This window comes from Streptomyces fungicidicus (genome assembly GCF_003665435.1).
Lineage (GTDB): Bacteria > Actinomycetota > Actinomycetes > Streptomycetales > Streptomycetaceae > Streptomyces > Streptomyces fungicidicus.
Map to the genome: position 1 here is coordinate 5122035 of NZ_CP023407.1, position 57325 is coordinate 5179359.

Below are 57325 nucleotides of genomic sequence, written 5' to 3' on the forward strand. Positions count from 1 at the left end.
ATCAAGCTGCTCGCCGGCATCGGCGAGCCCCTCGTCGGCCGTCTGATGATCTACGACGCCCTGGAGATGCAGTACCGCCAGGTCAAGGTCCGCAAGGACCCCGACTGCGCGATCTGCGGCGAGAACCCGACCGTCACCGAGCTCATCGACTACGAGGCCTTCTGCGGCGTCGTCTCCGAGGAGGCCCAGGCGGCGGCCGCCGACTCCACGATCACTCCCAAGCAGCTCAAGGAGTGGATCGACGACGGCGAGAGCATCGAGCTCATCGACGTCCGTGAGCCGAACGAGTTCGAGATCGTCTCCATCCCGGGCGCCCGGCTGATCCCCAAGAACGAGTTCCTGATGGGCAACGCCCTGGAGAGCCTGCCGCAGGACAAGAAGATCGTCCTGAACTGCAAGACGGGCGTCCGCAGTGCGGAAGTCCTCGCCGTCCTGAAGTCCGCGGGCTTCGCCGACGCCGTCCACGTGGGCGGCGGCGTGATCGGCTGGGTCAACCAGATCGAGCCCGAGAAGCCGGTCTACTGACAGACACCGGACCCTGACGAGGTCGGGGCGGGGGCTCCGCGCACGACGAGTGCGCGGAGCCCCCGTCGTCATGAGCAGACCTTGCCGTCCTCGGGCACCGTGCCGTCCAGCAGGTAGGCGTTCACCGTGGAGTCGACGCAGTCGCTCCCGCTGCCGTACGCGCCATGGCCCTCGCCCTTCCAGGTGAGCACCACGCCGACGCCCTCGCCCAGCTCGTCGGCCATCCTCCGTGCACCCTCGTACGGCGTGGCCGGGTCGCCGGTGTTGCCCACGACGAGGACCGGCTTCGCGCCCGGCGCGCTCACCTCCGGGGTGTCGTACTGGCCGGGGACCGGCCAGTCGTGGCACCAGCCGGCCGTGTCCCAGCCGAGGAAGGACCCGAACACGGGGGAGATCTCCTCGAACTCGGGCAGCAGCCGCTTCGTCTCCTCGAGGGTGGGCCGCTGCTTGTCGTCCAGGCACGATATGACCCGCTGGGAGTGGGTCGTCGTGCCGTAGCCTCCCGAGTCGTCGCGCTCGTTGTAGCCGTCGGCGAGCGCCAGCAGCTCCGAGCCGTCCCCCTCCTCCGCGGCCTCGAGCGCGCTGGTCAGCACCGGCCAGCTGCTCTTGCTGTACAGCGGCAGGACGATGCCGGTCAGCGCCAGCGTCTGTGTCAGCTCCCGCCCGGGCGAGGACGTCGGCAGCGGTTCGGAGTCGATCCGGTCCAGCAGCCCGGCGATCTCCCGCGACCCCTGTTCGGGGTCCCGCCCGGTGGACTTCAGGTAGTTGTCGAGCGCCGTCTGGAAGCCCCGGGTCTGGTTCTTGGCGTGGCCGAACGTGTCGGCGCTCGGGTCGACCACCGCGTCGAGCGTCATCCGCCCCACCTTCTTCGGGAACAGGTGGGCGTAGACACCGCCGAGTTCGGTGCCGTAGGAGATGCCGAAGTAGTTCAGCCGGTCGTCGCCGAGGACCTGGCGGATGCGGTCCATGTCGCGAGCGGTGTCGGTGGTCGAGACGTGCGCCATCAGCTTCCCGGCGGCCTTCTGGCAGCCCTTGCCGAAGCCGGCGGCGTCCTCGAGGAACGTCCGCTCCTCGGCCGGGGTGTCCGGGGTGCCGTCCACGGACGACTCGGCGGCCTGGATGTCCTTGTCGTCGCGGCAGCGGACGCCCTCGCTGGCGGCGACCCCGCGCGGATCCCAGCTCACCAGGTCGTAGCGCTCGCGCAGTTCGGAGACCGAGGCGGCGTAGGACGGCATCATGGACACGCCCGAGCCGCCGGGCCCGCCGAAGTTGAAGAGCAGCGAGCCGAGGCGGTCGTCTCCGGTGGCCTTGGCCCGGATGAGGGCCAGCCCGATCGTGGAGCCGTCCGGTTTCGACCAGTCCAGCGGCACCCGGAGGGTGGCGCACTGCCAGTCGCCCCCCGGCGCGGGGGTGTCACCGGAGGCCTTGCAGCGCCCCCAGTCCAGGGCCGTGCCACCGCTCCTTCCGTCGTCGCCGGACGAGCCGCCGCCGGTACAGCCGGCCGTCAGCAGCGCGGCGGCGGCCGTGAGGGCCGCCCACCGTGTGAAACGGGTCATGTGCCACATCCCCCCTCTCTGGCCGTCCGCACCGTGCCGCGGATGGCGGTCAGGCCATGGTAGGCAGATCCGCCGTCCGCCGCCGCGACCTGTGGATAACGCTCTGACCTGCGGTTTTAAAGTGAGCGTGACGGTGAACGCGGCAGCGGGCGTGACGTCCGCTCACGAACAGACGGTCCCGGCTTCCGGCACTTTCCCGTCCAGGAGATAACCGTCCACCGCTGCCCGCACGCACCTGTTCCTGCTGTCGTACGCTCCGTGCCCCTGCCCCTTGTACGTCAGTTCCACACCGACGCCCCGCCCGAGAGCCTGCGCCATCCTGCGCGCCCCCTCGTACGGGGTGGCCGGATCGCCCGTGTTGCCGATGACCAGGATCGGGGCCGCGCCGGGGGCGTGGACGTCCGGATGGTCGGCGGCTCCCGCCACCGCCCAGTCGGTGCAGCCGACCAGACCCCACGCCAGGTACTCACCGAACAGCGCGGAGGCGGCCCGGAACTCCGGGAGCGCGCGCTCCACGTCCCCGGCGGTGTAACGGGGTTTGTCGTCGGCGCAGTTGATGGCCACGTTGGCCGGGACGAGGTTGCTGTACCCGCCGTTCTCGCTGCGGCCGTTCATCGAGTCGGACAGCACCATCAGAATCGTTCCGTCGCCGTCGTACGCCTGGTCGAGGCCGTCGGTGAGGTAGGGCCAGAAGTCCTTCGAGTACAGGGCCTGGGCGATCCCGCTGGTCGCCGCGGTCTGGGTCAGCTCGCGCGGGAAGATGCCGGGCAGGGGTTCGCCGTCAAGGTCCTTCAGCAGCTTGGCGATACGGTTCTTCACGTCCTGCGCGCTGTCGCCGACCGGGCACTCCTCGGTCCCCGAGACGCAGTCCTCGGCGTAGTTGTCGAGTGCGAGCTGGAACCCGCGGGCCTGTCCGAGCGAGCCCTGTTCCGCGTTCTCCGTGGGGTCGACGACCGCGTCGAACACGGCCCGGCCCACCTTCTTCGGGAACAGGTGGGCGTAGACACCGCCGAGTTCCGTGCCGTAGGAGACGCCGAAGTAGTGCAGCGCGTCGTCGCCGAGGACCTGGCGCATCAGGTCCAGGTCGCGGGCCGCGTCCGTGGTGCGCACATGGGGCAGGACCCGCTCGGAGTTGTTCTCGCAGGCCGCGTTGAACTTCTTGGTGCTGTCCAGCAGCTCCGTGCGTTCGGCGTTGTCGTCGGGGGTGGCGTCCTGCTGGAAGTACGCGTCGAGCTGCCGGTCGTTCTCACAGATCACGGGGTCGCTGCGGCCGACCCCGCGGGGGTCGAAGCTCACCAGGTCGTAGCGGGTGCGCAGGGTCGCGTAGTCCTCGCCGAACGCGGGCAGCGCGGTGACGCCGGAGCCGCCAGGTCCGCCGAAGTTGAAGATCAGGGAGCCGATGCGCTCGCTCGCCGCGCCGCTCGACCTGGCCCGGATCAGGGCGAGACCGATGGTGTCGCCCCCGGGTTCGCTCCAGTCCAGCGGCGCCTTCAGCGTGGCGCAGCTCCAGGTGCCCCGCGGGCCCGGCAGCGGGGAGGGGGCGGTGCCGCCGCCCTGCGCCTCGTCCGGAGCCGGGCAGTCCTTCCAGTCGAGCTGCTGCTCCGTCAGGTCCGCGTCCTTGTCGTCGCTCCCGCCGCAGCCCGCCAGCGGCGCGGACAGCAGGAGGGCGGAGAGGGTCAGGACGGCGGCACGCGGGCGGAAGGGGCGGAGCATGCTCCCATCTTGCGGTCGCCCCGTACGGCACGCGCGGGGCACGGGCCGTACGAGGGAGAACCTCCCGGCACAGAGCCGCCGGCCTACAGCGCCGCCTTGCGCGTGAGGTGGTTGAAGGCCAGCCAGCCCGGCAGCACCGGCAGCCACAGTGTCAGCAGCCGGAAGAGCAGCACCGCCGGCGCGGCGACCTCCTTGGGGAGCCCGACCGCGATCAGACCGACCGTCAGGGTCGCCTCCACCGCGCCCACACCGCCCGGTGTCGGGGCCGCCGACCCCAGGGCGTTGCCGGCGAGGAACACGACGGCGACGCTGGCGATGCTGACCGAGGTCGTGTCGTCGCCGAACGCCCGGATCGAGGCGTCCAGGCACATCACGAAGCAGGCGGTCAGCAGCAGCATGCCGCCGATCCCGGTGACCAGCTTCTGCGGCCGCTGCAGCACGTCCAGCATGCGCGGCACGACCCCGGCGAAGAGCGACCGCACGCGGGTGACGACGAACTTGCGCAGGAACGGCACCGAGGTCACCACGAGCACCAGCACCGCCACCGTCAGCAGGCCCCCGATGACCGTGCGGGAGGGGGTGAGGGAGGGCGTCTTCTCGGTGCCGGTGAGATAGCCGAAGGAGAGCAGCATCAGGATGTGGCAGCCGAGCCCGAAGAGCTGCGACGCGCCCACGCTCGCCACCGCGAGCCCCGGCCGCACCCCCGCGCGCTGCAGGAACCGCGTGTTCAGGGCGACCCCGCCCACGGCCGCGGGGGCGACGATCTTCACGAACGACCCGGCGACCTGAGCCGCCACGGTCCGCGGGAACGGCACCCGCTCCGGGACGAACCCCAGCAGGGCCATGGCGGCCGCGACGTAACTGGCGGCGGAGAACAGTACCGCCGCGGCCACCCAGCCCCACTCGGCGTTGGCGATGAGCGGGCCGAACTCGATGTGGGTGAGCTGCGTCAGCAGGAAGTACGCGCCGATCGCACCGGCGATGAAACTGATCAGGGTCCGCGGCCGCACCCGCTCCAGGCGGGCAGGTTCCACCGGGGCCTGCGGCCTGATCCGCAGCACCTCGTGCCGGATCTGGGAGAGCAGGTCCTCCTCGCGCGCCTCGTCCATGGCTTCGTCGAGGGCCCGTTTCTCGGCCCGCTGCTCCGCGCGGACGGCCTTCTTGTCGGGCTTGTCTGTCTTGTCGGGCCCGGCTTCGCCGGCGTCCTGCTCCGCGCGGCCCGCCTTCGACTGCCGGGAGGCCTCCAGGACCGCCTCACGTTCGCGCTCCGCCCTTTCGCGGGCCAGCCTGCGCAGCGTCCCGCGCGTGGAACGGCTCAGCGCGATGGGCTGGAGCATCGGCAGACAGTCCGCCACGGTGTCGGGGCCGAGGACGCTCAGCGCCGAGGCCACCGCGCGTTCGGCGCCCACCCTGAGGCCCAGCGTCACCAGCAGCTGGGAGGTGTCCATGCGGAGCAGCAGATCGCCGGCCGCGATCTCGCCGACGCGCAGATCGGTGAGGATCACGGTGCCGGAACGGTCCACCAGGATGGCGTCGCCCACCAGCCTGCGGTGCGCGATACGGCGGGACTGCAGGGCCTGTACCTGGCGCCAGGTGTCCCGCAGAAGGTCGTCGGTGATCTCCTCGTCCGGCAGCGAGTCCAGGGTGCGCCCGCCGCTGTGCTCGTAGACGAGCATGACCGCGTCGGGGCCGAGCTCGGAGGTCGCGATCAGCTTGGGCGCGTTGGCGCCCGCCGCGATGGCCGCGTAGGCCAGCAGCGCCTCCTGCTCCAGCGCCTGGCGCAGCGACTGCAGGCTGCTGCGGGTGGCGAAGCCGCGCAGGGCCAGGTTGCGCCACGCGCGGTAGAAGAAGCCCTGCGCCTGCTGTTCCCGGTCGACGACGGTGACGTCGAGCGGCGGGCCGTCCTCCAGGGTGACGAAGTACCGGCGTCCCCGGTCCCCGGTCTCGGAGGCGTCGCCGGACTCCACGCGCGAGGCGGTCACGGGGTGGAAGCCGACGGTCTGCAGGCCGGCCATCAGGGTGCGGCCGGTGGGGCGCACGTTGGGCGAACCCACCGCGTAGAGGGTGCCGTAGGCGACGGTCCAGCCGATCAGGACGGTCAGGATGATCGAGAACGGTGTCGTGTAGCCGGTGACGAGCATGGAGAAGGCGTCGAGGAGCAGCACCACCCACAGCACCGCGCGCCACCGGGGTCTGCGGGACATGCCCACGGCCGTCATGTACGCGATCACCGGGGCCAGATATCCGTGCACCGGGTCGGTGAGGGCGTGGATGTCGCCGGGGGAGGGCTGGGTGAGCGCCTCCTGGATGGAGTCCGGGGCGGCGCGCGCGACCCACAGGTCGGTGGCGAGTGTCACACCGTGGGCGAGGACGGCGGCGAGCACGCCGTCGGCGATCCGCAGGCCGTCCCGTTTGATCAGCCGTTCGATGGCGAAGGCCACCGGCACCAGGAGGATCGCGATGCTGGAAGCCAGTCCCGCGATCTTGATCAGCAGGTCGGGGGCCTGACCGGTGCCCTTGTTGATGTCCTGTTCCAGCCCCGACGTGGTGCCGTGGGCGAACGCGGCGATCGCCAGCAGCAGCACCACGGCGAGCACGCCGGCCAGGAGCCGCATGAGGTCGGAGGGGCGGTGCACCCGCGCGGGAAGCAGCGGTTCGTCGCCCTCCACCTCGTCGATGTGCGCCGTCTCGGGCTCGGCGGTGTCCGGGCGCGACGAGGCGTCAGGGGTGCCCTCTGTGTCCTCGGGGTGCGCACCCTGCTGCTTCATCGTCTCTTCTCGATCTTGTATCACCAGTCACCGCCCGCACGATGGTGGCATGCCGTACCGGTACAAGGGGGCATCAGGGTCCGAAAGCGGGGCGGCACAGTCTGCCCGACGCGCCGCCCGGGAGCGAGCCCCGCGGACGTGCGCGAGCGCGTCGCGTTGTCGGTGGGGTGGGGCAGGATGGACCGGATGAGCCAGGAGAGCCTTGCGTCCGACGGCGGTCCGGAGCACCCGGACGCCCTGCCCGAGTACGCCGAGCGCGTCCTCGAGGTGGCCGAGCTGATTCCGCCGGGGCGCGTCATGACGTACGGGGACGTGGCCGAGTGGCTGGGGGAGGGCGGTCCCCGGCAGGTGGGGCGCGTGATGGCCCTCTACGGGGGAGCCGTCCCGTGGTGGCGCGTCGTCCGCGCGGACGGCGTGCTGCTGCCGGGGCACGAGCCGAGGGCCCTCGGCCACTACCGCGCCGAGGGCACGCCGCTGAAGGAGGCGAGCCGGGCCGCCGAGGGCCATGTGCCACGCCTCGACATGAGGCGCGCGCGATGGGACGGCGGCGGGCACACCGAGGGTCACACCTGACAGCTTCCGCCATCGCGCGGGCCGCCGTGTGACCTGTGATCCCTCAGGGGAGGCCGGGGCGCATGCGCGGCATGACGTACGTTCGTGAGGCAAGGGGCAGGTGCGGCGGGAGTGGCCGGAGGGAAGAAGCGGAAGGTCTGCTTCCGTACTTTTCACCGGCGTAGCGTCGGCTGCGCGTTCCCCCTTCACCCCGCGACCACCACCCCGTACGCACGGCGAACGGACCCACAGCACACCCACCAGGACCGGCGAACCACGTGAGCACCTCTTCCTTCACCAGCGGCCTGTCGCACCCCCAGGTGCGGCGGGGGAACCGTGGCGCTTATCGACTGGTGCGTACCCCACCCGCTCGCGGGAATCCCCCCCGTCTGGACGCCGCGCAGCGCTCCGTGGTTGAGCACACGACCGGCCCCCTGCTCGTTCTCGCAGGTCCGGGCACCGGAAAGACCACCACGCTCGTCGAGTCCGTGGCCGCGCGGATCGCCCGTGGCGGGGACCCGGAACGGATCCTGGTGCTGACGTTCAGCCGCAGGGCGGCCGTCGAACTGCGCGACCGCATGGCCCTGCGCATCGGGGCGGCGCACGCCCCGCAGGCGACCACCTTCCACTCGTTCTGCTACGCCCTGATCCGCGCCCACCAGGACAGCGACCTCTTCGTGGAACCGCTGCGGCTGCTGTCCGGCCCCGAGCAGGACGTCACCGTCCGCGAGCTGCTCGCCGGCCAGGTGGACCTGGAACGGCTCGGACTCGCCCATGTGCGCTGGCCGGACGAACTGCGCGCCTGCCTCACCACCCGCGGCTTCGCCGACGAGGTCCGCGCGGTGCTCGCCCGCAGCCGCGAACTCGGCCTCGGCCCCGGCGCCCTGGACGCCTTCGCCCGCCGCATCGGACGCCCCGACTGGCGCGCCGCCTCCGCCTTCCTCGCCGAATACCTCGACGTCCTCGACCTGCAGGGCGTCCTCGACTACGCCGAACTGGTCCACCGCGCGGTGCTCCTCGCCCGCCGCCCGGAGATCGCCGGACAGCTCGCCGCGCGCTACGACGCCGTCTACGTCGACGAGTACCAGGACACCGACCCCGCCCAGGTACGGCTGCTGCACGCCCTGGCCGGCGGACGCACCCTCGTCGCCTTCGGCGACCCCGACCAGTCGATCTACGCCTTCCGGGGCGCCGACGTGGGCGGCATCCTGGAGTTCCCCCACGCATTCCCCCGCGCGGACGGCCGCCCCGCCCCGGTCGAGGTGCTGCGCACCTCCCGCCGCTCCGGAGCCGCCCTGCTGGACGCCACCCGGCGGGTGACCCGGCGCATGCCGCTGCCCCGCCTGCCCGCCGAGAAGGTCCGCGCGCACCGGGAGCTGACCCCGCACCGCGACGGCGGCCGGGCCGAGGTGTACACCTACCCGACGTCCGGCACCGAACTGGACAACATCGCCGACATCCTGCGCCGGGCGCACCTGGAGGACGGCGTCCCCTGGAACGAGATGGCCGTCCTGGTGCGGGCCGGCGCCCGCACCCTGCCCACGGTGCGCCGCGCGCTCACCTCGGCGGGCGTCCCCGTGGACGTCGACGGCGACGACCTGCCGCTGCGCCACGAACCCGCGGTCGCCCCGCTGCTGACGGCCCTGCGCGCGGTGGCGGCGGCGGAGGCGGACGGCCCCGCGGACACCGGGGCCGACGCCGCGGCCGCGCCGTGCTGGCTCGCCACCGAGACCGCCCTCACCCTGCTCACCTCCCCCCTCGCCGGCATGGACGCCGCCGATCTGCGCCGCCTCGGACGGGCCCTGCGCGAGGAGGAGCGGGCCGCGGGCAACCCGCTGCCGCCGCCCTCGGACGAACTGCTCGCGCGTGCGCTGGCCGAACCGGAGCGGCTCGCCGTGCACGACCCCGCGTACGCGCGGGGCGCCCAGCGCCTCGGCGCCCTGCTGAGCCGGGCCCGCGAACGCCTCGCGGGCGGCGGCACGGCCGAGGAGACCCTGTGGGACCTCTGGGACGGCACGCCGTGGCCGCAGCGCCTGGAGCGCTCCGCCCGGCGCGGCGGCGCGGCCGGCCGCAACGCCGACCGGGACCTCGACGCGGTGTGCGCGCTGTTCGCGACCGCCGCCCGCGCCGAGGAACGCACCGGCGGCCGGGGCGCCCTGAACTTCCTGGAGGAGATCGAGGCCGAGGACATCGCCGCCGACACCCTCACGCGGCGCGCCGCCCGCCACGACGCCGTGCGCCTGATGACCGCGCACCGCTCCAAGGGCCTGGAGTGGCGCCTGGTCGTCGTGGCCGGCGTCCAGGAGGGACTCTGGCCGGACCTGCGCCGCCGCGGCTCCCTGCTGGAGGCCGACCGCATCGGCCGCGACGGACTCGCCGAACCCCTCACCCCCGGCGCGCTGCTCGCCGAGGAGCGCCGTCTCTTCTACGTCGCCGCCACCCGCGCGCGCGAGCGTCTCGTCGTGACGGCCGTGCAGGCGCCCGCCGACGACGGTGACCAGCCCTCCCGCTTCCTCACCGAACTCGGCGTCGAACCCAAGGACGTCACGGGACGACCGCGCCGCCCCCTGTCCGTCGCCGCGCTCGTCGCCGAACTGCGCGCCACGACGGTCGACCCACGGGTCTCCGACACCCTCAGGGAGGCCGCCGCCCAGCGGCTGGCCCGGCTCGCGGCGCTCGCCGACGAGGACGGCCGCCCGCTGGTCCCGTCCGCGCACCCCTACCGCTGGTGGGGCATGTTCGAACCAACCCGCAGCAGGGTGCCCCTGCGCGACCGCGACCAGCCCGTCGTGCTCTCCGGCAGCGCCCTCGACCAGCTCGCCAACACTTGCGCCCTGCAGTGGTTCCTGGGCCGCGAGGTGAAGGCCGACGCGCCCGCCACCGCCGCCCAGGGCTTCGGCAACGTGGTGCACGTCCTCGCCGACGAGGTGGCCTCCGGGCACACCCCGGCCGATCTCGACGTCCTCATGGAGCGCCTCGACTCCGTGTGGAACGCGCTCGCCTTCGACGCGCCGTGGAAGTCGGCGCAGGAGAGGGAGAACGCGCGCGTGGCGCTCGAACGCTTCCTGAAGTGGCACGTCATGGACCGCACCGGACGCACCCCGGTGGCCAGCGAGCACGACTTCGACGTCACCCTCGGGGCGGGCGACTACGAGGTCCGCATCCGCGGCCAGATGGACCGGGTCGAGACCGACGGCGACGGCCGCGCGTACGTCGTCGACTTCAAGACCGGCAAACAGGCGCCGAGCTCCACGGAGGTGGAGCACCACCCGCAGCTCGCCGTCTACCAGCTCGCCGTCCGCGAGGGCGCCGTTGACGAGGCCTTTGGCGGAACCCGCCCCGAACCGGGCGGCGCCGAGCTCGTCCAGCTGCGTCAGGGGGCCGCCAAGCGGGACGGCGGCGAGACCCTGCCCAAGGTGCAGGCCCAGAAGCCGCCCGAGGGGGAGTGGGTCGGCGATCTGCTGGCCACGGCCGCCGGCAAGGTCCTCGACGAACGGTTCACCCCGACCACAGGCCAGCACTGCGCTCACTGCGCCTTCCGCGCCTCGTGCAGCGCCCGGCCCGAGGGCCGGCACGTCGTCGAGTGACCGGCGTGACGTATCGCACCACCCGCCCCGACCTGCGGTTCTCCGCTCCGGGAGGGCTCTGACGGCCTCCGCTGTCAGTGCCCGCCGCTAGATTCTGCGTGTGCCCGCTCGTATCACCGATCCCGATCAGCTCAAGGAGCTCCTCGGCATCCCCTTCACCCCGGAGCAGACGGCCTGCATCACCGCGCCGCCCGCCCCGCAGGTGATCGTGGCCGGAGCCGGATCGGGCAAGACGACGGTGATGGCGGCGCGCGTGGTGTGGCTGGTGGGCACCGGCCAGGTCGCCCCCGAACAGGTGCTCGGCCTCACCTTCACCAACAAGGCCGCGGGCGAGCTCGCCGAACGCGTCCGCAAGGCACTGGTCAGGGCCGGCGTCACCGACCCGGACGCCATCGACCCGGACAACCCCCCGGGCGAGCCGGTGATCTCGACCTACCACGCCTTCGCGGGCCGCCTGCTGACCGACCACGGACTGCGCGTCGGCCTCGAACCGACCTCCCGGCTGCTCGCCGACGCCACCCGCTACCAGCTCGCCGCGCGCGTGCTGCGCGAGGCCCCCGGCCTCTACCCGGCGCTCACCCGCTCCTTCCCCGACCTGGTCGGCGACCTCCTCACCCTCGACGCCGAGCTCGCCGAACACCTGGTACGCCCCGAGGACCTGCGCGACCACGACGCCGAGCTGCTGCGCACCCTGGAGAACACCAGGCTCACCAACGCCGACCTGCGCAAGGTCCCCGAGGCGGCCGCGGCCCGCCGCGAACTGGCCGACCTGGTGCTGCGCTACCGGGCCGCCAAACGCGAACGGGACCTGCTCGACTTCGGCGACCAGATCGCCCTGTCCGCCCGGCTCGCCGCCCTCCCCGAGGTCGGCCGAGTGCTGCGCGACGAGTTCCGCGTGGTCCTCCTCGACGAGTACCAGGACACCTCGGTCGCCCAGCGCGTCCTGCTCGCCGGACTCTTCGGCGGCGGCACCGGCCACCCGGTGACCGCGGTCGGCGACCCCTGCCAGGCGATCTACGGCTGGCGCGGCGCCTCCGTCGCCAACCTCGACGACTTCCCCGAGCACTTCGCCCACGCCGACGGCCGCACCGCCACCCGCCAGTCGCTCAGCGAGAACCGCCGCAGCGGCGGCCGCCTGCTGGACCTCGCCAACGGGCTCGCCGAGCCACTGCGCGCCATGCACGCGGGCGTGGAGGCGCTCCGCCCGGCCCCGGGCGCCGAACGCGACGGCACCGTGCGCTGCGCCCTGCTGGCCACCCACGCCGAGGAGATCGACTGGATCGCCGACTCCATCGCCCACCTCGTGAACACCGGCAAGGCACCCGGCGAGATCGCCGTGCTGTGCCGCACGGCCGGCGACTTCGCCGAGATCCAGGGCGCCCTGGTCGCCAGGGACGTCCCCGTCGAGGTGGTCGGCCTGTCCGGGCTGCTGCACCTGCCCGAGATCGCCGATCTCGTCGCCGTCTGCGAGGTCCTCCAGGACCCCGGGGCCAACGCCTCCCTGGTACGGCTGCTGACCGGCCCGCGCTGGCGCATCGGCCCCCGCGACCTCGCCCTGCTGGGCCGGCGGGCCCGGCGGCTCGTCACCCACGCGCGCGTGGACGGCGACGACGACCCCGACCGGCGGCTCGCCGAAGCCGTCGAGGGAGTCGACCCGGCCGAGGTGATCTCGCTCGCCGACGCCCTCGACACCTTCCTCGAGACCCCGATGGACGGCCGCCGGGACGACGACGGGCTGCCCTTCTCACCGGACGCGCGCGTGCGCTTCGCCCGCCTGGCCACCGAACTGCGCGACCTGCGCCGCTCCCTCGCCGACCCCCTCATGGACGTGCTGCACCGCGTCCTGGCCGTCACCGGCCTGGAGGTCGAGCTGTCCGCCTCGCCGCACGCCCTGGCCGCCCGCCGGCGCGAGACCCTGTCCAACTTCCTCGACGTCGCCGCCTCCTTCGCCGCCGGCGACGGCGAGGCCACCCTGCTCGCCTTCCTCGGCTTCCTGCGCACCGCCGCCCAGTACGAGAAGGGCCTCGACAACGCCCTGCCCGGCGGCGAGAACACCGTCAAGGTGCTCACCGCCCACAAGTCCAAGGGCCTCGAATGGGACGTCGTCGCCGTCCCCGGACTGGTCACCGGCACCTTCCCCAGCGGCCAGGGCCGCGAGAAGTGGACCGCGCAGGGCAAGGTGCTGCCGCACGCGCTGCGCGGCGACGCCGACACCCTGCCCGACGTCGACTCCTGGGACTCCCGGGGCCTGAAGGCCTTCCACGAGGCCATGAAGGAGCACCAGCACACCGAGGAACTCCGCCTCGGCTACGTCACCTTCACCCGCCCCCGCTCCCTGCTGCTCGGCTCCGGCCACTGGTGGGGACCCAGCCAGAAGAAGCCGCGCGGACCCTCCGCGTTCCTCCACGCCCTGTACCGGCACTGCGCCGCCGGGTACGGCGAGATCGAGGCATGGGCGGACGAGCCCGCCGAGGACGAGGAGAACCCGGCCCTTCACCGGGCCACCGACGACCAGGTGTGGCCCCTGGCCCTGGACGACGCCGCCCTTGCCCGCCGCCGCGCGGCCGCCGACACGGTCCTCGCCCACCTCGACCGCCTCGCCACCCGCTCCGACGGCCCCGCCGCGGCCGTGCACGACCCCGACGCCCAGGACCATCCGGACTGGCCGCCACCGCCCGATGACGAGGACCTCCCCGAGGAGGACCCCTTCGCGGACGCCGATCCGGGCGACTGGGACTCCTGGGTCACCGACCGTCCCGCCGTCCCGCACCAGGCGTCGGCCCCGGAAGCCGCCCCGCGCCCCCGCACGCCGGAGCGGGAGCCGGTGCCCCCGCCGCGCCCCCGGCTCACCCCCGAAGAGGCCCGCGCCGTCGCCTCCTGGGACCGCGACCTCGACGCCCTCGCCGGAGAGCTGCTGCGCACCCGCGAGAGCGTCACCGAGGTCCTGCTGCCCGCCTCGCTGACCGCCTCCCAGCTGCTGCGCCTGGCCGCCGACCCGGACGGCTTCGCCCAGGAGCTGGCCCGCCCCATGCCCCGCCCGCCGCAGCCCGCCGCACGCCGCGGCACCCGTTTCCACGCCTGGGTCGAGGCACGCTTCGAGGAACTGACCCTGCCCATGCTCGACCCGGACGAGCTGCCCGGCAGCGACGCCGAGATCGAAGACGAACGCGACCTGGAGGCCCTCAAGGAGGCCTTCGAACGCACCGAGTACGCCCACCGCACCCCGCACCGCGTGGAGACGCCCTTCCAGCTGTCGATCGCCGACCGCGTTGTCCGCGGCCGCATCGACGCCGTCTACACCAAGCAGGACGGTGACGGGACGACGTACGAGATCGTCGACTGGAAGACCAGCCGGGGCCGCACCGCCGACCCGCTCCAGCTCGCCGTCTACCGGCTCGCCTGGGCCGAACAGCAGGGGATCCCCCTGGAGAGCGTCACGGCCGCGTTCCTGTACGTGCGCACCGGCGAGGTGGTCCGCCCCGGCGCACTGCCCGGCCGTCCCGAACTGGAACGGCTGCTGCTCGGAGAGCCGCCCGGCGGGACGCCCGGTGAGATACCGCACTCCGAGGACACCGGCGCGGGCCGATAGGCTCGAGGACATGAGCCAGCCCGTTGACAGTGCCGTCAGCGCCGTCCGTACGTACATCGAGCAGCACCGTGCCGCCTTCCTCGACGACCTCGCCGAGTGGCTGCGCATCCCGTCGGTCTCGGCCCAGCCCGACCACGCGCCCGACGTGCGCGGCAGCGCCGAGTGGCTCGCCGCCGCACTCGAGGAGACGGGCTTCCCCACGGTTGAGGTCTGGCACACCCCCGGCGCCCCGGCCGTCTACGCCGAGTGGCCCTCCGACGACCCCGGGGCGCCCACCGTGCTGGTCTACGGCCACCACGACGTGCAGCCCGCGGCACGCGAGGACGGCTGGGACAGCGACCCCTTCGAACCCGTCGTCCGGGACGGCCGTCTCTACGCGCGCGGCGCGGCCGACGACAAGGGGCAGGTGTTCTTCCACACACTCGGCGTCCGGGCCCACCTCGCGACCACCGGCCGCACCGCCCCCGCCGTGCACCTGAAGCTGCTGATCGAGGGCGAGGAGGAATCCGGCTCCCCGCACTTCCGGGAGCTCGTCGAACAGCGCGCGGAGCGGCTCGGCGCCGACGCCGTGATCGTCTCCGACACCGGCATGTGGTCCGAGGACACCCCCACCGTGTGCACCGGCATGCGCGGCCTCGCCGAGTGCGAGATCCGGCTGTACGGCCCCGACCAGGACGTCCACTCCGGTTCCTTCGGCGGCGCCGTCCCCAACCCGGCCACCGCCGCCGCCCGCCTGGTGGCCGCCCTGCACGACGACCGGGCGCGCGTGGCGATCCCCGGCTTCTACGACGGAGTCGTCGAACTCACCGACCGCGAACGCGAACTCTTCGCCGAGCTGCCCTTCGACGAGGGACAGTGGCTGCGCGCCGCGAAGTCCCACGGCACCCGGGGTGAAGCCGGCTACTCCACCCTGGAGCGCGTCTGGGCCCGCCCCACCGCCGAGGTCAACGGCATCGGCGGCGGCTACCAGGGACCCGGCAGCAAGACGATCATCCCGTCATCCGCCATGGTGAAGCTCTCCTTCCGGCTCGTCGCCGGCCAGGACCCCGAGCAGGTGCGGAAGGCCGTCCTCGCCTGGGCGCCCGGACAGGTGCCCGAGGGCATCCGCTGCGAGATCTCCTTCAGCCCCGCCACCCGCCCGTGCCTGACCCCCCTGGACCACCCGGCCCTGCGGTCCGTGGTCCGCGCGATGGGCCGCGCCTTCGACAAACCCGTCCGCTTCACCCGCGAAGGAGGCTCCGGCCCCGCCGCCGACCTCCAGGACGTCCTCGGCGCCCCCGTGCTGTTCCTGGGCATCTCCGTCCCGTCCGACGGCTGGCACGCCCCCAACGAGAAGGTCGAGCTGGACCTGCTCCTCAAGGGCGCCGAGACCAGCGCCCACCTGTGGGGCGACCTCGCCGAGCACTGGCGGCCCGTCCCCTGACCTCCCACGCCGTCCGAACCGGACCTCCGCGCGGGGCACACTGGAAGGAACCCGCCGCGCCCCGCGGGACCCGGTTCCCACCGCCGCACGTCCCGCCGAACCGCCCGCCGACCCGATCCGTTCCCCCGGGGGAGTTGGAAGCACCCGTGACCACCTGGACCGACCACACCGCCGACCGCCCCATCTCGCTCACCGCCCCGAGCGGCATCGACCGCGCCGCCCACCACCGGCTCGACGAGGCATGGCTCGCGGCGGCGTGGAGCCACCCCTCGACCCGCTGCTTCGTGGTCTCCGGCGGCCAGGTGCTCATCGACGAGGTGGCGGACGGGCGGACCGAACTCGTCATGACCCCGTCCTTCGAGGCCCCGCTCACCGAGGCCCACCGCTACTTCCTGGGCAACGACGAGAACGGCGTCAGCTACTTCGCCCTCCAGAAGGACTCCCTGCCCGGCCGCATGGACGACTCCGCCCGCCCGGCGGGCCTGCGCGAGGCGGGACTGCTCCTGTCGCCCCGCGAGGCCGGCCTGATGGTGCACGCGGTCGCCCTGGAGAACTGGCAGCGGCTGCACCGCTTCTGCTCCCGCTGCGGCGAGCGCACCGTCATCGCCGCCGCGGGACACATCCGCCGCTGCCCCGCCTGCGGCGCCGAGCACTACCCCCGCACCGACCCCGCGGTGATCATGGCCGTCGTCGACGACCAGGACCGCATCCTGCTCGGCCGCCAGGTGCACTGGCCCGAGGGCCGCTTCTCCACGCTCGCCGGATTCGTCGAGCCCGGCGAGGCCATCGAGCAGTCGGTGCGCCGGGAGGTCCACGAGGAGGTGGGCATCGGCGTCGGCGAGGTCGAGTACGTCGCCAGCCAGCCCTGGCCCTTCCCGTCCAGCCTCATGCTGGGCTTCGTCGCCCGCGCCACCACCACCGTGATCGATGTCGACGGCGACGAGATCCACGAGGCCCGCTGGTTCTCCCGCGACGAACTCGGCGCCGCCTTCGCCTCCGGCGAGGTCCTCCCGCCCTACGGCATCTCCATCGCGGCCCGTCTCATCGAGCGCTGGTACGGCAAGGAGCTGCCGACCCGCGGCGCCTTCTGACCCGGGACACACGGAAGCGGGGTGGCCCCCTCTCGTCGAGGGAGGGCCACCCCGCTTCCGGGTGGACGTCTCAGACGCCGACCTTCTGCTTCACCTGCGCCAGCGACGGGTTGGTGAGCGTCGAGCCGTCGGGGAAGAGAACGGTCGGCACCGTCTGGTTTCCGCCGTTCGCCTTCTCCACGAACGCCGCGGACTCCGGGTCCTGCTCGATGTTGATCTCGGTGTAAGCGATGCCCTCGCGGTCCATCTGGCTCTTCAGCCGGCGGCAGTAGCCGCACCACGTGGTGCTGTACATCGTCACAGTGCCCTGCATGCCTCTCGCGCTCCTTCGGCGGCTCGGGGAAGTCCTCGTACGGTCAGGAACGTACTTGAAAGCGCAGGCATTCCCCCAGGGAGGGTGTGCCGCTCCGCGCCCCGGGTGACGTCCGCCGCATTGATACGACCGCGAGGCCTCCCCTGTGGACAACCCGCTCACCTGTCTCCGGCGACCTGGCAGCATGGCTGTGTGACAGCAGCAACGCACTCCACCCTCTTCCCGCAGGTACCGGACTCGGCCGACGCGGTGCTCGAAGGGCTCGACCCCGAGCAGCGGGCCGTGGCCACCGCCCTGCACGGCCCGGTGTGCGTGCTGGCAGGCGCCGGGACCGGCAAGACCCGGGCCATCACCCACCGGATCGCCTACGGGGTGCGCGCCGGGATCCTCCAGCCCTCCAGCGTGCTCGCCGTCACCTTCACCAACCGGGCCGCCGGGGAGATGCGCGGCCGGCTGCGCCAGCTCGGCGCCGTCGGTGTCCAGGCCCGCACCTTCCACTCCGCGGCGCTGCGCCAGCTCCAGTACTTCTGGCCGAAAGCGATCGGCGGCTCCCTGCCCCGCCTGGTCGACCGCAAGATCCAGCTCGTCGCCGACGCGGCCGCCGCCTGCCGCATCCGGCTCGACCGGGGCGAGCTGCGGGACGTCACCGCGGAGATCGAGTGGTCGAAGGTCACCCAGACAGTCCCGGCCGACTACGTGGCCGCCGCGGCCAAGGCCGGCCGTGAGGCACCGCGCGACCCCGCCGAGACCGCCCAGCTCTACGCCGCCTACGAGGAACTGAAGCGGGAGCGCGCCGTCATCGACTTCGAGGACGTGCTGCTGCTGACCGTCGCCGTCCTGCAGGACCGGCACGACATCGCCGAACAGGTCAGGGCCCAGTACCAGCACTTCGTCGTGGACGAGTACCAGGACGTCAGCCCGCTCCAGCAGCGGCTGCTGGAGCTGTGGCTCGGCGAGCGGGAGAACCTGTGCGTGGTCGGCGACGCCAGCCAGACCATCTACTCGTTCACGGGCGCAACCCCCGACCATCTGCTCGACTTCCGCACCCGCCATCCCGGAGCCACCGTCGTCAAGCTGGTCCGCGACTACCGCTCGACCCCCCAGGTCGTCCGACTGGCGAACGGACTGCTCTCCCAGGCCCGTGGCCGGGCCGCCGACCACCGGCTGGAGCTGGTCTCCCAGCGCCCCGCGGGTACCGAGCCGGTCTTCACCGAGTACTCCGACGAGCCCGCCGAGGCCGAGGGCGCCGCCCGCCGCATCCGTGAGCTGGTCGACTCGGGGGTTCCGGCGAGCGAGATCGCCGTCCTGTTCCGGACCAACGCGCAGTCCGAGACCTACGAGCAGGCCCTCGCCGACGCCGGGGTGCCCTACCAGCTGCGGGGGGCCGAGCGGTTCTTCGACCGCCCCGAGGTGCGCAAGGCGGGCATCGCCCTGCGCGGCGCGGCCCGCTTCGGCGGCAACGACTCCCTTCTCGACGACGCCCCCGACCTGCCCTCCCAGGTGCGCGCCGTGCTCTCCGGCGAGGGCTGGACACCGCAGCCGCCGGCCGGTTCGGGCGCGGTCCGGGAGCGCTGGGAGTCGCTCGCGGCCCTGGTGAACCTCGCCCAGGACTTCGCCGCCGCCCGGCCCGGCGCCACGCTCGCCGACCTCGTCGCCGAGCTGGACGAGCGGGCCGGCGCCCAGCACGCCCCGACCGTGCAGGGCGTCACCCTCGCCTCCCTGCACGCGGCCAAGGGCCTGGAGTGGGACGTCGTCTTCCTGGTGGGAGTCGCCGAGGGCATGATGCCGATCACCTACGCAAAGACCGACGAGCAGGTCGAGGAGGAGCGCCGCCTCCTCTATGTCGGTGTCACCCGTGCCCGCGAGCGCCTCCACCTCTCCTGGTCGCTCTCCCGCTCGCCCGGCGGCAGGCCCAACCGGCGCCCCAGCCGCTTCCTGGATGGACTGCGCCCCGGTTCGCACACCGCCGCCGCCCGCGGCGGCGCGGCCGGCACGGGTGGTGTGGAGCGCGGCTCCTTCGGAGCGGCGTCCGCGCCGGCGGCGCCCGCCCCGAGACGCCGGCAGCGCAGCCCTGCCCGCTGCCGGGTCTGCGGCCGCACCCTGACCGACGCGGGCGAGATGAAGCTGATGCGCTGCGAGGACTGCCCCACCGACATGGACGAGGGTCTGTACGAGCGGCTCCGTGAGTGGCGGGCCGGCCAGGCACGGCGCAGCGGGCAGCCGGCGTTCTGCGTCTTCACCGACAAGACACTGATGGCCATCGCCGAGACGGTCCCCGACGACGAGCACGCACTGGCCAGGATCCCGGGGGTCGGGATGCGCAAGTTCGGCCGCTACGGAGCCGATGTTCTGGCCATCTGCGCAGGCCGGGACGTCGACGTGGATCAAGGCCGGGACTGATGCGAACTCGTCGAAAAAATAGTTTGCGCATGCCCCGGGAATCCCCATAGGTTCTTAGGCACGGGGACAGCGGCCTTCTCGAAGGGCCCGACTCCGTGTTGTACTTGCATATCCGCGGACTGGTTAACCCCGGTCCCCTAGACGCCGAGAGGAGGCGAGTCCAGTGATCAGCATCAACAGCAGCTCCGTCGTCAAACTGACCGATCGCTCGGCCGTCTCCCTGTGCATTCTCGGCGCCTCGAACCAGGGCACCGGTCTGTCCGGCATCCGTGCCGCACGCCCGGCGTCCTTTGTCGCTCCCGCGGCTCCTGCCGTCCGTGAGCGCAATGAGCGACCGACCAAGGCACTGGAAGCGGTAGTGGCACAGGCGCACGCCTATGCCTTTGCGGCGGCCGGTGCCGGATTCCGGAAGCAGACGACGCAGCACCACCTGATGTGGGCCTTCCGTGGGCCAGAACCCTGGAGTGATCCAGCCTGATGCGATCAGGCCGGCGCCTTCAGGGCCGCGGAACCCCACCCGGGATCCGCGGCCCTTCTGTTTTCCCCGAACGGGGGCAGACCGAAGCGCCTCGGGACACGAGAGAACCCGGTACCAGCCGCCACCCGGTCAACAGGCCGGAAACGACCAGACGAGGAAGACGATCCGTGCAACTCGAAGCGCACGCCCCGTCCGTACCGCCTTCCGCCACGATCCCCAAGCCCGGCTCCACGGAGGACCCGACCTTGACTCCGCTCACCGCGCTCACCGCGCTCGACGACGCCATCGAGAACCTCGGCGTACCCGTCCCGTGCCGCTCCTACGACCCGGAGGTCTTCTTCGCCGAGTCGCCGGCGGACGTCGAGTACGCCAAGTCCCTCTGCCGCACCTGCCCGCTGGTCGAGGCCTGCCTCGCCGGCGCCAAGGAGCGGCGTGAGCCCTGGGGCGTCTGGGGTGGCGAGCTGTTCGTCCAGGGCGTCGTCGTCGCCCGGAAGCGGCCGCGTGGCCGCCCGCGCAAGAACCCGGTCACGGCATGAACGCCCCAGGAACGATCGACCGCCCCCTCACGCACGACCCCCAGAAGCAGGCCCCGATGATGCCGTCCACTCACGAGCCCGCGGGCTCCGCGACCGAAGACTTCACCACCAGTGGTGCGAACGACTCGCGCCAGAACAGGACCCGAGAGATGCAACTCATCCCAGAAGCCCTGGCCCGTGCGCATATGCACGAGCGGCTGCAGGACGCGCAGCGGGAACGCCAGGCCGTGGGCCTGGTGACCGCTCGCCGGATGCAGCGCCGGGCCGAGCGCGCCTCGCGGCGCGCCCGCCGCGCGCTCGCCATGGCGGTCATGCAGTAAGCGAACCCATCTGAAGCAGAGGCCTCCCCCAGCCGGAGGCCCGGCTCTCCCCGCGGGGGCCGGTCCGTGTGAACGGACCGGCCCCCGCGGTGCGTTGCACCGGGCGGGCCGCCGGGAACGGCGTTATCGTCGCCGGGTGACGAGTCATCCCGGTGGCAGTGACGACGAGGGCTCCGCCACGGAGCCCGAGCCGCTGGTGTGCGCCCGCTGCGGCCTCCGAGCCGAGGGGCCGCGGCCGACCTGGACCCTCTCCGTCGAGAACGGCGCCCGCCGCCACTACTGCGAGAGGTGCTCCCGCGACAATCTGCGGGCGATCGAGGGACGGCTGGACTCGCGGTGGTGGTAGTGACGTCCCGTCCCTGATTCGCCCGCCCGGTACGTCACGCCGGGGCGGCCGGTTCCCGGGCCGCCGGCTCCTCCGGGAGGAAGCCGGGCAGCCACTCCTCCAGCTCCTCCCGCAGCCGCACCGTCGCCCCCAGCTGACAGAGCACGCCGATCGTGCTCAGGGTCACCCGGTGGATCAGCAGGTAGGCGGGGGGCAGGTTGAGCCGCTTGGCCAGCTGGTAGGCGGGCGAGCGGGGATCCGCTATGCGGGCCGCCTGGCCCCGCATCCAGCCCCGGGTGAAGGTGAACTCGCCGACCTGGGCCGGCTCGATGATCGGCAGCAGGTAGTCGAGGACGGCGTCGGGGTCCAGCTCGATGGACTCCTTGACGAAGCCCTCCGCGCAGAGCATCTCGTAGACGGCCTCCGCCTCGCCGTCCAGCGTCATCCGCAGCGCCTCCCCGATGGGCTCGGGAAGCCCGCCCGGAAGCCGGTCGACGGTGCCGAAGTCCAGGACGCCGAGCCGCCAGTCGTCCTCGCCCTCCGGACCGCCGGGCAGCAGACGGAAGTTGCCGGGGTGGGGGTCCGCGTGCAGCAGACCGGTGCGGGCGGGGCCGGAGAACAGGAAGCGGGCCAGGAGCTGTCCCGCCCGGTCGCGCTGCTGTTCCGTGCCGTCCGAGATGACCTCCGACAGCGGTACGCCGTCCATCCACTCGGTGACCAGCACCTGCTCGCACTGGTGGACCACGTCCGGCACGACGACGTCGGGGTCGTCCGCGAACTCCTCGGCGTGGGCCCGCTGGGCCTGGGCCTCCAGGCCGTAGTCCAGCTCCTCCGAGACACGGTCCTTGAGCTCCGTGATCAGCGGCTTGACGTCCATGCCGGGGATCAGCGGACCCAGCAGACGGGCGAAGCGGCTCAGCTGGTTCAGGTCGGAGAGCAGGGCCTCGCCGGCGCCCGGGTACTGCACCTTGACCGCCACCTCGCGGCCGTCGTGCCAGACACCCCGGTGCACCTGCCCGATCGAGGCCGCCGCGGACGGCTTGTCCTCGAACTCGAGGAAGAGCTCCTGCCAGCCCTCGCCCAGCCGCTCCTCCAGCACCCCGTGCACGGTGCGGGTCGGCATCGGCGGCGCCGCCTCCTGGAGCTTGGTCAGCGCCGCACGGTAGGGACCGGCGACCTCTTCCGGCAGGGCGGACTCGAACACCGAGAGGGCCTGGCCGAACTTCATCGCGCCGCCCTTCAGCTCCCCGAGCACCTTGAAGAGCTGCTCGGCGGTGCGCTGCTGGAGTTCGCGGCCGACAAGCTCCGCGGACTCGCCCACGATCCGCTTGCCGAGTCCCCAGGTCGCCCGTCCGGCGAAGCCGAGCGGAAGCGCGGCCAGCTTGGCGGTCCGGGTGACCGCCTTCCGGGGAAGATCAGACATGCGCCCTCCAAGTCCCTGCCGGCCGCTCCGCGTCCGCTGTGCGGCGCAGCTCCTCCGCCGGCCCGTGCACCGCCATTGTCTCGTGGGACTCCCCGTTTCCGGGTGTGAGTTCTCCCTTACCTTTCTCCGGACCGCTCCGCGCGGCCCCGCACGCGCAGTCGGCATGGGGCCAGACCGGCCGTGCGTGCCAGTCCAGCGCGGGCACGGAGACCTCCCAGCGGGCGCCGGCGCTGGACGGGGTCCGGCCGTCCAGGAACATCAGCGCGTGGGCGGCGGCCAGTCCGGCCACCGTTGTGGCCAGCGTCAGATCGCAGGCACCGACCCGGCGCTGCCGTCCGGAGCGCCACTGGGCGACCAGGCGCGGCCAGGTCGGGTCCCGGTCGGCGCGGTCCTGCTGGAGACAGCCCGCGCAGCTCGTCTCGCCGGGCAGCACGAGCGGTCCGACGACACCGGTTCCCTCCGCGACGCCGGCGTAGAGGTGGGGTGTGCCCGAGGACAGCAGGGTTTCGGCTGCCGCCGGGTCGGGCGCGTGGACGGCGACGTCGTCCCGCGGGGCGAGGATCACCAGGGAGAAGCCGGGATGACCCTCCTGGAGCGGGGTCCGGTCGGCCCGGCGCGGCGGCCGGTCCGGTGCGGCCCGGCGTGCGGCGCGGCGGGCCGCCTCGTCCCTGCGGTCGCCGACGGCCTCGGCGGGCAGTCCGCCCGGCGCGACGTCCCACGGCTCGACCTTCCCGACGTCGCGCACGTCGACCTCGCCGACCCCGGCCCCCGACAACAGCGCCGCGAGCGCGGCGCCCACCCGTCCCGCGCCTCTCACCTGCACCCGCATGCTGCGGCGGGCCGCGAGCCGGCGCAGCGGATCGCCCGGTGCGGAGGTGGTCAGGGCGAGGGACGCCAGGTCCGGGCGGAGCCGGTCGAGCACGTCCGTCTTCCCGCGCAGGGCGTCGGCGTCCGGCCCGCCGCCCCGGGAGTCGTCCAGGAGCCCGGCCCGCGACAGCCGTCCCACCAGCCGGTCCACATGGCCCTCGGGCAGATCCATCCGCCGCGCCTCCTGCCGCAGGAGGCCGAGACCGCGGGTGCCGTTGAGAAGGTCGAGGAAGCTGCCCGTGGCGGTGTCCACCGGGCCCAGCGTCAGCGCGTGCGCCGGTGTCATCCCGAACTGGACGGTGTTGAGATCGCGCCAGCCGCGCCGGAGCGCGGGCTTGACCGTCGGATGCATGACCGGCCCCCGTACGTCGTGGATCGTCCCCGTGGAGCGGGCGAGTCCCTCGTGGGTCGCCCGACGCCTGCCAGCATGCCCGCAGGGCCCGCGGGCCGCAGAAAGTTGTCCACAGGCGAGGGGATTCATCGTACAAATCCGGCGCCCGGTGGCGGTATCGGCGGGGAACCGTCCCGGAGTCAAGACTTCCCCGTGTGCAGCGGGTAACGTCGGGGCGTGCCCGCCGACCCACTGCACCGCGCCGGAATGTCACAGCGCAGCGCGACGAGCCAGCCGACGAACGGCTCGCGGGCGAGCGTGATCGAGGTCCGCAGGAGCGCCCGCCGACGCAGGACGGTCTCCGCGTACCGCGAGGGCGATCGCACCGTCGTGCTCATCCCCGCCCGGATGTCCGAGGCGGAGGAGCAGCGCTGGGTGACCGTCATGCTCGACAAACTGGCCGCGCAGGAGAGCAGGCGGACACTCGGGGACGCCGAGCTGTCCGAGCGCGCCCGGCGGCTGTCGGAGCAGTACTTCGGCGGGCGGGCCGAAGCCGCCTCGGTGCGCTGGGTGACCAACCAGAACACGCGCTGGGGCTCCTGCACCCCGTCCGAGCGGAGCATCCGGCTGTCGCACCGGCTGCAGGGTATGCCCGAGTACGTCGTCGACTACGTCCTCTGCCACGAACTCGCGCACCTGTTGGTGCCCGGTCACGGGCCCCGGTTCTGGCGGCTGCTGGAGGCGTACCCGAAGACCGAGCGGGCCCGTGGCTATCTCGAGGGGGTCGTCGCGGCCGAGCGGCTGCCGCACGTGCCCGGAGCGCGTGATTCCTGAGGGCGCGGCGCCCGGGCGCGGTCCCCGGTGAGCGCACCGTAGGCCCGCGTACGCGTTGTGTACCGGGTCTGTCCCGACTCCGTCCGGTGTCGGAGTTTGCCGTTAGCCTGGCGCGACGCACTCACATTCGGGATGGGGGACGGTCGTACGCATGGCCAGGGAATTCCAACGCGGCCACAAGGCCAGGATCAGTGACCTCACGGCGGGGACGGATCTGTACGTAGGTGTGCAGATCTCCGGCCCGGGGCTGACCTTCGACATCAGCTGCTTCGGCCTCGACGCCGACGAGCGGCTCTCGGACGACCGGTACTTCGTCTTCTACAACCAGCCGAAGTCCCCCGAGGAGTCCGTCCAGCTCCTGGGCGCGCAGGCCGGCGACACCGAGTCGTTCCGCGTGACGCTGGACCGGATCCCGCAGCAGATCAGGAAGCTGTCCTTCACGGCGACCCTCGACGGCGCCGGGCAGATGTCGCAGATCGGCCCCGGCTACATCCGTATCGTCGCCGGCGGCGAGGAAGTGGCCCGGTACCCGTTCAGCGGTTCGGAGTTCTCCACCGAGCGGGCCGTGATGCTGGGTGACTTCTACTTCAAGGACGTCTGGCGCTTCGCCGCCGTCGGACAGGGCTTCGACGGCGGTCTCGACGCGCTGCTGAAGAACTTCGGCGGCGAGGTGGCCGAGGAAGAGCCAGCCGCCCCTCAGCAGCCGCAGCCCGGCGGAGCCGCCCCCGGTTTCGCCCCGCCCGCCCAGACCGCCGCGCCGCCCGCGTTCGGCGCGCCCGCCGGCGGCCCCCCGCCCGCGCCCGCTCCGGCCCCCGCGCCCCAGCCCGCCGCGCAGGGCTTCACACCGCCGCCGGCCCCCGCACCCCCGGCCCCCCCGGTGCACGCCGCGCCGACCATCGTCGCCCCGCTGCACACCCCTCCCGGCGGCTCCCAGGTGCCGCCCCCGGCACCGGCCCCCGCGCCCTACGGACAGCCGGGCCAGCAGCCGCCGCCGTACGGCCAGAGCGCCCCGCCGCCCCCGGGATACGGCCAGCCGGGGGCCCCGCACGCCCCCGCCCCGCCGCCCGGCTACGGACAACCGACGCCCCCTCCCGGCTACGGCCAGCAGCCCCCGCCCGGACAGGTGCCCCACCAGCAGGCCCCGTACGGCGCTCCCCAGGCCGCACCGCAGGCTCCCGGCGTGCTCGGCGCGCTCCAGCAGTTCAAGGAGACGCCCACCGGCCAGCGCTGGACCCAGCAGAACAAGAAGCTCGTCCGCGCGGACCTCGGCATCGGCGGGCAGCCCGTGCTGGCCCGGCAGGGCAGCATGGTGCTCTACCAGGGCAAGGTCGAATTCAGCTACAAGGGCGCCGGCTTCTCCGGCCGCATCGTGGGCAACGCCACCGGCCAGGAGATGCAGCTGATGCGCTGCACCGGCCAGGGCCAGGTGTTCTTCGCCGAGGACTCCACGATGCTGCACCCGATCGAGCTCCAGGGCGACGCCGTGTGCGTCTCCGCGGAGAACGTCCTCGCCTTCGACGAGGGCCTCCAGTACGAGGTCCGCCGCATCGAGGGCCACGGCATCCCGGGCGGCGCGCTGTTCACGATGCAGTTCCAGGGCACCGGCACGATCGTCGTGAAGACCCACGGCACGCCCGTGGTGCTGCCGGTCACGCCCACCACCTTCGCCGACTGCAACGCCGTGGTCGCCTGGTCGGCCGCCTCCCAGGTGGTCGTCTCCAGCCAGGTGCGGATGCGCCGCAACTCCTACCCCGGCGACACGGGGGAGAGCGTCAACCTGCAGTTCCGGGGCGCACCCGGCAACTTCATCGTCGTCCAGCCGTACGAGATCTGAGGGAGCCCGTCATGAACCAGCCACTCGCGGGCTTCGCCCCCGCCCCCGTCACCGCCCGCATGGAGAACCACGGCAACCACATGCTGAAGGTCGCCATGCAGACCGGGCACGACCTTCTCGCCCGCGTCGGCTCGATGGTCGCCTACGAGGGCTTCGTCCAGTACGAGCCCAACCCGCCGGCCGTGCGCCAGATCGCCAAGGACTGGCTCACCGGTGAGGGCGCGCCGCTGATGAAGTGCTCCGGCGACGGCCTGCTCTACCTCGCCGACTACGGCGCCAACGTGGTCGTGATCAACCTCAACGGCGACGGCATCTCCGTCAACGCCACCAACCTGCTCGCCTTCGACGCCCATCTCACCTGGGGCGTGGAGCGGGTCAAGGGCCTGGCCAAGTTCGCCGGACAGGGGCTGTGGAACACCAAGATCTCCGGGCAGGGCTGGGTCGCGCTGACCTCGCGCGGCAAGCCGATCGTCGTCGACTGCGGCGGCGGTGACGACGAGACATACGTCGACCCGGACGCCCTGGTCGCCTGGTCCCCGAACCTCAAGGTGAAGGGCAAGCGCAGCTTCCGCGCCCAGTCGCTGATCGGCCGCGGCAGCGGCGAGGCCTACCAGATGGCCTTCTCCGGTCAGGGCATCGTCGTCGTCCAGCCCAGTGAGGACAGCACCGACCGTCTCCGGGTCCGGGGCTGAGGGGGAGCAACCACATCATGCAGAGCCCGCTTTTCGCCTTCAACGACCAGCAGACCCAGGAGCGCTGGAGCCTGCAGAACCAGCAGATGCTCCGCGTAGCCCTGGAGGGCCACGACGACATCCTCGCCCGCAAGGGCAGCATGGTCGCCTACCAGGGGCTCATGGAGTTCGACGCCGAGTTCCAGAGCAACAGCGCGTCACGCGCGCGTGCCCACACCGGCGAGGGACTCGACCTGATGCGCTGCCACGGGCAGGGCACCGTCTACCTCGCCAACCTCGCCCAGCGCATCCACATCATGGAGGTGGATCACGACGGGCTGACCGTCGACAGCAGCTATGTGCTCGCGATGGACTCCTCGCTGCACCACGAGGTGATCGCCGTCGACAGCCTGTACGGCATCTCCGGCTCCGGGAAGTACCAGCTCAACATCACCGGCAGCGGCAAGGTCGCCCTGATGACCTCGGGCATGCCGCTGCTGATGCAGGTGACGCCGGACAAGTACGTCAACTGCGACGCCGACGCGATCGTCGCCTGGTCCACCTCGCTGCGCGTGCAGATGCAGGCCCAGACCCACTCCTCCGGGGTGTGGCGGCGGCGCGGCAGCACCGGTGAGGGCTGGGAGCTCAGCTTCATGGGCAGCGGCTTCGCGCTCGTCCAGCCCAGCGAGCTGCTGCCGCCGCAGAACGCCCAGATCGGCTCGGGTCTCGCCGCCCAGTACGGCATGGGCCAGCAGGGCGCCCGCGGTCAGAACCAGGGCAACGTCTGGAGCTGACGAGAACGCGCACAGGGGTGAGGGGCGACCGCCGCGGCGGCCGCCCCTCACCCCTGTGCTCAGACGCCCAGTCTTCTCCGGGTCGCTTCCACCAGTCGGGTGACCGACGCGTCCGCCACGTCCGCCACCCCGTCGTACGGGAGCCAGCGCAGGTCGAGCGACTCGTCGCTGATCGCCTCCACTGCCCCGGCGGGCGCCAGCGCCGCGTACTGCACGTCCAGGTGCCAGGCGCAGGGGGTGTGATGCCGGTCCAGGCGGACGGGGCCGCCCGGGACCAGCGCCAGTCCCGCGATGCCGGACTCCTCGGTCGCCTCCCGCAGGGCCGCGCCCGCGAGCGAGACGTCACCCGGCTCGCAGTGGCCGCCCATCTGGAGCCACATCTCCAGCTTGCGGTGCAGGGTCAGCAGCACCCGGCCCCGCTCGGGGTCGATCACCAGACCGCTCGCGGTGATGTGCCCGTCCGTACAGGCCTTCCACATGCCGTCCGGGTGGGCCGCGAGATGGTCCAGGTAGACCTGGCGCAGCTCGGGCTGGTCCTCGTAGCCCTTGAGTACGAGGACCGCGTCGTCGTGCAGGCTCATGCGGTGCCGTCGCCCCCGGCCCCGTCCTCGCCGGCGTCCTTGTCGCCCTCGTCGCCCTCGTCGCGCTCGGCGTCCTTGGCGTCCCTCTTCCTGAGGTCCGGCTTACCGGCGGCCTCGCCGAGCATCTTGTCCAGTTCGGAGAAGTCGATCTGCTCGCGGTGCACGAAACCGTCCGGATCGTCCAGGTCGGTCGCCGTCGGCAGCATGTCCGGGTGCGCCCAGAGGGCGTCCCGGCCGTCGACCCCGCGCGCGTCCGTGAGCGAGGCCCACAGACGGGAGGCGTCGCGCAGCCGGCGCGGCCGCAGCTCCAGACCGATCAGCGTGGCGAACGTCTGCTCGGCCGGGCCGCCGGAGGCGCGGCGGCGGCGCAGCGTCTCGCGCAGCGCGTCGGCCGACGACAGCCTGGGCTTGGCCGCCGCGTGCACCACGGCGTCCACCCAGCCCTCGACGAGCGCCAGCGCCGTCTCCAGACGGGCCAGGGCGGCCTTCTGCTCCGGCGTGTCCTCCGGCTGGAACATGCCCTGCTGGAGGGCCTCCTGCAGCTGCTCGGGATTCTGCGGGTCGAACTGGCCGACCACGTCCTCCAGCTTGCCGGTGTCGACCTTGATGCCCCGCGCGTACCCGTCGACGGCGCCGAACAGGTGCGAGCGCAGCCACGGGACGTGCGCGAACAGGCGCTGGTGGGCGGCCTCCCGCAGGGCGAGGTACAGCCGCACCTCCTCCTGGGGGACGCCCAGGTCCTTGCCGAACGTCTCGATGTTCAGCGGCAGCAGCGCGGCGCGGCCGGCCGGGCCCAGCGGCAGTCCGATGTCGGACGAGCCGACGACCTCACCGGCGAGCACGCCCACGGCCTGCCCGATCTGCGTGCCGAACATGGCGCCGCCCATGGAGCGCATCATGCCGATCAGCGGGCCGGCCATGGCCTGCATCTCCTCCGGCAGGACGTCGCCCATCGCGTTCCCGACGCGCTCGGCGACCGGGTCGACCAGCTCCCGCCACGCGGGCAGGGTGGCCTCGACCCACTCCGCGCGGCTCCAGGCCACGGCGGAGTGGGCGCCCGAGGGCAGCGAGGTCGCGTCGTCCAGCCACAGGTCGGCCAGGCGGACGGCTTCCTCCACGGCTCTGCGGTCGGCCGGGCCGACGCTCGCGTCCTTCGTGCCGTCCGCCGTGCCCTGCGACACGGTCTGCCGGGCGATCTGTTTGGCCATGTCCCAGTTCACCGGCCCGCCCTCGTAGGAGAGCATCTGGCCGAGCTGCTGGAACGCGGCGCCCAGGTCGGTGGGGTTCAGCGACCCGAACATCGCGGCGAACGGATTGTCCCCGCCAGGGCCGCCAAAGCCTCCGGCTCCGGGCATGCCGAAGCCGAACGGGTTGGCCGGTCCCTGACCACCACCGCTCTGCGGGTCCTTCTTCTTGCCCTCGTCGCCGTCGTCCGGCTCCTCCGGCGGAAGGCCGAATCCGAATGGGGTGTCACTCACGGGATTCCTCGGCTGATAGGGCCACCGGTTCTTTCCGGCGGCACGGCTGCCCGACAACACCACCCAGCGTAGACACCTGAAGCGGTTCGGGCCTCGGTGCTTCGCCGACAGAACGCCTGCGGCAGGATGGATGCCACCTGGTACGTACGCGTCGCTTGCGCTCGTACTGAAGACAACCTCTGGAGACGCCCGGTGAGTTCCCCAGATCCACAGGTTCGCGCAGCGCGAAACAACTCAACCAGTCCCGCGGCGCGCGGGCCCGTCGTCGCGGTCACCGGCGCCGCGTCCGGCGTCGGAGCGCTGCTCACGGCCCGGCTCGCCGCGTCGGAGGAGATCAAACAGGTCGTCGCCATCGACGAGCGGCGCGGAGAGTGCGCCGAGGCGCGCTGGCACATCCTGGACGTGCGGGATCCGGCCATCGCGGACAAGCTGCGCGGGGCCGACGTGGTGGTGCACCTGGCGCTCGACCTCGACCTGGAGACCGACGCCGCCGCCCGGACGGCGTACAACGTGCGCGGGACGCAGACCGTGCTCACGGCCGCCGCGGCCGCGGGCGTGCCCCGCGCGGTGCTCTGCACGTCGACGATGGTCTACGGGGCGCTGCCGGACAACGAGCTGCCGCTGTCCGAGGACGCGGAACTGCGGGCCACGGCGGAGGCCACCGGTGTGGGCGACCTCCTGGAGATCGAGCGGCTCGCGCGCCGGGCGCCCCGGGCGCACCCCGGCCTCAACGTCACCGTCGTGCGCCCCGCCGTGCTGGTCGGAGGCACCGACACCGCGCTGACCAGGTACTTCGAGTCGCCCAGGCTGCTCGTGGTGGCCGGATCGCGGCCCGCGTGGCAGTTCTGCCATGTCGACGACCTGTGCAGCGCCCTGGAGTACGCCGTCCTGGAGAAGGTCGACGGCGAGCTGGCCGTCGGATGCGACGGGTGGCTGGAGCAGGAGGAGGTCGAGGAGCTGAGCGGGATCCGGCGGATGGAGCTGCCGTCGGCGGTCGCGCTCGGAGCGGCGGCCCGCCTGCACCGGATCGGGCTCACGCCCTCCCCGGCCGGGGACCTGGCCTACACGATGTACCCGTGGGTGGTGAGCGGGAGCCGGCTGCACGACGCGGGGTGGCGGCCCGCGCACACCAACGAGGAGGTGCTCGCGGAGCTGCTCGAGGAGGTCTCCGGCAGGCACACGGTCGCCGGGCGGCGGCTGGGCCGCAAGGACGCGACGGCGGCGGGCGCGGCGGGCGCCACGGTCGCCCTGCTGGGCGCGGCGGCGGTGGTACGGCGGGCCCGCAAGGCCCGGCGCCGGATCTGACGCGTTCCCCGCGGCCGGCGCCGCTGTTCCGCGTCGCCGGCGGGGTGGGGCACGATGGTGGCATGGCATCGACGCACGATCACCCGGGTGAGCAGGCGGCACAGGACCCGATCAAGCTGATCTCGATCCGCGACACGCCGCTGTCCGTGGACGAGGTCCTCAGTGCGGTCGGCGACGACGCGGCCGGAGGGACGGCGCTGTTCGTGGGGACCGTGCGCAACCACGACGGGGGCGCCGACGTCGACGAGCTCGGCTATTCGTGCCACCCCAGCGCCGAGGACGTGATGCGGCGGATCGCCGAGAAGGTCGCCGCCGAGCACCCGGTGCGTGCGCTGGCCGCCGTGCACCGTGTGGGGGACCTCCGGGTGGGGGACCTCGCCGTGGTCGTCGGCGTGTCGTGCCCGCACCGGGGGGAAGCCTTCGAGGCCTGCCGGAAACTGATCGACGACCTCAAGCACGAGGTGCCCATCTGGAAGCACCAGCGGTTCTCGGACGGGACCGAGGAGTGGGTCGGCGCGTAGCGCCGTCGTTGGGGGGCGGTGGTCGGGCGACGGGAGCGTGCCGGGCTCCGGTTGCGTAACCGCACCCCGGGCGTGAGCGTTGTCACTGCGGATGGTTAATCTGCTGATCAGTCAGTTGCGGACCATCATGGGGTTGGGAGGTCGGCATGGCGGCGCTTGCCTGGTTGCTGATACCGCTTGTGGCCGCGATCGGAGCGGGACTGTGGGGCAGTTGGGCCAACCGCACGCGCAAGGTGCGGAGCGACGGCCCCGAACTCATCGGTTACGCCCGTTTCCGCGAGGCCATGGAAAAGCCGCGCACGGGTAGCTGAGGACCGGGAAACAGCCGGTCACGGCGTGCAGCGTGAGCAGGGCCGCCCGTCCGGGCGGCCCTGACGGTGCGCCGACAGGTCAGTCCCGTACTGTCGAGGCATGCCACGCCGCACCGCGACGATGCTCGCCTCGACCCTGATGCTGATCGCGCTCCTGTGCGCGGGTGTCTTCATCCCCGTGCCGTACTCGGAGATGTCCCCGGGGCCGACGGTGAACACGCTGGGCGATCACGACGGCGAGCCGGTGCTGCAGATCGCCGGGCGCAAGACCTATCCGACGGACGGTCACCTCAACATGACCACGGTGCGGGTCACCAGCGCGGACTACCGGATGAACCTGGTCGAGGCCGTCTACGGCTGGCTCGCCCACGACAACAAGGTCGTGCCGCACGAGACCCTCTACCCGGACGGCAAGACCGAGGAGCAGTCCACCCAGGAGAACGCCGAGGAGTTCAGCCAGTCCCAGGAGAGCGCCAAGGTCGCGGCCCTCAAGGAGCTCGACGTCCCGGTGAAGTCCTGGGTGATCGTCTCCACGGTCGTCAAGGGGTCCCCGGCCGAGGGCAGGCTGCACGCGGGCGACGTGATCAAGGCGGTCGACGGCAAGACGGTGAAGGAGCCGGCCGACGTCGCCGAGCTGGTGACCCAGCACAAGCCGGGCGAGGACGTCGTCTTCACGATCGTGCCCGCCAAGGAGCAGGCCGCCGCCGAGAAGGAGAACCGGACGGCGACGAAGACCGAGAAGATCACGATCACCACGACGGCCTCCGACGACGGCGGCGAGGAGCGTGCCATCGTCGGGATCTCCGCCGGAACCGACCACACCTTCCCGTTCACCATCGACATCAAGCTGGCCGACGTCGGCGGGCCGAGCGCGGGTCTGATGTTCGCCCTCGGCATCTACGACAAGCTCACCCCGGGCAGCCTGACCGGCGGCAAGTTCGTCGCGGGCACCGGCACGATCGACGACGACGGCAAGGTCGGGCCGATCGGCGGGATCGAGATGAAGACGGTCGGCGCGCGCAGCAAGGGCGCCCGGTACTTCCTCACGCCCGCCGACAACTGCGCGTCCGCCGCCAAGGACACCCCCGAGGGCCTCACCCTGGTGAAGGTGGGCACCATCCACGACGCCCTGGGCGCCCTCGAGGACATCCGCTCCGGCGACACCGCGGACCTGCCGCGGTGCACCACGTCCTGACCGGCCCGGCTACTCCGCGAAAGTCGCCGTCAGGGCCTCGGCCAGACCCGGCACCAGCTCGGAGCCGGTGAGGACCTCCGTCGCGGAGTCCTTCTCGCGCAGCCGGAGAGCCGACTCGCGGGTGCCGTCGCGCAGCACCGCGACCGTCATCCGGACCTCCTGACGCTCCGGGTGCTCCGCCACCCACTTCGTCAGACCCGCCTCGTCCAGGTCCTTCGGGACCTGGGCCTCGGCGGACGGCGGCAGCATCAGCCGCTCCACGGTCAGGGCGCAGCCGGTGACCGCGTCGGGCCACGCGATGGTGCCCAGGAACTCGTCGAGCGGCTTGCCCGTGGGAATCTCGTCCTGCTCGATCGGGGTGAGGGCGGTCGTCTCCTGCGCGTCGCCCAGACCGAGCCGGTCGGCGAGCGAGGGCTGTTCGGTGCGCAGCCGGGCGGTGTCGACGAGGGCGAACAGGCGGGCGGGCTGGTCCCAGCCGAGGCCGGAGACGTATTCGTCGATCTCGAGCACGGCCCGGGTGAGCGGGGTGGCAGCCATGGGTGTGTTGGACATGGTCACAATCCTCTCTCGTTCCTGGCCGGAATCGGGAACCGAGTAAAGCGTGAGTAAGTTGCATAGGTGTGGGCTCACGATCGCGGGAGCCCACGCACGGTCCGTGAAGACGCGGGCCCGACGAATCAACAGCGAACCTTGAGGTGCCAACCTTGGCTTTCCAGATGCCGGACCGCGGCGGAGGCCCGACGGGGCCACGGATCAGAGTGGGCCGCCCGTCCCGGCGGGTCCGGACCCTGCTCATGACACTGGGCGTCCTGGCCGTCCTCGGCATGGTGTTCACCATGTTCGCGGGGTTCTGGACCGACTGGCTGTGGTATCGCTCGGTCAACTACTCGTCGGTGTTCACGACGACCCTGTGGACCAAGATCGGGCTGTTCTTCGTCTTCGGTCTGCTGATGGCCCTGGCGGTCGGCTTCAACATCTGGCTGGCACACCGGATGCGGCCGCCGCTGAGCGCCATGTCGATGGAGCAGCAGAACCTCGACCGCTACCGGATGGGCATCGCCCCGTACAAGAAGTGGCTGCTGCTCGGGATCACCGCGCTGGTGGGCCTGATCGCCGGCGCCTCGGCGTCGAGCCAGTGGCGGACCTGGCTGATGTGGGTCAACGGCGTGCCCTTCGGCCAGAAGGACCCGCAGTTCAAGCTCGACGTCTCCTTCTACGCCTTCGACCTGCCGTGGTACCGGTTCATGCTGGGCTTCGGCTTCGCCGCCACGATCCTGGCGCTGATCGCAGCCGCGCTCACCCACTACCTGTACGGCGGGCTGCGCATCACCAGCCCGGGCGCCCGTGCCACGGCCGCCGCCACCGGTCACCTGTCGGTGCTCCTCGGCATCTTCGTCGCCCTCAAGGCGGTCGCCTACTGGCTCGACCGGTACGGACTGGCGGTGAAGTCCAGTGACTTCAAGGCCACCGACAGCTGGACGGGCCTGAGGTACGTCGACGCGAACGCCTATCTGCCGGCCAAGACGATCCTGTTCTGCATCGCCGTGATCTGCGCGCTGCTGTTCTTCGCCACCCTGTGGCGGCGGACCTGGCAGCTGCCCGTGATCGGCTTCGGCCTGATGGTGCTGTCGGCGATCCTCATCGGCGGCCTGTACCCGGCCATCGTGCAGAAGTTCCAGGTCCAGCCGAACGAGCAGGCGAAGGAAGCGCCGTACGTCGAGAAGAACCTCAAGGCCACGCGTGAGGCCTACGGCATCGACGACTCGCAGGTCACCGAGTACCCGGGCATCGGCCAGACCGAGGACAAGTCCAAGCTGCGGGACGACGTCGGCGACACGGCGAGCATCCGGATCATGGACCCGAACATCGTCTCGCCGACGTTCCAGCAGCTCCAGCAGATCAGGAACTACTACGCGTTCCCGACCAACCTGGACGTGGACCGCTACGCCAAGGACGGCAAGGACCAGGACACCGTCATCGGTCTGCGTGAGCTGAATCTCAACGGCATCCCGAAGCGGAACTGGATCAACGACCACTTCCGCTACACGCACGGCTACGGAGTCGTCGCCGCCGAGGGCACCAGCGCCGACGCCGGCGGCCGTCCGGCGTTCACCGAGTCCGACCTCCCGTCCAAGGGCGACCTGGGCTCGTACGAGCAGCGGGTCTACTACGGCGAGCGGACGACGACGTACTCGATCGTCGGCGGTCCCCAGAAGGAGATCGACTACTCCGACGACAGCGGCGAGAAGACGTACAGCTACAAGGGCGACAGCGGGGTCAACCTCGCCAACCCGGTCAACCGGGCCGCCTACGCGGTCGCGTTCGGCGAGCCGCAGATCCTGTACTCGGGCGCCATCGGCGAGGGTTCGCGGATCCTGTACAACCGCACGCCCAAGGAGCGCGTCGAGGCGATCGCCCCGTGGCTGACCATCGACGGCGACGCCTATCCGGCGGTCGTGGACGGCCGGATCCAGTGGATCGTCGACGCCTACACGACCACCAACGGCTATCCGTACGCGTCGCGCACGACCCTGGGCGACACCACGGCGGACTCGCTGACCGCCACCAACGACCAGCGCGCGGTGGTGGCCCAGCAGAACCAGGTCAACTACATCCGCAACTCGGTGAAGGCGACCGTCGACGCGTACAGCGGCGAGGTCAAGCTCTACCAGTGGGACACCCAGGACCCCGTCCTGAAGACCTGGATGAAGGCCTTCCCGGACACGGTGGAGCCGAAGTCCGAGATCTCCGGCGACCTGATGGCCCACCTGCGGTATCCGCAGGACCTGTTCAAGGTGCAGCGCGAGCTGCTGACCCGCTACCACGTGAAGGACGCCACCACGTTCCTCTCCGGCAGCGAGGTGTGGCAGGTGCCGGACGACCCGACCAACAAGACGGGCGACGCGGTCCCTCCGTACTACCTGAGCATGAAGATGCCCGATCAGCAGGAGCAGACCTTCTCGCTCACCACGACGCTCACACCGAACGGCCGTGACAACCTCAGTGCCTTCATGGCGGTCAACGCCGATCCGGGCACCAAGGACTACGGCAAGATCAGAGTGCTGAAACTGCCGACCAGCACCACGGCCGCCGGACCCAAGCAGATCCAGAGCCAGTTCAACTCCGAACAGGACATCGCCGAGTCGATCAGGCTGTTGAGAGGCGGCGACTCCGAGGTGGAGTACGGCAACCTCCTGGCGGTCCCGCTCGACGGAGGACTGCTCTACGTGGAGCCGGTCTACGTGCGCGGTGGCGGACTGAAGTACCCGCTGCTGCGGAAGGTGCTGGTGACCTACGGAGGCCAGACCGCCTTCGAGGACACCCTCGACGAGGCCCTCAACAAGGTCTTCGGAGGCGAGGGCACCCCAACGGAGCCGCCACCGGGCGAGGACGAGGGAAGCGGCGAGGACGAGGGCACGACGCCTCCGCCGTCGTCCGACAACCCCACGGTCCAGGAAGCGCTGAACGACGCCCAGAAGGCGTTCGACGCCGGCCAGGAAGCCCTGAAGAAGAACGACTGGGAGGCCTACGGCAAGGCGCAGAAGGACCTCGAGGACGCGCTGCGCAAGGCTGAGGACGCGCAGTCGGCCGCAGGGGGTGGCGGGGACGGCGAACCCGCTGCCGACGCGAGTCCGAGCAGTTAGCGAGCAGGCTGGTCAGAGGCTCCTCCCGCGCCGTGCTACGGTTACAACACAACGGCGCGGGGTGGAGCAGCTCGGTAGCTCGCTGGGCTCATAACCCAGAGGTCGCAGGTTCAAATCCTGTCCCCGCTACTCAGGTCGCGCAGTTGGCGACACCGAAGGCCCGGATTCCTATAGGAATCCGGGCCTTTGTGGTGTGCGAACGCATGTGCCGGGGCAGTCGACGGCCGTGCCGCCGACGGGAGTTGGCGGTTTTGTGTTTGACTTGTCTCTCTGTGGGCATGTCGACAAAACGCTGTAGTGACCTCACTGACTGCGGTATACCAGGTGTACCCAGGTTGCAGGTGGTGCGACGATGGATGTTATGGGGGACAAGGCAACTCTGTACGGGACAGGGCGTTTTGTGCAGTCCTCCCCTCGGGAGGAACCCCGCGACGAGGCGGGTGAGGCCGCCGACGAGGCGGCGGAGGAGTTGCGCCGGCGGCTCGCGGCCGAGGCCGGCGACGTCGAGGCGATGAGCGTTCTCGGCGCCATGCTGCTGCGCCGCGGTGATCTCGACGGAGCCGAACCCCATCTGCGTGCCGCCACCGGCGCCGGCGACCGCGCCGCCGCCAACAACCTGGGCGTCCTGCTGCACCAGCGGGGCTACCCCGACGAGGCGGCCGGCTGGTGGCGGATCGCCGCCGTCGCCGGCTCCACCGCCGCCGCGCACGCGCTCGGCCGCCACCACCGCGAGCGCGGTGACGAACCCGCCGCCGAGTACCTGCTGCGCCAGTCCGCCGAGCAGGGCCACACCCTCGGCGCGTACGCCCTCGCCGACCTGCTGGAGCACCGCGGTGACACGGCCGGCACCGAGCGCTGGATGCGTGCCGCCGCCGACCGGGGTCACCGGGAGGGGGCCTATCGGCTGGCCCGCGCCCTGGACCGCAGGGCCGCCGCGGAGGGCGACGGCGGCGCGGAGCTGCTGGAGGAGGCCGAGCAGTGGTACCGGCAGGCCGCCGCGCGCGGCCACCGCCGGGCCGCGCTGCACCTCGGGGCGATCCTGGAGAAGCGCGGCGAGCTCAAGGAGGCCGGCCGCTGGTACCTGACCTCCGCCAAGGACGGCGAGGCCCGCGCCGCGTGCGCGCTCGGCTTCCTGCTGCGCGACGCCGGGGACACCGAGAACGCGGCCGTGTGGTGGCTGCGCGCCGCCCAGGAGGGCGACGGCAACGCGGCCAACGCGCTGGGCGCGCTGCACGCCGAGCGGGGCGAGACCCAGACCGCCGAGCGCTGGTACCGGGCCGCGATGGACGCCGGTGACATCAACGGCGCGTACAACCTGGGGCTGCTCTGCGCCGACCAGGGCCGGACCGTCCCGGCCGAGCAGTGGTACCGGCGGGCCGCCTACGCCGGGCACCGCGAGGCGGCGAACGCGCTGGCGATCCTGCTGCTGCGGGCCGGCGACCGGACCGGCGCGGAGCCGTGGTTCTCCAAGGCCGCGGAGGCCGGCAGCGTGGACGCCGCCTTCAACCTCGGCATCCTGCACGCGGGCCGGGGCGAGGAGGCGGCCGCGCTGCGCTGGTACGAGCGGGCGGCGGCCGCCGGACACACGGAGGCGGCGCTCCAGGTCGGCATGGCGCGGCTGCGGGAGGGCGAGGAGAGCGAGGCGGAGCGGTTCCTGCGGTGCGCCGCCGGTGGCGGCAGCGCGGAGGCCGCCTACCGCCTGGCGGCGGTGCTGGACGCGCGCAGACCTCCGGAGCCGGCGCATGAGCTGGGGGAGCCGGTGAACCGGCGCAGTGAGTGCGAGGAGTGGTACGAGCGGGCGGCGTCGCAGGGGCACCGGCGGGCGCAGGTGCGGGTCGGGATGCTCGCGGCGGCGCGCGGTGACGTGGTGGAGGCGGCCCGGTGGTACCGGGAGGCGGCGGAGGCCGGGTCCCGCAACGGCGCCTTCAACCTCGGGCTGCTGCTGGCGCGCGAGGGGAGCGAGCCGGAGGCGGCGGTGTGGTGGACCCGGGCGGCGGACGCGGGGCACGGCCGCGCGGCGTTGCGGCTCGCGCTGGTGTACGCGCGGCGGGGAGAGCTGGCGGAGGGGCAGCGGTGGGCCGAGCGTGCCGCGGCGCTGGGACCGCAGGCGGTCGCGGAGCGGGCGACGCGGCTGCGGGACGCGCTGCGGGAGGAACTGTCCGCCTGAGGCCGGGCGGGAGGGGGGGGCAGGATTCACCCGTCCGCGGCCCGGAGGGAATGGATTTGCTTCTGTCCGCCGTCTTGACGTAGTGTTCCATTCATCGACGCGGGGTGGAGCAGCTCGGTAGCTCGCTGGGCTCATAACCCAGAGGTCGCAGGTTCAAATCCTGTCCCCGCTACTGAAGGCCGAGGGCCGGAATCCGAAAGGGTTCCGGCCCTCGGTGTTTCCGGCGTCGCACAATGCCCGGCGTCGCACACGAGGAAGCCCCGGCCACCCATCGGTGCCGGGGCTTCGGTGTGAAGTGTTCGATCGCTACGCGGCCGCGCAGTTCGGGCAGACGCCGCGGTAGGTCACTTCGACATCGGAGACCGTGAAGCCGAAGCGCTCCGTGTCGGGCAGGTCGGCCAGCGGGTTGCCGGTCGGGTGGACGTCGCGGATCGCGCCGCACTGCGCACACACCAGGTGGTGGTGCGGGCGGTGGGCGTTGGGGTCGTACCGCTTGGCCCGCTTGTCCGTGGCGACCTCCAGCACCTCACCGAGCGAGACCAGCTCGCCCAGGGTGTTGTAGACGGTCGCCCGGGAGATCTCGGGCAGCCTGGTCACGGCCCTGGCGTGCACCTCGTCGGCTGTCAGGTGGACGTGTTCGCCGTCGAGGACCTCGGCCACGACGCGGCGCTGCGCGGTCATCCGCCATCCCCGTCCACGGAGCCGTTCCAGAAGGTCACTCATAGCACCAGCCTAACAGCAGGGGGACAGGAATCCCGAACGGGTGTGACTTTGGAGCCTTACTTGACTTAGACAATGTCCATTGTAGGATCGAGACTGGTTTTGGCCAAGGCACAGATTGGTCAGCGATGACGCAGGAGGCGCACGTGACGCAGGGACCGCTTACTACGGAGGCCGGTGCTCCGGTAGCCGACAACCAGAACAGCGAGACCGCGGGCGTCGGCGGCCCGGTCCTCGTCCAGGACCAGGTCCTCCTGGAGAAGCTGGCCCACTTCAACCGTGAGCGCATCCCGGAGCGCGTGGTCCACGCCCGCGGCGCCGGCGCCTACGGCACCTTCACGGTGACCGCCGACGTCACGAAGTACACGAGGGCCAAGTTCCTCTCCGAGGTCGGCAAGCAGACGGAGACCTTCCTGCGCTTCTCGACCGTGGCCGGCAACCTGGGCGCCCCGGACGCCGTGCGCGACCCGCGCGGTTTCGCGCTGAAGTTCTACACCGAGGAGGGCAACTACGACCTCGTCGGCAACAACACCCCGGTCTTCTTCATCCGGGACGCCATCAAGTTCCCCGACTTCATCCACACCCAGAAGCGCGACCCGTACACCGGTTCGCAGGAGGCGGACAACGTCTTCGACTTCTGGGGTCTGTCGCCCGAGTCCACGCACCAGGTGACCTGGCTGTTCGGTGACCGCGGCATCCCGGCGTCCTACCGCCACATGGACGGCTTCGGCTCGCACACCTACCAGTGGAACAACGAGGCCGGCGAGGCCTTCTGGGTCAAGTACCACTTCAAGACGGACCAGGGCATCAAGAACCTGACCGCGGAAGAGGCCGAGATCCTCGCGGGCAAGGACCCCGACTCCCACCAGCGGGATCTGCGCGAGTCCATCGAGCGCGGCGAGTTCCCGACCTGGACCGTCTCCGTCCAGGTGATGCCGGCGGCCGAGGCGGCCACGTACCGCTTCAACCCGTTCGACCTGACCAAGGTCTGGCCGCACGCGGACTACCCGCTGATCGAGTTCGGCAAGCTGGAGCTCAACCGCAACCCGGAGAACGTCTTCGCCGAGGTCGAGCAGTCGATCTTCAGCCCGGGCCACTTCGTGCCCGGCATCGGTCCCTCGCCGGACAAGATGCTCCAGGGGCGCATCTTCTCCTACAGCGACGCCCACCGGTACCGCGTCGGCATCAACGCCGACCACCTGCCGGTGAACCGCCCGCACGCCACCGAGGCGCGCACCTACTCCCGTGACGGCTACCTCTACGACGGCCGCCACAAGGGCGCGAAGAACTACGAGCCGAACAGCTTCGGCGGCCCGGTCCAGACGAGCCGCCCGCTGTGGGAGCCCCTCCCGGTGGCCGGTGTCACCGGTGAGACGGCGACGCCCCGGCACGCCGAGGACGACGACTTCGTCCAGGCGGGCAACCTCTACCGGCTGATGGCGGAGGACGAGAAGGAACGCCTGGTGAACAACCTGGCGAACGCCATCTCCGGGGTCACGCGCGACGACATCGCCGAGCGCGCGATCAACAACTTCCGCCAGGCGGACGAGGACTTCGGCAAGCGGCTGGAGGCCGCCGTGCAGGCTCTGCGCGGCTGACACCGGCGCTGGACGGCTTGCCGATCGACGGGCCGGGCCCCCTCGGGGGGTCCGGCCCGTTTCCCGTGCCGTCAGGCCGGTACCTGCTCGGCCCGCCGCCGCTGCGGTGCCCAGCAGCGGATGATGTCGCGGACCGAGACGATGCCGACGGGCTCGCCCCGGTCCAGCACGATCAGATGGCGGAAGCCGCCGTGGGTCATGGCGACGGCGGCCTCCTCCAGGGTCCAGGACGGTGCGGCGAAGACGACGTCGGTGGTGGTGTGGGCGTGGGCGCGCTCGGTGTCGGGGTCCTGGCCGAGCCCGACGGAGTTGAGGACGTCCCGCTCGGTGAGGATGCCGATGCCGGTGCCGTCGGGGTCGAGGACCACGGCCGCGCCCACCCGGCGGGCGGACATCAGGGCGGCGGCCTGCCGGAGGGTGTGGGCAGGGCCGATGGTGAGGACCAAGGTGCTCATGGCGTCACGGACGAGCATGGATGGAGCCACCTCCTACCGGAAACCGCGTGGTCACGGGCCCGGTGGCCCGCTCGTTCACGGTTTCACAAATTCACAAGTGGGGGAGCTCCCAGAGTGGCAGGCGAAGAGGGGGTCAACAAGGGGGCGCGTGCGGCCGGCCGGGGGCGCGCACGCTCACGCCACGCCGCTCAGTAGCGCTGGTTGAGATACCCGAGCAGCTCGTCGTGCAGCAGGCCGTTCGACGCGGCCGCGTTGCCGCTGTGCGGTCCGGGGCGGCCGTCGAGGCCGGTGAAGGAGCCGCCGGCCTCCGTGACCACGATCGCGGTGGCCGCCATGTCCCAGAGCGACAGCTCGGGCTCCGCGCACATGTCGACCGACCCCTCGGCGACCATCATGTACGGCCAGAAGTCGCCGTACGCGCGGGTGCGCCACACCTCGCGGGTGAGGTCGAGGAAGCCGTCCAGCCGCCCCTGCGACTCCCAGCCGCTGAGCGAGGAGTACGCGAAGGAGGCGTCGGAGAGCTTGGAGACGCGGGAGACGTGGAGCCTGGAGGCCGACGACAGGCTGCGGCCGGCGAAGGCGCCGTGCCCCTGCGCGGCCCACCAGCGGCGGCCCAGGGCGGGAGCGGAGACGAGGCCGACGACCGGCTGGAAGCCGCCCTCGCCTGCCTCCATCAGGGAGATCAGCGTGGCCCACACGGGCACTCCGCGCACGTAGTTCTTGGTGCCGTCGATCGGGTCGATCACCCAGCGCCGGGGCCCCGTGCCCTCCACCCCGTACTCCTCGCCGAGGACCGCGTCCCTCGGCCGGGCGCGCTTCAGGTGGCCCCGGATGAGCTCCTCGGCGTTCTTGTCCGCCTCGCTCACCGGCGTCATGTCGGGTTTGGTCTCCACCTTGAGGTCGAGGGCCTTGAACCGTTCCATCGTCGCGGCGTCGGCGGCGTCGGCGAGGACATGGGCGAGACGCAGGTCGTCAAGGTAGTCGGGCATGCGGTGAACGGTATCTGCCGAGGTCGGTGCGGGGCCACCAGGGGCGGGGCGCGCGTCCCCTTGACAGCGCCCGACGGCGCGTCAAATCTGGCGGCAGGGTCGGCCGCTCGCCCCGAGGGAGGCGAAGATGCCTGCAGCGCGGGAATCTCTGCTGGACGCCGCGTACACGGCACTGGTGCGCCGCCCGTGGTCCGCGGTACGGATGGTGGACGTGGCCGCCGCGGCCGGGGTCTCCCGGCAGACGCTGTACAACGAGTTCGGCAGCAAGGACGGACTCGCCCGGGCCCTCGTCCGCCGGGAGGCCGACGGCTATCTCGCCGGCGTCGACCGCGCCCTCACCGGCCCCGGCGACCCGCGCGACCGGCTGACCGCGACCGCCGAGTGGACCACCGTCAGCGCCCGGGAGAACGTCCTGGTCCGCGCCCTGCTCACCGGATTCTGGAGCGAACGCCTGCCCGCCCCGGCCCTCGCGGCCGCCCGGTCCGGCTCCGCCGTGCCCGCGCAGCACCGCGCCGACGGGCCGCTGCCCTCGCCCGCCGACTTCGTCGCCCTGGTCCGCGACCGGGCCGTCGCGGCGCTTGCCGGCCCCGTCCTCCCCCGGTCCGACACCACCGACCTGGCCCGCTCCTGCGAGCTCGTGGTGCGTCTCGCCCTGTCCTGCGTCGCCGCGCCACCGGCCGGCGACGCCGTCGCCGAACTGGTGCGCGGCGCGCTGCACCGGTACCCCGCGGTGCCGTAGCGGGCCGCTCAGTGCGCGGACCCCGACAGCTGCAGCCCGATCACACCGACGATCACGAACGTGATGGAGACGATCTTCAGCGTGGACACCAGGTCCCCGAGGAACACCATCCCGTAGATGGCCGTCCCCGCCGCGCCGATGCCCGTCCACACCGCGTACGCGGGCCCCACGTCGAGCTTCTTCAGCGACAGGGTCAGCAGTCCGAAGCTGCCCAGCGCGAACGCGCAGAAGGCGACGGTCGGCCACAGCCGCGTGAAGCCGTGCGACAGCTTCAGGCACACGGCGAAACCGGTCTCGAGCACCCCGGCCACTACGACCAGCAGCCACGCCATGTGTCGTCCTCCCGCATTCGCCACGTACAGTGACCGCTTCGTCAGGTTCGACGGGTTCGGGTCCGGCTCGGTGCGATTATGCACTTACCGTCCGGACACCACGACAAACAACGCGGAGGTCAGTCGCCCTCGGTGCGCTCCCGCGTCGCCAGCAGCCGCCGCAGCGAGTAGAGCCGCGCCGGATCCGCGTGCCCCTCGGCCACCCACGCGTCCAGCGCGCAGTCCGGCTCGTCGTGGCTGCACGCGCGGGGACAGCCCTCGGTGCCCGGCTCCAGATCGGGGAAGGCGTGGATGACCCGGGACGGGTCGACGTGGGCGAGCCCGAAGGACCGCACGCCCGGCGTGTCGATCACCCAGCCCTCCGCACCCGACAGCGGCAGCGCCAGCGCGGACGTCGTCGTGTGCCGCCCCCGCCCGGTCACCGCGTTGACGTGCCCGGTCGAACGCCGCCGTTCCTCCGGCACCAGCGCGTTCACCAGCGTCGTCTTGCCGACCCCGGAGTGCCCCACGAACGCGGTGATCCGGCCGTCCAGCTGCTCCCGCACCCGGTCCGCAGCCTCGCCGCTCTCCAGTTCCGCGCGGCTGGTCACCACGTAGGGGATGTCGAGGTCGCCGTAGAGCTCCAGCAGCTTGTCGGGCGGCGCGAGGTCGGACTTGGTCAGCACCAGCAGCGGCTCCAGACCGCCGTCGTACGCCGCGACCAGACAGCGGTCGATCAGCCGGGGCCTGGGTTCGGGATCGGCGAGGGCGGTGACGACGGCGAGCTGGTCGGCGTTGGCGACGACGACCCGCTCGTAGGGGTCGTCGTCGTCCGCGGTCCGGCGCAGCACCGACGCGCGCTCCTCGATCCGCACGATCCGCGCGAGCGTGTCCTTCCTGCCGGACAGGTCGCCCACCAGCGCCACCCGGTCACCGACCACCGCCGCCTTGCGGCCCAGCTCACGGGCCTTCATCGCCAGCACCACCCGGTCCTCGACGAGGCAGGTCAGCCGGCCCCGGTCCACGGTGAGGACCAGGCCCTGGGCGGCGTCCTCGTGCTTGGGCCGGATGTGGGTGCGCGGCCGGTTGCCCCTGCGGTTGGGGCGGGAGCGGATGTCGTCCTCGTCGGTGTGCTTGCCGTAGCGGCGCATCGTGAACCCCTACGCCCCGAGCATCCCGGTCCACAGATCGGGGAAGTCCGGCAGGGTCTTCGCCGTGGTCGCCACGTTCTCGATCTGCACGCCCTCGACCGCGAGGCCGATGATCGCGCCCGCGGTGGCCATGCGGTGGTCCTCGTAGGTGTGGAAGATCCCGCCGTGCAGTCGGCGCGGGCGGATGTGCAGACCGTCCGCGGTCTCGGTGACGTCGCCGCCCAGTTCGTTGATCTCCTTGGTCAGCGCGGCGAGCCGGTCCGTTTCGTGCAGCCGCAGATGGGCCACGCCCCGCAGGGTGGACGGGGAGTCCGCGAGCGCCGCGACGGCCGCGATGCCCGGCGTGAGCTCGCCGACCTCGCCGAGGTCCACGTCGACGCCGTGGATCGAGCCGGAGCCGGTGAACACGAGTCCCGACTCGGTCAGCTCGCAGGAACCGCCCATCTCGGTGAAGATCTCCCGCAGCCGGTCGCCGGGCTGGGTGGTGTGGGCCGGCCAGTCCGGGACGACGACCCTGCCGCCGGTCACCAGCGCGGCCGCCAGGAACGGCTGGGCGTTGGACAGGTCGGGCTCGACGGTCAGGTCCCGGCCCAGCAGGGCGCCCGGGGTGACCCGCCAGACGTTCGGCTCGCCGCCCGACTCGGGGGTGTCGACCTGGGCGCCCACCGCGCGGAGCATGTCGACGGTCATCCGGATGTGCGGCATGGACGGCAGCGTCGCGCCGGTGTGGCGGACCTCGACGCCCTGGTTGAAGCGCGGCGCGGACAGCAGCAGCGCGCTGACGAACTGCGAGGACGAGGACGCGTCGACCTCCACGGTGCCGCCGTCGAGGGCGCCCCCGCCGTGCACGGTCATCGGCAGCGCGCCCCGCTCCTCGTCGTCGATGCGGGCGCCCAGCCGGCGCAGCGCGTCGATGACGCCGTTCAGCGGACGCTCGTAGGAACGCGGGTCGCCGTCGAAGCGGACGGGGCCGTCGGCCAGCGTGGCGACCGGGGGCAGGAACCGCATCACCGTGCCGGCGTTTCCGACGTCGACGGTGGCCGGGCCGTGCAGGCCCGTGGGGAGCACCCGCCAGGCCTCGCCGGTGCCGTCGGGGCCCACGCCCTCCTCGATCTCGACGCCCATCGCGCGCAGCGCGCCCGCCATCAGCAGGGTGTCGCGGGAGCGCAGCGGGCGGCGCAGCCAGCCCGGCTCAGAGGCGAGGGCGGCGAGGACGAGAGCGCGGTTGGTGACCGACTTGGACCCGGGCACGTGGACCGTCGCGTCGACGGCTCCGCTCGCGTGCGGGGCGGGCCAGAGGGCGGTGTCTGCGGGGTTTCGGGCCATGGGGCCCACTCTATAAGGAGGGGGCTGTGCGGACCGGCTGTCGGCCGCGGGTCCGTTCCGGCTGGTCGTGCCCGCGCGGCGCAGCCGGGCACCGGCACGGCCCCGCGCTTTGCGGAGTGCCCCGGCCGGGGGTGCTCACAGGCCCAGCAGCCACCTGCCGCCGCCCAGCAGCGCACACAGGGACACCGCGTGGAACAGGAACAGCCACAGGCCCGCCGGTACGTGCGTCAGCCTCGACAGCTGGTCCGCGTCGGAGTCGCCCGCCCCGCCGCGGGAGCGCTTGGCCTGCAGCTCGAAGGCCGGACGCACCCCGCCCAGGAGCAGGAACCACACCACGGCGTACGCGAACGCCGCCTGCACCTGGGGTCCGGCCAGCCACGACACCAGCACGAACGTGCCGCCGGTGACGAGCACCGACATCGCCCCGTAGGCGTTGCGGATCATCACCAGCATCGCCACGAGGAGCGCCGTGGCCAGCCACAGCAGCAGCGTGATGCGGCCCGCGCCGAGCAGCGCGGCGCCGCCCAGGCCCAGCAGCGGGGGCGCGGTGTAGCCGGCGGCGGCGGTGAGGATCATGCCGATGCCGTGCGGTTTGCCGCGGCTGACGGTCAGGCCGCTGGTGTCCGAGTGCAGGCGTATCCCCGTCAGCGTGCGGCCGGTGAGCAGCGCCACCAGACCGTGCCCGCCCTCGTGGGCGATGGTGACGGCGTTGCGGGAGAGCCGCCACAGCCCCTGCGGCACCACGACGGCGGCCGCGGCGGCCAGAGTGGCGAACACCACCCAGGTGTCGGGGTCGGGCTGGGTGCCGGAGACCTCGTCCCAGAGGGAGGCGAGTGAGGCGGCGGCGACGGTGCTGACCATGCTTTCCATGTGCTTCCGATTGCTCCCTCTGCGCGTGCGGAGTCTGGCAGTGTTGCACGTATGTGCGGACGGTATGCAGCGAGTCGCAGGCCCGAGGATCTCGCGGGAATCTTCGGGATCGAGAAGTGGGAGCCGGAAGAGACCCTGGAGCCCGACTACAACGTGGCGCCGACCAAGGAGGTCCTCGCCGTACTCGACCGTGTCCTCAAGGACGTGGCGGACCCGCGCCCGGTTCGGCAGCTGCGCAAGCTGAAGTGGGGTCTGGTGCCCTCCTGGTCCAAGACGCCCGAGGGCGGCGCCCGGATGATCAACGCCCGCGCGGAGACCGTCCACGAGAAGCCGTCCTACCGCCGGGCCTTCTCCTCCCGGCGCTGCATCCTGCCCGCCGACGGCTACTACGAGTGGGTCACCGGCAAGGAGGAGCGGGACCTGGAGGTCGAGGGCAGGAAGAAGCGGCCCCGCAAGCAGCCGTACTTCGTGACGCCCGCCGACGGCTCGGTGTTCGCCATGGCCGGGCTCTACGAGTTCTGGCGGGACAGGACGCTGCCGGACGACCACCCCCAGGCGTGGTGGGTGACGTGCTCCGTCATCACCACCGAGGCGGAGAGCGACCCGCTCGCCGTCTCCCCGGCGGACGGACCGCACGCGCTCGCCGAGATCCACCCGCGGATGCCGCTGATGCTCACCCCGGACCGCTGGGACGCCTGGCTGGACCCCGCCCGCACCGACGTCGGCGAACTGCGCGAACTGCTCGCCCCGCCGCCCTCCGGGCTGATGCGCGCCTACCCGGTCGGCACGGCGGTCAGCAACGTCCGCAACAACGGTCCGGAGCTGCTGAAGGAGCTGGCCGCGCCGGAAGAGGGCACACTCTTCTGACGTGACCCCCCACACCACTCACGCCCCGGACACGACCGAGACCGTCGCCACGGAGGCCGGCCCCGCCCGCATCACCTGGCACCGCGCGCGAGGGCGGGCCCGCCTAGTCCTCGCGGTGAGCCACGGCGCGGGCGGCGGCATCGAGGCCCGGGACCTCAGGGCGCTCGCCGCCGGGCTGCCCGCGCACGGCGTGACCGTCGCCCTCGTCGAGCAGCCCTGGCGGGTGGCGGGCAAGAAGGTGGCACCCGCCCCGAAGACCCTGGACACCGGCTGGCGCGGCATCTGGCCCGCCCTGGCGGAGCCGGGCCTGCCGGTGGTCTCGGGAGGGCGCAGCGCCGGAGCCCGCGTCGCCTGCCGCACCGCCACGGAACTCGGCGCCCGCGCGGTGCTCGCCCTGAGCTTCCCGCTGCACCCGCCGGGCCGGCCGGAGAAGTCCCGCGCGGACGAACTGCTCGGCGCCGGGGTGCCCACGCTCGTCGTGCAGGGCGGCAACGACCCGTTCGGCAGGCCCGGGGAGTTCCCGGAGGGCGACTACGAACTGGTCGAGGTGCCGCACGGCGATCACGGCTTCGCCGTCCCCAAACGGGCGGACATCACACAGGAGGAGGCCGTTTCCGTCGTCACCGCCGCCGTCGTGCGGTGGACCGGCACGCTCGGCTGAGGCCCGGGAATGCCCGGGCGGCTCCCGCTGTTGGGAGGGACGTATGTGCCGGTGAACGGCATGGCCGTCGTAGGAGAGGAAGTCCGCCCCATGGGTTCGACCACCTGCCCACCCGCCTCCCGCCCCCATTTCGTGGACGGGCTGCGCCCGGCAGTGTCTGATTCGACCCGCGGCGCCCGCGCCGACCTCGACTGGACGGTGCTGCACGCGGCCACGACCGCCCCTGTTCGGGCGGCGGGCGGACCGGATCGTCGTCTATCCTCCGATTCGGGTGGGACCGGTCACGGTCGCACGACAACACTGGAGGAGGTGGGTCCGGTTCCCGGTACCGACGCAGGGACCGAACACGGCCAGGCGGAGCAGCCCGAGGGCCGGGGCGGCACGGGCACGGAGTCGACCGCGGAGCGCAGCGCGCGCTTCGAGCGGGACGCGCTCGAGTTCCTCGACCAGATGTACTCGGCCGCGCTGCGCATGACGCGCAACCCGGCCGACGCGGAGGACCTGGTCCAGGAGACCTACGCCAAGGCGTACGCGTCCTTCCACCAGTTCCGCGAAGGCACCAACCTCAAGGCGTGGCTGTACCGGATCCTCACCAACACGTTCATCAACTCCTACCGCAAGAAGCAGCGCGAGCCCCAGCGCAGCGCGGCCGAGGAGATCGAGGACTGGCAGCTCGCGCGTGCCGAGTCGCACATGTCCACCGGTCTGCGCTCCGCGGAGTCGCAGGCGCTGGACCACCTGCCCGACTCGGACGTCAAGGAAGCCCTCCAGGCGATCCCGGAGGAGTTCCGCATCGCGGTGTATCTCGCGGACGTCGAGGGCTTTGCGTACAAGGAGATCGCCGACATCATGGGGACACCCATCGGCACGGTGATGTCCCGTCTGCACCGGGGGCGCCGTCAGCTGCGCAACATGCTGGAGGACTACGCCCGCGAGCGCGGACTGGTCCCGGCCGGCGCCGGAGAGTCGAACGAAGCGAAAGGCTCGGGGTCATGAGCTGCGGAGAGCCGCACGAAACCGATTGCGGTGAGATCCTCGATCACCTCTACGAGTTCCTCGACCGCGAGATGCCGGATTCGGACTGCGTGAAGTTCGAGCACCACTTCGAGGAATGCTCGCCCTGCCTGGAGAAGTACGGGCTCGAGCAGGCGGTGAAGAAGCTGGTCAAGCGGTGCTGCGGGCAGGACGACGTGCCCGGCGACCTGCGCTCCAAGGTGATGGGCCGGATCGATCTGATCCGCTCCGGGCAGGCCGTGCCCGACCAGGACGTCACGGCCTCCCCGGCCACACCGCAGGAGTCCTGACACCTCGCCGTTCCCCGGCCTCAGTGTCACTCGAACGTGCTAATCCGCGGGTTATCGGCCCGTGGAGGCACCTCCCCCCGTCCTAGGCTCCGGAGCCTGGTGTGCGGCACGGCGGGCACGGGCGGGGGAGGGGCTCATGGAGGCGTTACCGGCACGGGCTCGCGTCTACGTCGTCTGTGTCACCCTGACGGCCCTGGTCTGTCTGGTCCCGCCACCGGGCCTCCTGTCGTCCTCCCCGGCCACCGGGGTCCCCTGGTGGCCGGTCGTCCCGCTCGCCGCGCTGTACGCCGGCTGCGAGCGCCTGGCCCGGTCGCGTCCGGTCGCCACCCCGCACCCGGGCGGAGCCTCCTACCCCGTCCTGCTCGCCGGGGCCTTCCTCCTCCCCCCGTCCGGCGCGGCGCTGGTCGCGCTGGCCGGGGCGCTGCCGCTGCCCGTGGAGCAGCGCCCGTACCTGGTGCGCCGGCTCTGGCGGACCGGCCGGCTGGTGCTCGCGGTGTGGGCCGCGAGCCGGGTCCACCTGGCGGTGGGCGGCCGGGAGGCGGTCGCGGACTGCGACGTCCCCGGCGCGCTCGGCACGGCCGGGGCCGCGGTGCTGGTGTTCTGCCTGGTGCTCACCCTGCTGGACGGCGGCATCCTGGCGCTCACGGCAGGCGTGCTCCCGCGCGGCGGGCGGACGTCGGCCACCGCCGCCTGGTGGCAGCTGTTCCTCCGGTCGCTGGTACCCCTCACCGTGCACGGCCTCGCCGGCCTCATGATGGCCCTGCTCTGGCGCAGCCCGTACGGCCCGGTGGCCGCGCTGCTGGTGCTGCTGCCGATGGGCGTGTCCTGGTGGGCGTTCGCCCAGTACCACCGGGAGCGGGCCGCCCACCAGGCGACGATCCGCGCGCTCGTCCAGGCCGTCGACATCAAGGACGGCTACACCCGCGGGCACAGCGAACGCGTCGGACAGGCGTCCATGATGATCGCGCGGGAGCTCGGTCTCGACGACGACCGGGTCGAGGTGCTGCGCTTCGCGGGCATCCTGCACGACGTCGGCAAACTCGGCGTGCCCACCCGGCTGCTCACCAAGAACGGTCCGCTGACCCCCGAGGAGCGCCGGGTGATCGAACTGCACCCCGAGTACGGGCACGAGATGGTGCGGGGCATCTCCTTCCTCGGCGAGGCCCGCGCGGCGGTGCTGCACCACCACGAACGGCTGGACGGCAGCGGCTACCCCTACGGGCTGGCGGGCAGTCAGATCCCGGAGTCCGCAAGGGTCGTCGCGGTGGCCGACGCCTTCGACGCGATGACCTCCACCCGCTCCTACAGCAGGGCGCGGCCCGTGCCCGTGGCGCTGGAGGAACTCCGGCGGTGCGCGGGAGCCCACTTCGACCCGCGGATGGTGGCCGCGCTGGTCCGCGCGATCGGACGGTCCGGCTGGCGTCCCGCGGTGACCGCCGACGACGTGCGGCCGGACGCCGACGGCCACCGGCCGCCCGCCGCCGTGACGGAGCCCGCCGGACCCGTCACCGACCGGCCCGGGGCGCGACGGTGAGGCCCCGGCTGCACACCGTGGTGCTCCTGTGCGCCGCCGTCCTGGCCGCCGGCTGCCTGGGCGCCACCCTGTACAGCGGCGTCGAGGAACGCGGCGCCGCCCTCGCCTTCGGGGTGCTCGTCGCCGTCGGCGAGCTCACCCGCCGCAGCGGGACCCGGATCAGGGAGGCCGCGCCGCTCGCCGCCGCGGGCTCGCTGGCCTACGCGCTGCTCGGCGAGGCCGCGGGGCGGCCCACGCACCACGGGGCCGCCCAGGTCGTCACCGTGGTGCTCGCCGCGTCCCTGCTCGGCAGCGTGCCGCACGTCGTGCGCGGCGCCGGCCCCGCCCTCGACCCGTCGGCCCGCCGGGTGCTCACCGTCGGCTTCGTCGCCGTGTGCTTCCAGCCCCTGTACAGCCAGGGCGCCTTCGACGGCTGGAGCGGGTCCGCCCACGCGCTGCTGCTGCTCGCGCTGCTCTCCCTCACCGCGCTCTGCGACGCCGTGCTCGCCGCCGCGCTGGCCCACTCCCGCACCGGATGGCCCTTCCTGCCGGCGCTCCGCGACGAACTGCGGGCCCTGCCCGGCATCGGCGCCGCCGTCATCGCCACCGGCGCGGTGACGGCCCTCGGCGTCGCGGTCGTCGGGCTGTGGGCGCTGCCCGTCTTCTCCGTGCCCCTGCTGCTCGCACAGCTGTCCTACCGCCGGTACGAGGCGGTCCGCGCCACCTACCGGCAGACCATCGCCTCCCTGGCGCGGGCCACCGAGATCGCCGGATACACCCCGGCCGGGCACGCCCACCGGGTCGCCGCCCTCGGCCAGGCGGTGGGCCGCGACCTCGGGCTGACCGAGCCCGAGCTGACCGTGCTCGAGTACGCCGCCCTCATGCACGACATCGGCCAGCTCAGCCTCGTCGACCCGGTCCCCGCGGGCGCCACCGCCGTCCTGCCGGCCGCCGAACAGCGGCGGATCGCGCTGCTCGGCGGCGCCGTGGTGCGCCAGACCGGGGTGGACCCGCGCGTGGCGGCGATCGTCGAACGCCAGGCCGACCCGCACCGGGAGCAGCCGCTCGCCGCACGTATCGTCCGGGTGGTCAACGCGTATGAGGAGAAGTCCCGGGAAGGAGGGCCCGGCGGGCCGCTGACCGCGTTGGAGGAACTGCGCCTGGGCACCGCCGGCGAGTACGCGCCGGAGGTGGTCGAGGCGCTGGCCCGGGTCCTGTCACGGAACACGGAGGGGACGCGTGAACACGGAGGCCGAGCGTGGCGGGAGCCGCGAACGGGACTGTCTGACCCTGCCCGAGGCTGGGTAACCCATGGGTAATGAGCGCCCTCATGGCCGTACGTGGTTGGATGCGAAGGAGAGGGTGTACGGGGGCGCGGACAGGTACGGCCAGCCCACCGACGGAACTGGCAGGCGGGAATCGTGAGGATCTTCGGCAAGGGACGGAACCGGCCCTCCGCCTCCTGGCGGCAGGCCACGGACCGCGCGTTCACGCTGATCGGCGACGGCCGGTACGAGGACGCGGGCGCGCTCCTGACCAGGGCCGCCGATCTGGAACCCTGGCTGTCGGAGTCCTGGTTCAACCTGGCGCTGCTGCACAAGTTCCGGCACGACTGGGAGCAGGCGCGGGCGGCCGGCCTGCGCGCCGTGGCCCTGCTCGACCGCGACACCGGGGCTCCCGACTGGTGGAACGTCGGGATCGCCGCCACCGCCCTGCAGGACTGGCCGCTGGCCCGGCGGGCCTGGCAGGCCTACGGGCTCAAGGTGCCCGGACCGGCCACCGACTCCGGCGAGCCCCTCGGCATGGAGCTGGGCAGCGCGGCCGTACGGCTGTCCCCGGAGGGGGAGGCCGAGGTCGTCTGGGGGAGGAGGCTGGACCCCGCCCGGATCGAGGTGCTGTCCATCCCGCTGCCGTCCTCCGGGCGCCGCTGGGGCGAGGTCGTCCTGCACGACGGCGTGCCGCACGGGGAGCGGAGCACCGCCGCCGGGCACACCTACCCGGTGTTCGACGAGATCGAGTTGTGGGCGCCCTCGCCGGTGCCCACCTGGGTGGTGCTGCTGGAGGCCGCGACCGAGGCAGACCGGGACGCCCTGGAGCAGCTGGCCTCCGACGCGGGGTTCGCCGCCGAGGACTGGTCGTCCTCCGTACGGCTGCTGTGCCGGATGTGCTCGGAGTCCCGGATGCCGTCCGACGAGGGCGAGGGCGAGCATCTGGACCCGCACGACCACAGCGAGCCGGGGCATCCCGGCCCGCTCGGGCACCGGACGGACGGGCAGCTGTGGGTGCCGGAGCGGGAGTGCGGCGTGGCCGCGCCCGCTTCCCTGGTCCGGGGGCTGCTCGACGGGTGGGTCGCGGACAGCCCGGACTCGCGGGACTGGCGGGATCTTGAAGAGGTCTGCTGAGGCACGGCCCCGCGCTCCCGGCTGAGACGCGGTCCCGCGCTCCCGAGGGGGCGACTCACCGTACTCTTGTCAGGTCGCAACCCCGGTTTCATTCAGGAAGGCACACGTCGGTCATGGCTCAGCAGGACACCGATCAGCAGCACGCGGGCGTGCTCCCCGTCGACGGCGAGGGGTACGTCATCGACACGGAGGGCTGCGAGGAGCGCGAGACGGCGTGGCGGGAGCGCGGCACCTCGCGCCCGATCACCGTGGTCGGCAACCCGGTGCTGCACCAGGAGTGCCAGGACGTGACGGACTTCGGCGAGGAACTCCAGCAGCTGGTCGCCGACATGTTCGCCAGCCAGCGCACCGCCGAGGGCGTGGGCCTGGCCGCCAACCAGATCGGCGTGGACAAGAAGGTCTTCGTCTACGACTGCCCGGACGACGAGGGTGTGCGGCACGTCGGTGTGATCTGCAACCCGGAGCTGGTCGAACTGCCCGCCGAGAAGCGCCGGCTGGACGACAGCAACGAGGGCTGTCTGTCGGTGCCCACCGCGTACATGCCGCTGGCCCGCCCCGACTACGCCGAGGTGACCGGCCGGGACGAGCAGGGCAACCCGGTCCGGGTACGCGGCACCGGCTACTTCGCCCGGTGTTTGCAGCACGAGACCGACCACCTCTACGGCTACCTCTACATCGACCGGCTGTCCAAGCGGGAGCGCAAGGACGCGCTGCGGCAGATGGCCGAGAACGAGCCGCGCTACCCCGTGGTGGCCAACGGCTGACCGGCCCCCGGAGGTCCGCCGGACCCCCCTCCGCCTTCGCACGAACGGCGTCCGATCGAGCACTTCTTCGATCGGACGCCGTTCGTCTGTCTGCCTCCAGAGGTAGTGAAAGAAGCAAATCCGTTCCCAGAACGGTCAGTTGTGGTGCTGAATGGGGGTGTGGGATACGCACGGCGTGCGCCCGGCTCGGGGGTGGGCGCGCCAACTGGCGGCAGAGAGGGGTTTGTTCGTGCATGCTTTGTCACACGGCACCACATCGACACCGACCACCATCGCAGTTCCACCGGCGCTGTCTCTCCCGGCGATCGAGGCGGCTTTTCCCCGGCGACTCCACCCGTATTGGCCGAAGCTTCAGGGCAAGACCCGGGCGTGGCTGCTCGAAAAGCGGCTGATGCCGGCGGACAAGGTGGCGGAATATGCCGACGGCCTGTGCTACACCGACCTTATGGCGGGCTACTACATTGGCGCCCCCGACGAGGTCCTGCAGGCGATAGCGGACTACAGCGCGTGGTTCTTCGTCTGGGACGACCGGCACGACCGCGACATCGTGCACGGCCGCCACGCCGCCTGGCTGCGGCTGAAGGACCGGCTGCACGGAGCCCTCGACAGCCCCGTCGGCCACCTGGACCACGAGGATCCGGTGGTCGCCGGCCTCGCGGACAGCGTGCGGAGGCTGTACGCCTTCCTGCCGAGCACCTGGAACGCCCGGTTCGCGCGGCACTTCCACCGGGTGATCGAGGCGTACGACCGGGAATTCCACAACCGCACGGAGGGCATCGTCCCCACCGTCGAGGAATACCTGGAACTGCGCCGTCTCACCTTCGCGCACTGGATCTGGACCGATCTCCTGGAACCGAGCGCGGGGACCGAACTGCCGGACGGAGTGAGAAAGAACCCGGCTTATCGCAGGGCGGCGCTGCTCAGTCAGGAATTCGCCGCCTGGTACAACGACCTGTGCTCTCTGCCGAAAGAACTGGCGGGCAGCGAGGTGCACAATCTCGGAATCAGCCTCATCGCACACGAGAAATTGACTCTCGAAGAGGCGATCGTGGAGGTGAGGCGTCGCGTCGAGGAATGCATCAGCGAATTCCTGGACGTGGAGAAGGACGTCCTGCGCCTCGCCGACAGCTTGGACGACGGCACTGTCGGAGGAAAGGAGACGAGTGCCGCCGTGCGCGCCTGCGTCGGCAACATGCGGAACTGGTTCAGTTCCGTCTACTGGTTCCACCACGAGTCCGGCCGGTACCGGGTGGACAGCTGGGACGACCGGTCCACGCCCCCGTACGTCGACAACGAAGCGGCAGGTGAGTCATGACCACCGAGTCGGTGAGGCCCGAGACGCCCGGGGCGCCCGTGCTGCGCGAGCCGCCCCTGGCCGGCGGGGGCGTCCCCCTCCTGGGCCACGGCTGGAAACTCGTCCGCGATCCACTGGCCTTCATGTCCCGGCTGCGCGACGACGGCGACGTCGTGCGGCTGAGGCTCGGACCGAAGACGGTGTACGCCGTCACCACCCCCGCCCTCACCGGTGCGGTGGCGCTGAGCCCCGACTACATCATCGCCGGCCCCCTGTGGGAGTCCCTCGAGAGCCTGCTCGGGAAGGAGGGCGTGGCCACCGCCAACGGTCCGCTGCACCGGCGTCAGCGGCGCACCATCCAGCCCGCCTTCAAGCTGGAGGCGATCCCCGCCTACGGGCCGATCATGACGGAGGAGGCGTACGCGCTCGTGGAGCGCTGGCGTTCCGGCCGGGTGCTGGACGTCACGGCGGAGTCCTTCCGGGTGGCCGTCCGGGTCGCCACCCGCTGCCTCATGCGCGGCAGCTACATGGACGCCAGGACCGAACGCATCTGCGCCGACCTCGCCACGCTGTTCAGCGGCATGTACCAGCGCATGGTGGTGCCTCTCGGACCGCTCTACAAGGTGCCGCTCCCGGCCAACCGGGAATTCAACCGGGCGCTGGCCGATTTGCACCTCCTGGTCGACGAGATCGTCGCCGACCGACGAGCGAGCGGTCAAAAGCCGGACGATTTGCTGACGGCTTTGCTGGAGGCGAAGGACGAGAATGGCGAGCCCATCGGGGAACAGGAGATCCATGATCAGGTCATCGCCATAATCACCCCCGGCAGCGAAACCATCGGGGCCACGATCATGTCGCTTCTCCTGGTTCTCGCCGAGCACCCGGAACTCGGCGGCAAGATCCGCGACGAGGTGGAAACGGTCGTGGGCGACCGGCCGGTGGCATTCGACGACGTCCGAAAGCTGACGTACACCGCGAATGTCGTCACGGAGACCCTGCGGTTGTATCCGGCCGTCTGGATATTGACGCGCCGTGCGGTGACCGAAACGGAACTCGGCGGCTACCGCATTCCCCGGGGGGCCGACCTCATCTACAGCCCCTACGCGGTCCAGCGCGACCACCGGTCGTACGGGCGGCACGAGGAGTTCGACCCCGACCGCTGGCTCCCGGAGCGGGTCAAGGACGTGCCCAAGTACGCGATGAGCCCGTTCAGCGTGGGCAACCGCAAA

At 72.2% G+C, this 57325-nt stretch carries 49 protein-coding genes and 2 tRNA genes (2 of these 51 only partly in view); 35 read left to right on the forward strand and 16 right to left on the reverse strand.

Annotated elements, in window-relative coordinates; translation table 11 throughout:
* Positions 1–525: the 3' portion of an adenylyltransferase/sulfurtransferase MoeZ gene (gene moeZ, locus CNQ36_RS23545; protein WP_004926030.1), read on the forward strand. The gene continues 654 nt to the left of window position 1, outside the view; 525 of the gene's 1179 nt are visible here — the last part of the coding sequence; the start codon falls outside the window, past its left edge; its stop codon occupies positions 523–525.
* A gap of 68 nt (positions 526–593) precedes the next feature.
* On the opposite strand, the gene CNQ36_RS23550 is transcribed toward moeZ, so the two are convergent.
* The 3 genes from CNQ36_RS23550 to CNQ36_RS23560 all read right to left on the reverse strand — a co-directional run bounded on the left by CNQ36_RS23550 (position 594) and on the right by CNQ36_RS23560 (position 6562).
* Entirely contained in the window at positions 594–2081 is a 1488-nt protein-coding gene (locus tag CNQ36_RS23550; RefSeq protein ID WP_121547446.1) for an alpha/beta hydrolase, read from the reverse strand.
* Positions 2082–2243: 162 nt separating this feature from the next.
* Positions 2244–3794 carry an alpha/beta hydrolase gene (locus CNQ36_RS23555; protein ID WP_121547447.1) on the reverse strand — a complete coding sequence of 517 codons (1551 nt, stop codon included), beginning with the start codon at positions 3792–3794 and terminating at the stop codon, positions 2244–2246.
* A gap of 83 nt (positions 3795–3877) precedes the next feature.
* Entirely contained in the window at positions 3878–6562 is a 2685-nt protein-coding gene (locus CNQ36_RS23560; RefSeq protein ID WP_206278491.1) for a lysylphosphatidylglycerol synthase transmembrane domain-containing protein, read from the reverse strand.
* 186 nt (positions 6563–6748) lie between these two features.
* Here CNQ36_RS23560 and CNQ36_RS23565 point away from each other — a divergent pair, with 186 nt between their 5' ends.
* The 5 genes from CNQ36_RS23565 to nudC all read left to right on the forward strand — a co-directional run bounded on the left by CNQ36_RS23565 (position 6749) and on the right by nudC (position 16804).
* Positions 6749–7135, forward strand: a complete 387-nt coding sequence (locus CNQ36_RS23565) for an MGMT family protein (protein ID WP_040908498.1) — start codon at positions 6749–6751, stop codon at positions 7133–7135.
* A gap of 257 nt (positions 7136–7392) precedes the next feature.
* Positions 7393–10701, forward strand: a complete 3309-nt coding sequence (locus tag CNQ36_RS23570; RefSeq protein ID WP_121547449.1) for an ATP-dependent helicase — start codon at positions 7393–7395, stop codon at positions 10699–10701.
* Positions 10702–10801: 100 nt separating this feature from the next.
* Complete coding sequence (locus tag CNQ36_RS23575) at positions 10802–14290, forward strand: UvrD-helicase domain-containing protein (RefSeq protein WP_121547450.1); 3489 nt, start codon at positions 10802–10804, stop codon at positions 14288–14290.
* A gap of 10 nt (positions 14291–14300) precedes the next feature.
* Positions 14301–15713: a dipeptidase gene (locus CNQ36_RS23580; protein ID WP_121547451.1), complete on the forward strand. Its 1413-nt coding sequence runs from the start codon at positions 14301–14303 to the stop codon at positions 15711–15713.
* Positions 15714–15859: 146 nt separating this feature from the next.
* Positions 15860–16804, forward strand: a complete 945-nt coding sequence (gene nudC / locus CNQ36_RS23585; protein ID WP_121547452.1) for an NAD(+) diphosphatase — start codon at positions 15860–15862, stop codon at positions 16802–16804.
* Between the two features lie 70 nt (positions 16805–16874).
* On the opposite strand, the gene CNQ36_RS23590 is transcribed toward nudC, so the two are convergent.
* Positions 16875–17117, reverse strand: a complete 243-nt coding sequence (locus tag CNQ36_RS23590; RefSeq protein ID WP_005312266.1) for a mycoredoxin — start codon at positions 17115–17117, stop codon at positions 16875–16877.
* Between the two features lie 192 nt (positions 17118–17309).
* Between CNQ36_RS23590 and CNQ36_RS23595 the strand changes: the two genes are divergently transcribed.
* The 5 genes from CNQ36_RS23595 (at position 17310) to CNQ36_RS23615 (ending at position 21197) form a co-directional block, all read left to right on the forward strand.
* A complete protein-coding gene (locus CNQ36_RS23595; RefSeq protein WP_163013353.1) occupies positions 17310–19517 on the forward strand; it encodes an ATP-dependent DNA helicase UvrD2 in 2208 nt (735 codons plus the stop codon).
* 163 nt (positions 19518–19680) lie between these two features.
* A complete protein-coding gene (locus CNQ36_RS23600) occupies positions 19681–19995 on the forward strand; it encodes a hypothetical protein (protein ID WP_121547454.1) in 315 nt (104 codons plus the stop codon).
* A gap of 167 nt (positions 19996–20162) precedes the next feature.
* Positions 20163–20531: a WhiB family transcriptional regulator gene (locus CNQ36_RS23605; protein ID WP_004925974.1), complete on the forward strand. Its 369-nt coding sequence runs from the start codon at positions 20163–20165 to the stop codon at positions 20529–20531.
* The gene (locus tag CNQ36_RS23610) at positions 20528–20851 is read left to right on the forward strand and encodes a hypothetical protein (RefSeq protein WP_004925971.1); all 324 of its coding nucleotides are present in this window, start codon (positions 20528–20530) and stop codon (positions 20849–20851) included. Before CNQ36_RS23605 ends, CNQ36_RS23610 begins: the two co-directional genes overlap by 4 nt.
* A 136-nt stretch (positions 20852–20987) precedes the next feature.
* Complete coding sequence (locus CNQ36_RS23615; RefSeq protein ID WP_004925970.1) at positions 20988–21197, forward strand: hypothetical protein; 210 nt, start codon at positions 20988–20990, stop codon at positions 21195–21197.
* A gap of 34 nt (positions 21198–21231) precedes the next feature.
* On the opposite strand, the gene CNQ36_RS23620 is transcribed toward CNQ36_RS23615, so the two are convergent.
* On the reverse strand, positions 21232–22599 hold the full coding sequence (locus CNQ36_RS23620; RefSeq protein ID WP_004925968.1) for an ABC1 kinase family protein: 1368 nt from the start codon (positions 22597–22599) through the stop codon (positions 21232–21234).
* The gene (locus CNQ36_RS23625) at positions 22592–23818 is read right to left on the reverse strand and encodes a ThiF family adenylyltransferase (protein WP_121547455.1); all 1227 of its coding nucleotides are present in this window, start codon (positions 23816–23818) and stop codon (positions 22592–22594) included. Before CNQ36_RS23625 ends, CNQ36_RS23620 begins: the two co-directional genes overlap by 8 nt.
* Before the next feature lie 216 nt (positions 23819–24034).
* Between CNQ36_RS23625 and CNQ36_RS23630 the strand changes: the two genes are divergently transcribed.
* The 4 genes from CNQ36_RS23630 (at position 24035) to CNQ36_RS23645 (ending at position 27930) form a co-directional block, all read left to right on the forward strand.
* A complete protein-coding gene (locus CNQ36_RS23630) occupies positions 24035–24631 on the forward strand; it encodes a M48 metallopeptidase family protein (RefSeq protein ID WP_121547456.1) in 597 nt (198 codons plus the stop codon).
* Between the two features lie 151 nt (positions 24632–24782).
* On the forward strand, positions 24783–26465 hold the full coding sequence (locus CNQ36_RS23635; protein ID WP_121547457.1) for a TerD family protein: 1683 nt from the start codon (positions 24783–24785) through the stop codon (positions 26463–26465).
* Between the two features lie 11 nt (positions 26466–26476).
* Positions 26477–27157, forward strand: a complete 681-nt coding sequence (locus tag CNQ36_RS23640) for an AIM24 family protein (protein WP_004925955.1) — start codon at positions 26477–26479, stop codon at positions 27155–27157.
* Between the two features lie 17 nt (positions 27158–27174).
* On the forward strand, positions 27175–27930 hold the full coding sequence (locus CNQ36_RS23645) for an AIM24 family protein (protein WP_004925952.1): 756 nt from the start codon (positions 27175–27177) through the stop codon (positions 27928–27930).
* A gap of 59 nt (positions 27931–27989) precedes the next feature.
* On the opposite strand, the gene CNQ36_RS23650 is transcribed toward CNQ36_RS23645, so the two are convergent.
* Both CNQ36_RS23650 and CNQ36_RS23655 read right to left on the reverse strand, forming a co-directional pair.
* Positions 27990–28511, reverse strand: a complete 522-nt coding sequence (locus CNQ36_RS23650; RefSeq protein WP_121547458.1) for an NUDIX hydrolase — start codon at positions 28509–28511, stop codon at positions 27990–27992.
* Positions 28508–29989: a zinc-dependent metalloprotease gene (locus tag CNQ36_RS23655; RefSeq protein ID WP_121547459.1), complete on the reverse strand. Its 1482-nt coding sequence runs from the start codon at positions 29987–29989 to the stop codon at positions 28508–28510. Before CNQ36_RS23655 ends, CNQ36_RS23650 begins: the two co-directional genes overlap by 4 nt.
* A 192-nt stretch (positions 29990–30181) precedes the next feature.
* Between CNQ36_RS23655 and CNQ36_RS23660 the strand changes: the two genes are divergently transcribed.
* The 4 genes from CNQ36_RS23660 (at position 30182) to CNQ36_RS23670 (ending at position 33321) form a co-directional block, all read left to right on the forward strand.
* The gene (locus tag CNQ36_RS23660) at positions 30182–31294 is read left to right on the forward strand and encodes an SDR family oxidoreductase (protein WP_004925942.1); all 1113 of its coding nucleotides are present in this window, start codon (positions 30182–30184) and stop codon (positions 31292–31294) included.
* A 62-nt stretch (positions 31295–31356) separates the two neighbouring features.
* Positions 31357–31815 (forward strand): molybdenum cofactor biosynthesis protein MoaE, encoded by a 459-nt coding sequence (locus tag CNQ36_RS23665; RefSeq protein ID WP_121547460.1) that lies wholly within the window; start codon positions 31357–31359, stop codon positions 31813–31815.
* A 146-nt stretch (positions 31816–31961) separates the two neighbouring features.
* The gene (locus CNQ36_RS34830) at positions 31962–32126 is read left to right on the forward strand and encodes a hypothetical protein (RefSeq protein ID WP_004925937.1); all 165 of its coding nucleotides are present in this window, start codon (positions 31962–31964) and stop codon (positions 32124–32126) included.
* Between the two features lie 100 nt (positions 32127–32226).
* Positions 32227–33321: a YlbL family protein gene (locus CNQ36_RS23670; RefSeq protein ID WP_004925935.1), complete on the forward strand. Its 1095-nt coding sequence runs from the start codon at positions 32227–32229 to the stop codon at positions 33319–33321.
* Between the two features lie 9 nt (positions 33322–33330).
* Here the strand turns inward: CNQ36_RS23670 and CNQ36_RS23675 are convergent, their stop codons facing one another.
* The gene (locus CNQ36_RS23675) at positions 33331–33873 is read right to left on the reverse strand and encodes a PPA1309 family protein (RefSeq protein ID WP_163013354.1); all 543 of its coding nucleotides are present in this window, start codon (positions 33871–33873) and stop codon (positions 33331–33333) included.
* A 164-nt stretch (positions 33874–34037) separates the two neighbouring features.
* On the opposite strand from CNQ36_RS23675, the gene CNQ36_RS23680 reads away from it, so the two are divergent.
* From CNQ36_RS23680 to CNQ36_RS23695, 4 genes are all read left to right on the forward strand, one after another.
* A complete protein-coding gene (locus tag CNQ36_RS23680; protein ID WP_228313149.1) occupies positions 34038–36965 on the forward strand; it encodes a UPF0182 family membrane protein in 2928 nt (975 codons plus the stop codon).
* Positions 36966–37020: 55 nt separating this feature from the next.
* Positions 37021–37094: transfer RNA gene (locus tag CNQ36_RS23685), tRNA-Met, on the forward strand.
* A 223-nt stretch (positions 37095–37317) separates the two neighbouring features.
* Positions 37318–39132, forward strand: coding sequence for a tetratricopeptide repeat protein (locus tag CNQ36_RS23690; protein ID WP_206278493.1), 1815 nt, complete (start codon positions 37318–37320; stop codon positions 39130–39132).
* Between the two features lie 98 nt (positions 39133–39230).
* Positions 39231–39304 (forward strand) — tRNA-Met (locus CNQ36_RS23695).
* 134 nt (positions 39305–39438) lie between these two features.
* Here CNQ36_RS23695 and CNQ36_RS23700 read toward each other — a convergent pair.
* Positions 39439–39855, reverse strand: coding sequence for a Fur family transcriptional regulator (locus CNQ36_RS23700; protein ID WP_004925922.1), 417 nt, complete (start codon positions 39853–39855; stop codon positions 39439–39441).
* A 143-nt stretch (positions 39856–39998) separates the two neighbouring features.
* On the opposite strand from CNQ36_RS23700, the gene CNQ36_RS23705 reads away from it, so the two are divergent.
* On the forward strand, positions 39999–41450 hold the full coding sequence (locus CNQ36_RS23705) for a catalase (protein ID WP_228313052.1): 1452 nt from the start codon (positions 39999–40001) through the stop codon (positions 41448–41450).
* A gap of 71 nt (positions 41451–41521) precedes the next feature.
* On the opposite strand, the gene CNQ36_RS23710 is transcribed toward CNQ36_RS23705, so the two are convergent.
* Together CNQ36_RS23710 and hisN are read right to left on the reverse strand one after the other, a co-directional pair.
* Positions 41522–41923: a CBS domain-containing protein gene (locus CNQ36_RS23710; RefSeq protein WP_121547465.1), complete on the reverse strand. Its 402-nt coding sequence runs from the start codon at positions 41921–41923 to the stop codon at positions 41522–41524.
* 170 nt (positions 41924–42093) lie between these two features.
* Positions 42094–42894, reverse strand: coding sequence for a histidinol-phosphatase (gene hisN, locus CNQ36_RS23715; protein ID WP_004925915.1), 801 nt, complete (start codon positions 42892–42894; stop codon positions 42094–42096).
* A 127-nt stretch (positions 42895–43021) separates the two neighbouring features.
* On the opposite strand from hisN, the gene CNQ36_RS23720 reads away from it, so the two are divergent.
* Entirely contained in the window at positions 43022–43633 is a 612-nt protein-coding gene (locus CNQ36_RS23720) for a TetR/AcrR family transcriptional regulator (RefSeq protein WP_121547466.1), read from the forward strand.
* 8 nt (positions 43634–43641) lie between these two features.
* Here CNQ36_RS23720 and CNQ36_RS23725 read toward each other — a convergent pair whose 3' ends face one another.
* From CNQ36_RS23725 to CNQ36_RS23740, 4 genes are all read right to left on the reverse strand, one after another.
* The gene (locus CNQ36_RS23725; protein WP_004925911.1) at positions 43642–43965 is read right to left on the reverse strand and encodes a DMT family transporter; all 324 of its coding nucleotides are present in this window, start codon (positions 43963–43965) and stop codon (positions 43642–43644) included.
* Positions 43966–44084: 119 nt separating this feature from the next.
* Entirely contained in the window at positions 44085–45095 is a 1011-nt protein-coding gene (gene rsgA, locus CNQ36_RS23730; RefSeq protein ID WP_004925909.1) for a ribosome small subunit-dependent GTPase A, read from the reverse strand.
* A gap of 9 nt (positions 45096–45104) precedes the next feature.
* Positions 45105–46421 (reverse strand): 3-phosphoshikimate 1-carboxyvinyltransferase, encoded by a 1317-nt coding sequence (gene aroA, locus CNQ36_RS23735; RefSeq protein ID WP_004925906.1) that lies wholly within the window; start codon positions 46419–46421, stop codon positions 45105–45107.
* Positions 46422–46556: 135 nt separating this feature from the next.
* Entirely contained in the window at positions 46557–47282 is a 726-nt protein-coding gene (locus tag CNQ36_RS23740; protein WP_121547467.1) for a M50 family metallopeptidase, read from the reverse strand.
* A 60-nt stretch (positions 47283–47342) separates the two neighbouring features.
* Here CNQ36_RS23740 and CNQ36_RS23745 point away from each other — a divergent pair, with 60 nt between their 5' ends.
* The 10 genes from CNQ36_RS23745 to CNQ36_RS23790 all read left to right on the forward strand — a co-directional run.
* A complete protein-coding gene (locus CNQ36_RS23745; protein ID WP_004925900.1) occupies positions 47343–48158 on the forward strand; it encodes an SOS response-associated peptidase in 816 nt (271 codons plus the stop codon).
* 1 nt (position 48159) lies between these two features.
* Positions 48160–48819, forward strand: coding sequence for an alpha/beta hydrolase family protein (locus tag CNQ36_RS23750; RefSeq protein WP_004925898.1), 660 nt, complete (start codon positions 48160–48162; stop codon positions 48817–48819).
* 309 nt (positions 48820–49128) lie between these two features.
* Complete coding sequence (gene sigR / locus CNQ36_RS23755; RefSeq protein ID WP_040906162.1) at positions 49129–49815, forward strand: RNA polymerase sigma factor SigR; 687 nt, start codon at positions 49129–49131, stop codon at positions 49813–49815.
* Positions 49812–50123, forward strand: a complete 312-nt coding sequence (rsrA, locus tag CNQ36_RS23760; RefSeq protein WP_004925896.1) for a mycothiol system anti-sigma-R factor — start codon at positions 49812–49814, stop codon at positions 50121–50123. The genes sigR and rsrA overlap by 4 nt, the downstream gene beginning before the upstream one ends.
* A 136-nt stretch (positions 50124–50259) precedes the next feature.
* Positions 50260–51657, forward strand: a complete 1398-nt coding sequence (locus CNQ36_RS23765; protein WP_121547468.1) for an HD-GYP domain-containing protein — start codon at positions 50260–50262, stop codon at positions 51655–51657.
* Entirely contained in the window at positions 51654–52955 is a 1302-nt protein-coding gene (locus CNQ36_RS23770) for an HD-GYP domain-containing protein (protein WP_206278496.1), read from the forward strand. Before CNQ36_RS23765 ends, CNQ36_RS23770 begins: the two co-directional genes overlap by 4 nt.
* Positions 52956–53057: 102 nt before the next feature.
* A complete protein-coding gene (locus CNQ36_RS23775) occupies positions 53058–54038 on the forward strand; it encodes a tetratricopeptide repeat protein (RefSeq protein ID WP_004925883.1) in 981 nt (326 codons plus the stop codon).
* A 113-nt stretch (positions 54039–54151) separates the two neighbouring features.
* A complete protein-coding gene (def, locus tag CNQ36_RS23780; protein ID WP_121547469.1) occupies positions 54152–54802 on the forward strand; it encodes a peptide deformylase in 651 nt (216 codons plus the stop codon).
* A gap of 229 nt (positions 54803–55031) precedes the next feature.
* Positions 55032–56117 (forward strand): epi-isozizaene synthase, encoded by a 1086-nt coding sequence (cyc1, locus tag CNQ36_RS23785; protein WP_121548570.1) that lies wholly within the window; start codon positions 55032–55034, stop codon positions 56115–56117.
* Positions 56114–57325, forward strand: partial view of a bifunctional albaflavenone monooxygenase/terpene synthase gene (locus tag CNQ36_RS23790; protein WP_121547470.1) — the 5' portion only. Its footprint extends 159 nt past the window's final position; the window shows 1212 of its 1371 coding nt (coding positions 1–1212); its start codon is at positions 56114–56116; its stop codon lies beyond the right edge, outside the window. Before cyc1 ends, CNQ36_RS23790 begins: the two co-directional genes overlap by 4 nt.

Coding starts and splice junctions, on each gene's coding strand:
- CNQ36_RS23650 (WP_121547458.1), bottom strand. CDS start 28,511: ATGAGCCTGCACGACGACGCGGTCCTCGTACTCAAGGGCTACGAGGAC.
- CNQ36_RS23670 (WP_004925935.1), top strand. CDS start 32,227: ATGCCACGCCGCACCGCGACGATGCTCGCCTCGACCCTGATGCTGATC.
- rsrA (WP_004925896.1), top strand. CDS start 49,812: ATGAGCTGCGGAGAGCCGCACGAAACCGATTGCGGTGAGATCCTCGAT.
- CNQ36_RS23625 (WP_121547455.1), bottom strand. CDS start 23,818: ATGCATCCGACGGTCAAGCCCGCGCTCCGGCGCGGCTGGCGCGATCTC.
- CNQ36_RS23610 (WP_004925971.1), top strand. CDS start 20,528: ATGAACGCCCCAGGAACGATCGACCGCCCCCTCACGCACGACCCCCAG.
- CNQ36_RS23690 (WP_206278493.1), top strand. CDS start 37,318: ATGGATGTTATGGGGGACAAGGCAACTCTGTACGGGACAGGGCGTTTT.
- CNQ36_RS23710 (WP_121547465.1), bottom strand. CDS start 41,923: ATGCTCGTCCGTGACGCCATGAGCACCTTGGTCCTCACCATCGGCCCT.
- CNQ36_RS23635 (WP_121547457.1), top strand. CDS start 24,783: ATGGCCAGGGAATTCCAACGCGGCCACAAGGCCAGGATCAGTGACCTC.
- CNQ36_RS23720 (WP_121547466.1), top strand. CDS start 43,022: ATGCCTGCAGCGCGGGAATCTCTGCTGGACGCCGCGTACACGGCACTG.
- CNQ36_RS23745 (WP_004925900.1), top strand. CDS start 47,343: ATGTGCGGACGGTATGCAGCGAGTCGCAGGCCCGAGGATCTCGCGGGA.
- CNQ36_RS23675 (WP_163013354.1), bottom strand. CDS start 33,873: ATGTCCAACACACCCATGGCTGCCACCCCGCTCACCCGGGCCGTGCTC.
- CNQ36_RS23765 (WP_121547468.1), top strand. CDS start 50,260: ATGGAGGCGTTACCGGCACGGGCTCGCGTCTACGTCGTCTGTGTCACC.
- CNQ36_RS23700 (WP_004925922.1), bottom strand. CDS start 39,855: ATGAGTGACCTTCTGGAACGGCTCCGTGGACGGGGATGGCGGATGACC.
- CNQ36_RS23620 (WP_004925968.1), bottom strand. CDS start 22,599: ATGTCTGATCTTCCCCGGAAGGCGGTCACCCGGACCGCCAAGCTGGCC.
- def (WP_121547469.1), top strand. CDS start 54,152: ATGGCTCAGCAGGACACCGATCAGCAGCACGCGGGCGTGCTCCCCGTC.
- CNQ36_RS23725 (WP_004925911.1), bottom strand. CDS start 43,965: ATGGCGTGGCTGCTGGTCGTAGTGGCCGGGGTGCTCGAGACCGGTTTC.
- CNQ36_RS23565 (WP_040908498.1), top strand. CDS start 6,749: ATGAGCCAGGAGAGCCTTGCGTCCGACGGCGGTCCGGAGCACCCGGAC.
- CNQ36_RS23560 (WP_206278491.1), bottom strand. CDS start 6,562: ATGAAGCAGCAGGGTGCGCACCCCGAGGACACAGAGGGCACCCCTGAC.
- CNQ36_RS23665 (WP_121547460.1), top strand. CDS start 31,357: ATGGCATCGACGCACGATCACCCGGGTGAGCAGGCGGCACAGGACCCG.
- CNQ36_RS23680 (WP_228313149.1), top strand. CDS start 34,038: ATGCCGGACCGCGGCGGAGGCCCGACGGGGCCACGGATCAGAGTGGGC.
- CNQ36_RS23590 (WP_005312266.1), bottom strand. CDS start 17,117: ATGCAGGGCACTGTGACGATGTACAGCACCACGTGGTGCGGCTACTGC.
- CNQ36_RS23645 (WP_004925952.1), top strand. CDS start 27,175: ATGCAGAGCCCGCTTTTCGCCTTCAACGACCAGCAGACCCAGGAGCGC.
- CNQ36_RS23580 (WP_121547451.1), top strand. CDS start 14,301: ATGAGCCAGCCCGTTGACAGTGCCGTCAGCGCCGTCCGTACGTACATC.
- aroA (WP_004925906.1), bottom strand. CDS start 46,421: ATGGCCCGAAACCCCGCAGACACCGCCCTCTGGCCCGCCCCGCACGCG.
- CNQ36_RS34830 (WP_004925937.1), top strand. CDS start 31,962: ATGGCGGCGCTTGCCTGGTTGCTGATACCGCTTGTGGCCGCGATCGGA.
- rsgA (WP_004925909.1), bottom strand. CDS start 45,095: ATGCGCCGCTACGGCAAGCACACCGACGAGGACGACATCCGCTCCCGC.
- CNQ36_RS23740 (WP_121547467.1), bottom strand. CDS start 47,282: ATGGTCAGCACCGTCGCCGCCGCCTCACTCGCCTCCCTCTGGGACGAG.
- hisN (WP_004925915.1), bottom strand. CDS start 42,894: ATGCCCGACTACCTTGACGACCTGCGTCTCGCCCATGTCCTCGCCGAC.
- CNQ36_RS23550 (WP_121547446.1), bottom strand. CDS start 2,081: ATGACCCGTTTCACACGGTGGGCGGCCCTCACGGCCGCCGCCGCGCTG.
- CNQ36_RS23640 (WP_004925955.1), top strand. CDS start 26,477: ATGAACCAGCCACTCGCGGGCTTCGCCCCCGCCCCCGTCACCGCCCGC.
- CNQ36_RS23555 (WP_121547447.1), bottom strand. CDS start 3,794: ATGCTCCGCCCCTTCCGCCCGCGTGCCGCCGTCCTGACCCTCTCCGCC.